This window comes from Pseudenterobacter timonensis, assembly GCF_900021175.1.
Classification (GTDB): Bacteria; Pseudomonadota; Gammaproteobacteria; order Enterobacterales; family Enterobacteriaceae; genus Enterobacter; species Enterobacter timonensis.
The window spans coordinates 856,730-914,400 of record NZ_FCOP01000013.1 but is presented as its reverse complement, the minus strand read 5'-3'; the positions used below and the strand labels follow the sequence as shown (position 1 = coordinate 914,400).

Below are 57,671 nucleotides of genomic sequence, written 5' to 3'. Positions count from 1 at the left end.
TTGCCGACCGGCTGTGCGAGGTGATTCGTGTAGTGGCCCGCGATGGCACGCGCTACAGCTATATCGTCTGGATGGATGCGGAGAGTAAGCTACCGATGCGCGTCGATCTGCTCGATCGCGACGGGGAGACCCTGGAACAGTTCCGGGTCATCTCCTTCACCGTGAACAATCAGGTGGGCGACAGCATGCAGAATCTGGCGAAGGCCAGCCTGCCGCCGCTGCTCTCCGTTCCGCCGGGTGACGCCGTCAATTTTAACTGGTCGCCATCCTGGATCCCGCAGGGGTTCAGCGAAATCTCCAGTAGCCGCCGTCAGCTGCCGACCATCGATACGCCGGTAGAGTCGCGTCTCTACTCGGACGGTTTGTTCAGCTTCTCCGTGAACATCAACCGCGCCACCGCCAACAGTACGGATCAGATACTGCGTACCGGCCGTCGCACGGTGAGCACCACTGTGCGCGATAATGCAGAGATCACGATAGTGGGTGAGCTGCCGCCACCGACGGCGAAGCGCATTGCCGACAGCATTAAATTCAGGGCCGCACAATGATTAAAGAATGGGCTACGGTTGTCTCGTGGCAAAACGGCGTAGCGCTGGTCAGCTGCGACGTAAAAGCCGCATGCGGCAGCTGCGCGTCCCGCGCGGGCTGCGGCAGCCGCGTTCTGAACAAGCTCGGGCCGCAAACCACGCACACCCTCCAGGTGCCCAGCGAGCAGCCGCTGGTGGCAGGGCAAAAAGTTGAACTGGGGATTGCTGAAGGCAGCCTGCTGGGTTCCGCCATGCTGGTTTATCTCACTCCTCTGGCGGGGCTATTCGTGCTCGGCGGTCTTTTCCAGATGCTATTTGGCACCGATCTGGCCGCAATGTGCGGCGCGGCGTTAGGCGGCGTTGGCGGTTTCCTGCTGGCGCGCGGCTACTCCCGGCGCCTTGCCGCTCGCGAAGCCTGGCAGCCGGTTATCCTGAACGTAGCGCTTGCCCCCGATCAGCTCCGCGTGGAATCACTCTCATCTGAAGCCCGGTAAAACGCCGGGTGAATCATTATCTGCCTCTTTGTATCGTAAAGGCGCTCCCTTCGCGCCGAAGCTGGCTTCAAGAGCATTTCCTGGTGACGAAGATGTAGTGTAGAATGCTGCGTTTTCGCACTGAAATACGTCAGGCTAAGTACAGCGGCCTCCAGGAATTCGTAAGGCATAATTATTTAACTATATGAAGAACATACGTAACTTTTCGATCATTGCTCACATCGACCACGGTAAGTCGACGCTGTCTGACCGTATTATCCAGATTTGCGGTGGCCTTTCTGATCGTGAAATGGCAGCCCAGGTACTGGACTCCATGGACCTGGAACGCGAACGCGGTATCACTATCAAAGCGCAGAGCGTTACGCTCGACTTCAAAGCATCCGATGGCGAAACCTATCAACTGAACTTTATCGACACGCCGGGCCACGTTGACTTCTCTTACGAAGTCTCTCGTTCCCTGGCGGCCTGTGAAGGGGCGCTGCTGGTGGTGGATGCAGGCCAGGGCGTGGAAGCGCAGACGCTGGCAAACTGCTATACCGCCATGGAGATGGATCTCGAAGTCGTGCCGGTACTGAATAAAATCGACCTGCCCGCAGCCGATCCTGACCGTGTAGCGGAAGAGATTGAAGATATCGTCGGCATCGACGCAACCGACGCGGTACGCTGCTCGGCGAAAACCGGCGTGGGCGTGACCGACGTGCTGGAACGTCTGGTACGCGATATTCCGCCGCCGGAAGGCGATCCGGACGCGCCGTTGCAGGCGCTGATCATCGACTCCTGGTTCGATAACTACCTGGGCGTGGTCTCTCTGGTGCGTATCAAAAACGGCACCCTGCGCAAAGGCGAAAAAATCAAGGTCATGAGCACCGGTCAGGTCTACAACGCCGACCGACTTGGCATTTTCACGCCAAAACAGCTGGATCGTACCGAGCTGAACTGCGGCGAGGTAGGCTGGCTGGTTTGCGCGATCAAAGATATCCTCGGCGCGCCGGTGGGCGATACCCTGACCTCGGCCCGTAATCCGGCGGACAAAGCGCTGCCGGGCTTTAAGAAGGTGAAGCCGCAGGTTTATGCGGGCCTGTTCCCGGTCAGCTCTGACGACTACGAGAACTTCCGCGATGCCCTTGGCAAGCTGAGCCTGAACGATGCCTCGCTCTTCTATGAGCCGGAAAGCTCTACCGCGCTTGGCTTTGGCTTCCGCTGCGGCTTCCTCGGCCTGCTGCACATGGAGATTATCCAGGAGCGTCTGGAGCGTGAATACGATCTCGATCTGATCACCACCGCGCCGACGGTTGTCTACGAAGTGCAGACCACTAACAAAGAAGTTATCTACGTCGACAGCCCTTCCAAGCTGCCGCCGCTGAATAACATCGACGAGCTGCGCGAGCCTATCGCGGAATGTCACATGCTGCTGCCGCAGGAGTATCTCGGCAACGTTATCACTCTCTGCGTCGAAAAACGTGGCGTCCAGACCAATATGGTTTACCACGGTAACCAGGTGGCGCTGACCTATGAAATTCCGATGGCGGAGGTCGTGCTCGACTTCTTCGATCGCCTGAAGTCCACCTCCCGCGGCTATGCTTCGCTGGATTACAACTTCAAACGCTTCCAGGCTTCTAACATGGTGCGAGTGGATGTGCTGATTAACGGCGAGCGCGTCGACGCGCTGGCGCTGATCACCCACAACGACAACGCGCCATACCGTGGCCGCGAGCTGGTTGAAAAGATGAAAGAACTGATCCCGCGTCAGCAGTTTGACATCGCGATTCAGGCGGCTATCGGCAACCACATCATTGCGCGTTCTACGGTGAAACAGCTGCGTAAAAACGTCCTGGCGAAATGCTATGGCGGCGACGTGAGCCGTAAGAAAAAGCTGCTGCAGAAGCAGAAAGAAGGTAAGAAGCGCATGAAGCAGGTCGGCAACGTTGAGCTGCCGCAGGAGGCTTTCCTTGCCATTCTGCACGTTGGCAAAGAGAGCAAATAACCCCTAAGGAGTTGGCATGGCGAACATGTTTGCCCTGATTCTGGTTATCGCCACCCTGGTGACTGGAATATTGTGGTGCCTGGATAAATTTATCTTTGCGCCAAAGCGTCGGGAACGTCAGGCTGCCGCACAGGCAGCCACCGAAGGTCAGCTGGATAAAAAGACGCTTAAGAAAGTCGGCCCTAAACCGGGCTGGCTGGAGACGGGCGCATCGGTTTTTCCGGTGCTGGCGATTGTGCTTATCGTCCGTTCGTTTATCTATGAGCCTTTCCAGATCCCGTCAGGCTCCATGATGCCGACCTTGCTGATTGGCGACTTTATTCTGGTGGAGAAATTTGCCTACGGCATCAAAGATCCTATCTACCAGAAGACCTTAATCGAAACGGGCCACCCTAAACGTGGCGATATCGTGGTCTTTAAATACCCAGAGGATCCGCGTCTTGACTATATCAAGCGCGCGGTGGGGCTGCCGGGGGATAAAGTCACTTACGATCCGGTGGCGAAGCAGGTAACGGTTCAGCCAGGCTGCAGTTCCGGTACGGCATGCGATAACGCTCTGCCGATTACCTACTCCAACGTGGAGCCGAGCGACTTTGTGCAGACGTTTGCCCGCAGTAATGGCGGGGAAGCGAGCAGCGGGTTCTTCCAGATGCCTGAAGGCGAAACCAAAGAAAACGGTATTCGTCTGGCGGAGCGTAAAGAGACGCTGGGCGATGTGACCCATCGCATCCTTACGGTGCCGATCGCGCAGGATCAGGTGGGGCTCTATTACCGTCAGCCGGGCCAGCGTCTGGCGACCTGGATCGTTCCGCCGGGCCAGTACTTTATGATGGGTGATAACCGTGACAACTCCGCGGACAGCCGTTACTGGGGTTTTGTGCCGGAAGCGAACCTTGTGGGTAAAGCAACCGCTATCTGGATGAGTTTCGAAAAACAGGAAGGGGAGTGGCCGACCGGGGTTCGTTTGAGCCGTATTGGCGCGATCCACTGAGCATAATCCTGCACGTAACCACCCTTAAAGGTGGTTACGTGAATTTTTCAGCGATAAATCTCACCTTGCTAACGACATCCCCTGTCGTTGTGTATAGAATATCCCCCCGAAGTTTAAGGCTGGCGCTGATTCAGTGCCACGGCACACGAAACCGCGTTGGCTCCTCAGGTCGGTTTCGTGTGCTGAATTGTTGACGCATTCATTTTATTGGTAACGCATGAACCCCATCGTAATTAATCGGCTTCAACGGAAGCTGGGCTACACTTTTCATCATCAGGAGTTGTTGCAACAGGCATTAACTCATCGCAGTGCCAGCAGCAAACACAATGAGCGTCTCGAGTTTTTAGGCGATTCCATTTTAAGCTTCGTGATCGCGAATGCGTTATACCATCGTTTCCCGCGGGTGGACGAAGGTGATATGAGCCGCATGCGCGCTACGCTGGTTCGGGGCAACACCCTTGCTGAAATCGCACGCGAATTTGAACTGGGCGAATGCCTGCGCCTGGGGCCGGGTGAGCTGAAAAGCGGTGGGTTCCGCCGTGAATCTATTCTCGCAGATACGGTCGAAGCGTTAATCGGCGGCGTATTTCTTGACAGCGATATCCAGACGGTAGAGCAGTTAATTCTGAACTGGTATCAAAAACGTCTGGATGAAATCAGTCCCGGCGATAAACAAAAAGATCCGAAAACCCGTTTGCAGGAATATTTGCAGGGTCGCCATCTTCCTCTGCCTTCCTATCTGGTTGTGCAGGTTCGTGGCGAAGCACACGATCAGGAATTTACCATCCATTGCCAGGTTAGCGGCCTGAGTGAACCGGTGGTTGGCACAGGTTCAAGCCGCCGCAAGGCGGAACAGGCTGCCGCCGAACAGGCGCTGAAAATACTGGAGCTGGAATGAGCGTTGATAAAACCTACTGCGGATTTGTTGCCATCGTCGGACGTCCGAACGTGGGCAAATCTACCCTGCTGAATAACCTGCTGGGACAAAAAATCTCTATCACGTCGCGTAAGGCGCAAACCACGCGTCACCGCATCGTCGGGATCCACACGGAAGGCGCTTATCAGGCGATCTATGTGGACACCCCAGGCCTGCACATGGAAGAGAAACGCGCCATTAACCGTCTGATGAACAAGGCGGCGAGCAGCTCTATCGGTGACGTGGAGCTGGTGATCTTCGTAGTGGAAGGCACCCGCTGGACGCCGGACGACGAGATGGTGCTTAACAAGCTGCGCGATGTAAAAGTGCCGGTGATCCTGGCCGTCAACAAAGTGGATAACGTGCAGGAGAAAGCCGACCTGCTCCCCCACCTGCAGTTCCTGGCAAGCCAGATGAATTTTCTGGATATCGTGCCGATCTCTGCCGAAACGGGGCTGAACGTCGATACTATCGCCGGTATCGTGCGTAAACATCTGCCGGAAGCGATCCATCACTTCCCGGAAGATTATATTACCGACCGCTCCCAGCGCTTTATGGCCTCGGAAATTATCCGTGAAAAGCTGATGCGCTTCCTGGGGGCGGAACTGCCCTATTCGGTCACCGTTGAAATCGAACGCTTCCAGAGCAACGAGCGCGGCGGCTACGACATCAACGGCCTGATTCTCGTTGAGCGTGAAGGGCAGAAGAAGATGGTTATTGGCAACAAAGGCGCCAAGATTAAAACCATCGGCATCGAAGCGCGTAAGGATATGCAGGAGATGTTTGAAGCCCCGGTTCATCTTGAACTCTGGGTGAAGGTGAAATCCGGCTGGGCCGATGACGAGCGCGCCCTGCGCAGTCTCGGTTATGTAGACGATCTCTGAGTTAACGTTACGTGGAAGGCTGGCAGCGCGCATTTGTCCTGCATAGTCGTCCCTGGAGCGAAACCAGCCTTATGCTGGACGTCTTCACGGAAGAGTCGGGGCGCGTGCGTCTGGTCGCAAAAGGCGCACGCTCCAGACGTTCTAATCTGAAAGGTGCCTTACAGCCCTTCACGCCGCTGCTGGTTCGCTTTGGCGGACGCGGAGAGGTGAAAACTCTGCGCAGCGCCGAAGCGGTCTCTCTGGCGCTCCCCCTTTCCGGTATTACCCTCTATAGCGGCTTATACGTCAACGAGCTGCTCTCCCGCGTGCTTGAACATGAGACGCGCTTCTCTGAACTCTTTTTCGATTATCTGCACTGTATCCAGGCACTGGCTGGGGCGACTGGTTCGCCGGAGCCGGTGCTGCGCCGTTTTGAGCTGGCTCTGCTGGGGCATCTGGGTTACGGCATCGACTACCTGCACTGCGCGGGCACCGGCGAACCGGTGGAGGATGGCATGACCTACCGCTACCGGGAAGAGAAAGGCTTTATCGCCAGCGTCGTCATCGATAACAACACCTTTACCGGCAGACAGCTGCGGGCGCTGGCGGAGCGGGAGTTTCCCGATGCCGATACCCTGCGCGCCGCAAAACGCTTTACCCGCATGGCTCTTAAGCCCTATCTTGGCGGCAAGCCGCTAAAGAGCCGGGAATTATTCAGGCAGTTTATGCCGAAGCGTTAACGAACAATGAAAACCAGAGGATTGTCATGGCTGAATTACTGTTAGGCGTCAACATTGACCATATTGCCACTCTCCGCAACGCACGCGGCACCGCCTATCCCGACCCGGTACAGGCGGCGTTTATCGCTGAACAGGCGGGGGCTGATGGCATCACCGTGCATCTGCGCGAGGATCGCCGCCACATCACCGATCGCGACGTGCGCATTCTTCGCCAGACGCTGGATACCCGGATGAACCTTGAGATGGCAGTCACCGAAGAGATGCTGGCGATCGCCTGCGAAACGAAACCGCATTTCTGCTGCCTGGTGCCTGAAAAGCGTCAGGAAGTGACCACCGAAGGTGGTCTGGACGTGGCGGGGCAGCGCGAGAAGATGCGCGACGCCTGCCAGCGCCTGGCTGATGCGGGGATTCTGGTTTCGCTCTTCATTGATGCCGATGAAGCGCAGATCAAGGCGGCGGCAGAGGCAGGCGCCCCCTTTATCGAAATCCACACCGGCTGCTACGCGGATGCCGAAGATGACGTGACCCGGGCCAGCGAGCTGGCGCGTATTGCCCGCGCGGCGACCTACGCGGCGAGCCTCGGCCTGAAGGTCAACGCGGGCCACGGGCTGACCTACCACAACGTCCAGGCGATTGCGGCGCTGCCGGAGATGCATGAGCTGAATATCGGCCACGCCATTATTGGCCGGGCGGTAATGAGCGGCCTGAAAGAGGCGGTCGCGGAGATGAAACGCCTGATGCTGGAAGCGCGTAAGTAAATGGCGATTCTGGGACTGGGCACCGACATTGTCGAAATCGAACGCATTGAGGCGGTGATCGCCCGCAGCGGCGATCGCCTGGCGCGACGCGTGCTGAGCGACAACGAGTGGTCCATCTGGGAAACGCACCAGCAGCCGGTGCGTTTCCTGGCGAAACGCTTCGCCGTCAAAGAGGCGGCGGCAAAAGCGTTCGGGACCGGCATCCGCAACGGCCTGGCGTTTAATCAGTTTGAAGTTTTTAACGATGCGCTGGGCAAGCCCCGGTTAAGACTGTGGGGAGAGGCGCAACGGCTGGCCGAAACGCTGGGGGTAACGCACATCCACGTTACGCTGGCGGACGAGCGTCACTACGCCTGCGCAACGGTCATCATCGAGAGTTAAAGCTTGTCGGCGTGGTGCATCAGCACGAACTTGTCCCAGAGCTGCTCTTCGCTTTCCGGATGCGCCGGATCTTTCAGAATGGTGTTCGGGATAGGGCACACCTTCTGACAGGTCGGCGTCTCATAATGGCCGATACATTCGGTGCAGCGGTCGCTGTTAATCTCATAGATATGCTCTCCCATGGAGATCGCCTCGTTAGGGCATTCAGGCTCGCACATATCGCAGTTGATACATTTTTTAGTGATTAACAGCGCCATCAGGAAATTCTCAGAAACAACACAAACAGGGCGGGCATTATACGCTCATTCTCTGTTCAGACCAGTTTTTTTACCAGCGCCTCACTGTGACGGATGCGCTCCGGGGCATGTTCCAGATCCTGCTGCACCAGCGCCATAAAGAGTAAGTCGGTCAACATCATCTGTGCGCTGGTGGAGGAGATCGCCGCGCTGCGCGTCGCCTGCTCCTCGGCGATGGTATAGAGGCAGCGGGTGGCGCGCTGCTGCAGGGCGTTGGGGGTAAAGCCGGTAATGGCGAGAATTTTCCCCCCCACGCGCAGCGCCTCGTCGGCGGCGAGATTGATCTCGCGGCGCTCGCCGGAATAGGAGATCGCCAGCAGCAGATCGTCCTTATCCATCGCCTGTACGGTAGAGAGCAGGGCGTGCATATCCTGCTCCACCAGCGCGTGATGGCCAATTTTGTTCAGCTTCCAGCCAAAGTTACGCGCCACCAGCCCGGAGGCGCCGATGCCGGTCAGGATGATACGCCGCGCCGCACGCAGCATCGCCACGCTCTCCAGCAGTTTCTCTTCGCTATTAACATCCAGCGTGGCGTGCATCGCCGTGACGTTCTCTTTGATTAGCTTTTCGCCCACCAGGCGCATCGGATCGTCGCCGCGGATCTGGTTATGCAGCTGCATCGACTGGGGATTCGGATTACTCGCCAGCGCTTCACTGATGGCCAGCTTCAGCGCCGGGAATCCCTTAAAGCCCACCTTCTGGGCGAACTTTACCACGCTCGACTGGCTAACCCCCGCCTCGCTCGCCAGCTGCTGAGAGCTTAAATGGCGCGCGCGGTCGGGCTGCGCTAACAAAAAATCGGCCAGCTTCTTATCGCTACGGGCAAGGCCTGCGTAACGCTGGCGGATGCGAATCAAACAGTTCATACGTTCTCCTGGCGAAAATGTGATTGCCGCTGCAAATCAGTATTAACTCGCCTTAATGAATTTTCTATTCCATTATGCTGCCGTTATTATGAATTAAAAATTCTTGAGGTACAAAAGATGAATCTTGGTTCGTTAGTTTCTGAAAGCCGCAATCCGCTGACCATGGATCTGGACGCGCTCTCCACCCTGGAGCTGGTCAGCCGGTTCAATCAACAGGATACGCTGGTCGCGCTGGCGGTGAAAGAGACGCTGCCCGACGTAGCGAAAGCCGTGGACGCGGCGGCGGCGGCGTTAAAAGCGGGCGGGCGCATCATCTACATGGGCGCGGGCACCAGCGGCAGGCTGGGGGTACTGGATGCCTCTGAATGTCCGCCCACCTTCGGCGTGCCGCATGGGCTGGTCGTGGGATTAATTGCCGGCGGGCCTGGGGCGTTGCTGAAGGCGGTTGAGGGGGCGGAGGATAACAAACAGCTGGGCGAGGATGATCTGAAGGCGCTGGATCTCACCGCGCAGGATCTGGTGGTTGGGCTGGCGGCATCGGGACGCACGCCCTACGTCATCGGCGGGCTGGAGTACGCCAACGCGAAGGGGTGCACCACGGTTGCGATCTCCTGTAACCCCGGTTCGCCCATCGCGCAGGTAGCGGCCATCGCCATCTCACCCGTCGTCGGACCGGAGGCGTTAACCGGCTCAACCCGCCTCAAATCCGGTACTGCACAAAAGCTGGTGCTCAATATGATCTCCACCGGCGCAATGGTGAAGTTTGGCAAGGTCTACCAGAACCTGATGGTGGATATGAAAGCGACCAACATCAAACTGGTGGACCGCGCCTGCCGTATGGTGGTGGAAGCGACGGGCGCCAGCCGCACCGAGGCGGAGAAGGTGCTTCAGCAGACTGATTACGACGTGAAACCGGCCATTCTGATGATTCTGAGCGGGCTGGATGCCGCGGCGGCGCGCGCCAGACTGGACGCGCATCAGGGTTTCTTACGAGCGGCCTTACAAAACTAAACAGAGGCGTGTATGGAAAAAACAGCAGCGCTCGCCAGCGAAATACTTCTGGGGATTGGCGGGAAAGAGAATATTCTGCGTCTGGAAAATTGCATGACGCGGGTGCGGGTCGAGGTGGTGGATGAGACGCGGCTCGAACTTGCCCGGCTGAAAAAGCTGCCTGGGGTCAGCGGCTATGTCAAACAGGGGCAGCAGCACCAGCTGATCGTCGGCCCCGGCAAAGCTGCGCAGGTGGTGGATGCCATGCGCGCGCAGATGGCGGGGGAGGGCGGCGCGCCCGACGACGCCGCGCGCGTCAGGGCGCAGGCGAAAGCCAAATATAAAGCCCCCATGAGCGACGCGCTGCGCCAGCTGGCTAACGTCTTTATCCCGTTGATCCCCGCCTTTATCGCCTCGGGGCTGATTACCGGGATTATCAATATTCTCAAGCGCCCGGATATCGTGGGTGATTTCGCTAACCATTATCCAAACCTGCTGGGGGTGCTGGGTATTTTTGGCAGCGCCGTGTTCGCCATCATGAATATTCTGGTCGGGGTGAATACCGCCAAAGTGTTCGGCGGATCGCTGGCGATGGGCGGCGTGATGGCGGGGATCCTCTCCAGCCCGCAGCTGGCGCAAATTACCCTCTTCGGCGAGGCGCTTCAGCCCGGTCGCGGCGGGGTTATCGCCGTTCTGCTGGTGGTTGTGCTGATGTGCTGGATCGAGAAGAAGCTGCGCAGCCTGTTGCCCGGCTCGATTGAGCTGATCCTCAACCCTCTGTTGACCACGCTGATCGCCGGCGGCATTGCGATTATCGCCCTGCAGCCGCTGGGCGGCTGGATCTCAGAATCCATTGCTCACGGCGCCTCATGGGCAATCGATCGCGGTGGCCTGCTGGTCGGGGCGGTGCTTGCGGGGGCGTTTTTACCGCTGGTGCTCACCGGTCTGCATCAGGGGCTGGTGCCGATCCATGTCGAGCTGGTGCAGGCGCACGGTATTAATCCGCTCTTTCCAATTCTGGCGATGGCGGGCGTCGGACAAATCGGCGCGGCGATCGCGGTACTGATGAAAACCCGCAACGCGCGGCTGAAAAAGGTGATTAAAGGGGCGCTACCGGTCGGCCTGCTGGGAATTGGCGAGCCGCTGATTTTTGGGGTTACTCTCCCGCTCGGCAAGCCGTTTATCGGCGCCTGTCTCGGCGGCGCGGTAGGCGGGGCGCTGATTAGCTACTGGAAAGTAGCGACGGTCATTACCTTTGGCATTTCCGGTTTACCGCTGGCATTAACCATCGTGACCGGAAAAGTTATGCTCTATCTGTTAGGCTATCTGGTAGCGGTGATCGCCGGGTTTATCTTTACCTGGCTATTAGGATTTAACGACCCAGAGGAGTAAGGTTTGGCTAACCCCGCGCGTCGCGTTGTCTTTTTTGATCTGGATGGAACCCTGCATCAACAGGATATGTTTGGCACGTTTATGCGTTATCTGCTGCGCCGGCAGCCGCTGAACCTGCTGGTTGTGGCGCCGCTGTTGCCGGTTGTGGGCCTCGGAATGGTAATCAAAGGCCGCGCGGCGCGCTGGCCGATGAGCCTTCTGCTGTGGGGCTGCACCTTCGGCCACAGCGAGGCGCGTCTGCGGCAGCTTGAACGTGATTTTGCCCGCTGGTTTCGCAGCCATGTAAACGCGTTTCCGGTGGTGCAGGATCGCCTCACAAGCTACCTGGACGCCAACGACGCGGATATCTGGCTGATTACCGGTTCGCCCCAGCCGCTGGTGGAGCAGGTCTATTTCGATACGCCGTGGCTGCCGCGCGTTAATCTTATCGCCACCCAGATCGGCCGCGCATACGGCGGGTGGATATTAACCATGCGCTGCCTGGGCCATGAAAAGGTGGTGCAACTGGAACAGCGGATCGGCGCGCCGCTGAGTCTTTACAGCGGCTACAGCGACAGCAAGCAGGATAACCCCCTGCTCTACTTCTGCCAGCACCGCTGGCGTGTCACACCTTCAGGTGAGCTACAGCAGCTGGAATGAGTGTGTGAATATCAGTCGGGATGTGTATAATGCCGCCCGCTTTTATGAGTGGAGTAGCCTCTCTTGTCCGACCTCGAACACAATCATGAATACTGGATGCGTCACGCCCTGACGCTGGCGAAGCGCGCCTGGGACGAAGGTGAAGTGCCGGTGGGCGCGGTGCTGGTGCACAATAACCGGGTGATCGGGGAGGGGTGGAACCGTCCGATTGGCCGCCACGATCCTACCGCGCATGCGGAGATCATGGCGCTGCGACAGGGCGGCATGGTACTGCAAAACTACCGTCTGCTGGAGACCACGCTCTACGTTACCCTTGAGCCTTGCGTGATGTGCTCCGGCGCAATGGTGCATAGCCGCATCACCACCCTGGTGTACGGGGCGCGCGATGAAAAGACCGGCGCGGCGGGATCGCTGATGGATGTGCTTGGTCACCCGGGCATGAACCACCAGGTGAACGTTATTGGGGGCGTGCTTGCAGAAGAATGTTCGGGTCTGCTGAGCGACTTCTTTCGTATGCGCCGTCAGCAAAAAAAGCAGCAAAAGGCAGAACGGAAGCAGGCGGAGGAGTAATCTCCGCCGGTGAGACAACCGGATAGCTCTGCGCCAGCTGCTCCGCTCTGGCCGCCTCTCTCTCTTTTTCCAGCAGATACCCCACCAGGCTTATATGATACTTACGGATATTCTCCACGTAGGCATAGGCTTCATGCCCGCGCGCGTAGCCGTAGGTAAGTTTGCTGTACCAGGGCTTTTGGCTGAGCAGCGGCAGGCGCTGCTTCACGTCGGTCCAGCTGTCCGGGTTACCCTTTGTTTTAGCCGTGAGCGTCCGGGCGTCGAGCATATGGGCATAGCCGAGATTGTAAGCGGCCAGCGCAAACCAGATACGCTCCTCTTCCGGCACCGTCTCCGGGACTTTCGCCATCATATCCTGCAGGTAGCGCGCGCCGCCGCTAATGCTCTGCTCCGCGTCGGTTCTGTCGGTTAGCCCCAGACTGAGGGCGGTATTTTTGGTCAGCATCATCAGCCCGCGAACCCCGGTGGGAGAGGTGGCCTGCGCGTCCCAGTGCGACTCCTGGTAAGAGATGGCCGCCAGCAGCCGCCAGTCGATCTTCTCGGCATATTTCTCAAACAGCGGCTGGAGCTCAGGCAGAACGCTATCCACCGCCCGCAGAAAGCTGCGGGTATCGACATAGTCAAAATCCTCGCCGTGGCCGAGATACTTCTCCTCCAGGCGCGCCAGAATGCCATCTTCATTAATCACGCTGTAGAAATCCAGCAGGGCCGCCTGTAGCGTCTGATCTTCTCCCTGCTGGCTGAACCAGGTGACCGGCTGCTCGTCGGTGACGTCGAGCGCGACGGCGATCTCAGGATGGACGCGCTGGAAGAGATTCACCGCCACCGAGTCGGCGATGGTATAGGCGATTTTTTTATCCCGCACCTGCTCAAGCAGACTGGCCGTGCCCAGCTTTTCATCCACCCGCCAGCCGAGGGAAGGGTATTTCTCCGCCTTGAGGCGCCGGAGATCGTCGATGACCACGTGGCCAGGCGCCACGGTCAGTTCATCTTCACTCACGTCGGCAAGCGAGCGCGGACGCGTACCGCCGACGCGCCAGACCAGCTGCTGCGAAACAGAATAGTAGGTCGGCCCCGCCTGATAATTGTTGCTGCGCGCATTGTTATAGACCAGTCCCGCCGCCAGCAGATCGGCGCGGCCATGATCGAGATCGTCGAAAAGCTGGCTGATATTCTGCCGCACGGTAATTTGAAGCTTTACCCCGAGGTAGTCAGCGAAATGCTGGGCCAGCTCGTAATCGAGCCCGAGCGTCTGGTCGTTGATGCGGGTGTAGGTCAGAGGAGAGTAGATGGTGCTGACGCGCAGCACCCCGCGCTCCTGGATAGCGGCGATGCGGTTCTCAGGTTTGCTGAACCACGGGACGGAAGGCCATAGAGCCGCTGCCAGCAGCAGGGTCACGATGCCAATAAGCAGATAATTAATTTTAAGTTTTTTCAATGAATTAATTCTCTGCGCCGTGCAATGCCCCGGTGTGCGTTAGCCTTTTTTAACCCAGGGTGGGTCCATGATTGACCGGCATTTTGCGTAAACTTGCGTCAGTTGGCAACTTATTAGAACAAACGGCAGTAACGATGGTGGAATGCAAAAGCCGATTTTATTTCCACGCAAACGGTTTCGTCGCCGCCCGGGATTCTTTATAATGACGCCCGTTTTCCCCCCTTGCGCACACAGTAAGCGCCTCAGGCGCTTCGAAGACGAGAGACTTATGATGGAAATTCTGCGTGGTTCGCCTGCATTGTCCGCCTTCCGTATCAACAAACTGCTGGCACGCTTTCAGGCAGCCGACCTTCCGGTAAGCAATATTTACGCTGAGTATATCCATTTTGCTGACCTGAACGCCCCCCTGAACGCGCAGCAGCGAGAACAGCTCGAACGCCTGCTCCGGTATGGTCCAAGCCTGAGCAGCCACCCGCCTACCGGCAAGCTGATCCTCGTGACGCCTCGCCCCGGCACCATCTCCCCCTGGTCTTCTAAAGCCACCGATATCGCCCATAACTGCGGCCTTAGCCAGATTAACCGCCTTGAGCGCGGCGTCGCTTACTATGTTGAAGCCTCAACCCTGACCGATGCGCAGTGGCAGACCGTTGCCGCAGAACTGCACGATCGGATGATGGAGAGCGTATTCGCCTCCCCTGAAGAGGCTCAGCAGCTTTTCTCTCATCATCAGCCCGCGCCGGTACAGAGCGTGGACGTGCTGGGGCAAGGACGGCAGGCGCTGGTTGACGCCAATCTGCGTTTAGGTCTGGCGCTGGCGGAAGATGAAATCGACTACCTGCTTGATGCCTTCGTGAAGCTTAACCGCAATCCGAACGATATCGAGCTTTACATGTTTGCGCAGGCCAACTCCGAGCACTGCCGCCACAAGATCTTTAACGCCGACTGGGTGATTGACGGTGAACAGCAGCCGAAGTCGCTGTTCAAAATGATCAAAAACACCATGGAGCAGACGCCGGACCATGTCCTCTCTGCCTATAAAGATAACGCGGCGGTAATGGAAGGCTCAGAAGTGGGGCGCTATTTTGCCGACCACGCGACGGGCCGCTACGACTTCCATCAGGAGCCGGCGCATATTCTGATGAAAGTTGAAACCCATAACCACCCGACCGCCATTTCGCCGTGGCCGGGCGCTGCCACCGGCTCCGGTGGCGAGATCCGCGACGAAGGCGCCACCGGGCGCGGCGCCAAACCGAAGGCGGGGCTGGTGGGCTTCTCCGTCTCGAACCTGCGTATCCCGGGCTTTGAGCAGCCGTGGGAAGAGGATTTCGGCAAGCCGGACCGCATCGTCAGCGCGCTTGACATTATGACCGACGGGCCGCTGGGCGGCGCGGCGTTTAACAACGAATTTGGTCGCCCGGCGCTGAACGGCTACTTCCGCACCTATGAAGAGAAAGTCGACAGCCACAACGGCGAAGAGCTGCGCGGCTACCACAAGCCCATCATGCTGGCTGGCGGGATCGGCAACATCCGCGCCGATCATGTGCAGAAAGGGGAGATCGTCGTTGGCGCGAAGCTGATCGTACTTGGCGGCCCGGCGATGAACATTGGCCTGGGCGGGGGCGCAGCCTCCTCTATGGCTTCCGGCCAGTCAGATGCCGACCTCGATTTTGCCTCGGTCCAGCGCGACAACCCGGAGATGGAGCGCCGCTGCCAGGAGGTAATCGACCGCTGCTGGCAGCTGGGGGACGCTAACCCGATTCTCTTTATTCACGACGTCGGCGCGGGCGGCCTTTCCAACGCCATGCCGGAGCTGGTGAGCGACGGCGGGCGCGGCGGTCGTTTCAATCTGCGTGACATCCTGAGCGACGAGCCGGGGATGAGCCCGCTGGAGATCTGGTGTAACGAATCCCAGGAGCGCTACGTGCTGGCGGTTGCGCCGGATCAGCTGCCGCTGTTTGACGAGCTGTGCCGCCGCGAGCGCGCCCCGTATGCGGTCATCGGGGAAGCCACCGAAGAGATGCACCTCACCCTGAACGACACCCATTTTGACAACCAGCCGATCGACCTGCCGCTGGACGTGCTGCTGGGTAAAACCCCGAAAATGACCCGCGACGTCGCGACCCGCAGGGCGGCGGGCAAAGCGCTGGCGCGGGAAAATATCTCCCTTGCCGACGCGGTAAACCGGGTGCTGCATCTGCCCGCCGTGGCGGAAAAAACCTTCCTCGTCACCATCGGTGACCGTACCGTTACCGGCATGGTGGCGCGGGACCAGATGGTCGGGCCGTGGCAGATCCCGGTGGCGAACTGCGCAGTGACCACCGCCAGCCTCGACAGCTACTACGGGGAAGCGATGGCGATGGGCGAACGCGCGCCGGTAGCGCTGCTGGACTTTGCCGCCTCCGCCCGTCTGGCAGTGGGGGAAGCGCTGACGAACATCGCCGCCACCCAGATCGGCGACATCAAACGCGTTAAGCTCTCCGCCAACTGGATGGCGGCGGCGGGCCACCCGGGGGAAGACGCGGGCCTCTACGCGGCGGTAAAAGCGGTGGGCGAGGAGCTCTGTCCGGCGCTGGGTCTGACCATCCCGGTGGGTAAAGATTCCATGTCAATGAAAACCCGCTGGCAGGAGGGGAGCGAGTCGCGCGAGATGACCTCGCCGCTTTCTCTGGTGATCTCCGCCTTTGCCCGCGTCGAGGATGTGCGCAGCACCGTTACGCCGCAACTCTCCACCGAGGATAACGCCCTGCTGCTGATCGACCTGGGTAAAGGGCATAACGAGCTGGGCGCCACCGCGCTGGCGCAGGTTTACCGTCAGCTTGGCGATAAACCGGCGGATGTCCGCGATGTGGCGCAGCTGAAAGGTTTTTACGACGCTATCCAGGCGCTGGTGGCGGCGCGTAAGCTGCTGGCCTACCACGACCGCGGAGACGGCGGCCTGCTGGTGACGCTGGCGGAAATGGCCTTTACCGGCCACTGCGGCGTGGAAGTGGATATTGCCCGCCTCGGCGACGATCGTCTGGCGGCGCTGTTTAACGAAGAGCTGGGCGCGGTAATTCAGGTGCGCGCGGCGGATCGTGAAATCGTCGAAGGGATCCTGGCGCAGCATGGTCTTAGCGACTGCGTCCACTATCTGGGTAAAGCCGTCGCGGGCGATCGCTTTGTCATTGAAGCGAATGGCCACGCGGTATATAGCGAAAGCCGCACCACGCTGCGCATGTGGTGGGCAGAGACCACCTGGCAGATGCAGCGCCTGCGCGACAACCCGGCATGTGCGGACCAGGAGCACGAGGCCAAAGCCAACGACAGCGATCCGGGCCTGAACGTGACGCTCAGCTTCGATATCAATGAAGACGTGGCGGCGCCTTATATCGCGACCGGCGCGCGTCCGAAAGTTGCGGTGCTGCGTGAACAGGGGGTCAACTCCCACGTGGAGATGGCGGCGGCGTTCCACCGGGCGGGCTTTGACGCTATCGATGTACACATGAGCGACCTGCTGGCTGGCCGCACTGGCCTGGGCGATTTCCATGCGCTGGTGGCCTGCGGTGGTTTCTCCTACGGCGACGTGCTGGGGGCAGGCGAAGGCTGGGCGAAGTCCATCCTGTTTAACAACCGGGTGCGCGACGAGTTCGAAACCTTCTTCCATCGTCCGCAGACGCTGGCGCTGGGGGTCTGTAACGGTTGCCAGATGATGTCCAACCTGCGCGAGCTGATCCCGGGCAGTACGCTGTGGCCGCGTTTTGTGCGTAACCAGTCGGATCGTTTTGAAGCACGTTTTAGCCTGGTGGAAGTCGCGCAAAGCCCGTCGCTGCTGCTGCAGGGAATGGTGGGCTCCCGGATGCCCGTCGCTGTCTCCCACGGCGAAGGCCAGGTTGAGATGCGCAACGCCGCGCATCTGGCGGAGCTGGAGAGCAAGGGGCTGGTAGCGCTGCGTTTTGTCGACAACTTTGGCAAGGTGACGCAAAGCTATCCGGCTAACCCGAACGGCTCGGCGAATGGTATTACGGCAGTCACCAGCGAAAGCGGGCGCGTAACCATTATGATGCCGCACCCGGAACGCGTATTCCGTACCGTAAGCAACTCCTGGCACCCGGAAAACTGGGGCGAGGACAGCCCGTGGATGCGTCTCTTCCGCAACGCGCGCAAGCAGCTCGGTTAATCCCACCTGCGAATGAAATCAAAAGCCCCTGCGGGGGCTTTTTTCGTTTGTGATATTCCGCACGCCAATGTGTCGGGGTTTTGCGACATCGCCGGGTTATGGGTGTCTCCATTTGGAGACATTTAAGTGATTGATTTTTATATCATGAAATGAATTGTATTTAAGGTGTTGTCATTTGACGACACTTTGGCTGTAAATTATTCTCACGTTAATGAATGTTGTTTTAAGGTTAAATTTTTATATTTCATAGAGTTAAGTGTAAGTTTTGTAAGCTGGCACGTGTGTTGCATTAGATAAAGCAGTGGCTCATTCACCCTCTTATGTCAGCCCCTTCGGGACGTGCTACATAAACTTCGAATGACGCACAAACAGGTGCCTGCCGTCCAACTGCTGATTATTGCGCTGCTTTATCAGAACCCGGGCGACACGTCGAGTAAGGCACCGCCTCATTTCATCACAAAGCCGGGTTTTTACCCGGCTTTGTTGTATCTGAAGGTCAGACCGGATACGCTCAACCGATCCCTTAACAGAGAGAGTAACGCGTTGAAACGCTGGCCTGTTTTTCCTCGTTCCCTGCGACAGCTGGTCATGATGGCCTTTCTGCTCATCCTGTTGCCCCTGCTGGTTCTGGCATGGCAGGCGTGGCAGAGTCTGAACGCCCTCAGCGCCCAGGCGGCGCAAACTAACCGCACGACGCTTATCGATGCCCGGCGCAGCGAGGCGATGACCAACGCCGCGCTGGAGATGGAGCGTAGCTACCGGCAATATTGCGTGCTGGACGACCGCACGCTTGAGCGCGTCTACCAGAACCAGCGTAAACGCTACAGCGACATGCTGGACGCGCACGCCGGGGTTCTTCCCGATGAAAAACTCTACCAGGCCCTGCGTCAGGGACTGGAGGATCTGGCGCGCCTGCAGTGTAAAAACAGCGGGCCGGATGAGGCTGCCACCCGGCGTCTGGAGGCCTTTGCCAACGCCAATGCCGAGATGGTGCAGTCCACCCGCGCCGTGGTTTACTCCCGCGGCCAGCAGTTACAGCAGGAGATCGCCGAGCGGGGACAGTTCTTTGGCTGGCAGGCGCTGGTACTTTTTCTGGTCAGCCTCGCGCTGGTGCTGCTTTTTACCCGTATGATCATCGGCCCTGTGAAGGGAATAGAGCGCATGATTAACCGGCTGGGGGAGGGAAGATCGCTGGGTAACACAGTGGTCTTTAAGGGGCCGCGCGAGCTTCGCTCCGTTGGTCAGCGCATTATCTGGCTTTCTGAACGTCTCGCCTGGCTGGAGTCCCAGCGCCATCAGTTTCTGCGCCATATTTCCCATGAGCTTAAAACCCCCCTCGCCAGCATGCGTGAGGGGACCGAACTGCTGGCGGATGAAGTGGCGGGGCCGCTCACCACGGAGCAGCAGGAGATTGTCGAAATCCTCGATGCCAGCAGCCGCAATCTGCAAAAGCTGATTGAGCAGCTGCTTGACTATAACCGCAAGCTGGCGGACGGCGCGGTGGCGCTGGAAAATGTGGTGATTGAGCCGCTGGTGGAGATGGTGCTCTCCGCCCACAGTCTGCCTGCGAGAGCTAAACTGATGCATACTGACGTGGAGCTCAGCGTTCCCGTCTGTTTTGCCGAGCCAATGCTGCTGATGAGCGTGCTGGATAATCTTTATTCCAATGCGGTGCACTACGGTAGTGAATCCGGTAACATTTACATTCGCAGCTTTAACCAGGGTTCACGGGTCTGCATTGATGTCGCGAATACCGGCAGCCCGATACCGGAAGATGAACACGCGATGATCTTCGAACCTTTTTATCAGGGAAGCCATCAGCGAAAAGGTGCGGTTAAAGGAAGCGGCTTAGGCCTGAGCATCGCCCGCGATTGTATACGACGCATGCACGGTGAACTCTATCTCGTTCCCGATCCGCGTGCTGACGTCTGCTTTCGCATCGAGCTGCCCCTTGAGCCGGAAAAATCACAAAAATGAATCTAAGCCTGGTGAGTATGTCACACGTTTTTTCCCGCGCGTTGTGCGCGATCTTTTCAAGCTCGCTTATTCGAGCTTTGCCCTGCGTGATCCTTGCGGGGTGCGTTTCCCATGCGCCGAAGAGCGCTATTAGCGATAAGCAGCATGAGAAGCTGCCCGAACATCAGCTGGCCGATTTTCTCTCGACCGACTGCAACAATATCTGGACGCTGTCGGGACACGAGGTGGAAGCCAACCCGTTGTTCTGGCTGCGCGGCATGGACTGCGCCGAGCGTCTCTCACCCGCGGCGGCGCGGGCGCAGGCTCATCAGTGGGCTGACGACACCTGGCAGGACGCGTTCAAGCGCGGCATTCTGCTGGCTAATGCCCGCATTAATCCGGTTGAGCGCCGCACAAATACCACCCGTCTGGATGCCTTGAGTCCCCAGATCCCGGCACAGGTCCGCCCGCTCTGGCAGCTCTGGCGTGACGGGCAGGCGCTGCAGCTGCAGCTGGCCGAAGAGCGTTACCGCTACAGTAAGCTGCAACAATCTTCGGATGGCGAACTGGACACCCTTCGCCAGCAGCAGCAGGATTTACGCGATCGGCTGGAGACCACCACCCGCAAGCTGGAGAATCTGACCGATATCGAAAGACAGCTTTCCACCCGCAAGCCGGCCAGCAGTTATCTGCCGGACGGGGCAAAAGGGGGGGCGCAGCCTGCGGCAAGTGACGAGCCGCAGAGCGATAGCCCGCAAGAGGAGGACGTTACACCATGACAAGCCGCAAACCTGCCCATCTCCTTCTGGTGGACGACGATCCTGGCCTGCTGAAGCTGCTGGGCATGCGTCTGGTTAGCGAAGGTTACAGCGTGGTCACCGCCGAAAGCGGTCAGGAGGGGCTTAAGGCGCTGGGGCGTGAAAAAATTGACCTGGTGATAAGCGATCTGCGCATGGACGAAATGGACGGCATGCAGCTTTTCACGGAGATCCAGAAGCTTCAGCCGGGGATGCCGGTGATCATCCTCACGGCGCACGGCTCGATTCCCGACGCCGTGGCGGCAACCCAGCAGGGGGTCTTTAGCTTCCTCACCAAGCCGGTGGATAAAGATGCGCTCTATAAGGCCATCGACGAGGCGCTGAAGCACGCCGCCCCCTCGGTGGATGAACAGTGGCGCGAAGCGATTGTGACCCGCAGCCCGGTGATGCTGCGTCTGCTCGAACAGGCGCGAATGGTGGCGCAGTCGGATGTCAGCGTGCTCATCAACGGCCAGAGCGGCACCGGCAAAGAGATTCTGGCGCAGGCGATACACAACGCCAGCCCGCGCAGCAAAAACGCCTTTATCGCTATCAACTGCGGGGCGCTGCCGGAGCAGCTGCTGGAGTCAGAGCTGTTTGGCCATGCGCGCGGCGCCTTTACCGGCGCGGTCAGCAGCCGGGAAGGGCTCTTCCAGGCGGCGGAAGGGGGCACCCTATTCCTCGACGAGATAGGCGATATGCCCGCGCCGCTGCAGGTTAAACTGCTGCGCGTACTTCAGGAGCGCAAGGTCCGGCCGCTTGGCAGCAACCGCGACATTGATATTAACGTGCGTATTATCTCCGCTACCCACCGCGATCTGCCAAAAGCGATGGAGCGCAAAGAGTTTCGTGAAGATCTCTACTACCGCCTGAACGTGGTTAACCTCAAGCTGCCCGCGCTGGCGGAGCGAGCGGAAGATATCCCCCTGCTGGCAAACCATCTGCTGCGCCAGTCGGCGGACCGGCATAAACCCTTTGTGCGCGCCTTTTCAACGGATGCCATGAAGCGTCTGATGACCGCGGGCTGGCCAGGTAACGTGCGTCAGCTGGTCAACGTGATTGAGCAGTGCGTGGCGCTGACCTCCTCGCCTGTGATCAGCGATGCGCTGGTGGAGCAGGCGCTGGAGGGGGAAAACACGGCGCTGCCGACCTTCGCCGAGGCGCGCAACCAGTTTGAGCTGAACTATCTGCGCAAGCTGTTGCAGATCACTAAAGGTAACGTTACCCACGCCGCGCGCATGGCCGGACGTAACCGCACCGAGTTCTACAAGCTGCTGTCTCGCCACGAGCTGGAAGCGAACGATTTTAAAGAGTAGTGCCGCAAAATGTGTCTGAATATGATACTGTGAGCAACCGTTTACGAGGCTGCCGACAGACAGAGTTTAAGGACCCACCATGAAAAAAATTGATGCGATTATTAAACCTTTCAAACTGGATGATGTACGTGAAGCGCTGGCCGAAGTCGGCATTACCGGGATGACCGTCACCGAAGTGAAAGGCTTTGGTCGCCAGAAGGGTCATACCGAGCTTTACCGCGGCGCGGAGTATATGGTGGATTTTCTGCCGAAGGTGAAAATTGAGATTGTCGTCTCTGACGATATCGTTGATACCTGTGTGGATACCATTATCCGCACGGCGCAGACCGGCAAAATTGGCGACGGTAAAATTTTCGTCTTTGACGTGGCGCGCGTGGTGCGTATCCGCACCGGCGAAGAGGACGACGCGGCGATTTAACATTTTTGCCGGGTGGCGCTGCGCTTACCCGGCCTACAAAACCCTTCGTAGGCCTGTGCAAGCGAAGCGCCGCCGGGCGATTACAGCACCTTATGCGGGCCGAAGCATTCGTAATGAATGTTCTCTTTATCGACACCCAGTTCAATCAGCTGTTTTGCGGCAAACTGCATAAAGACCACCGGTCCGCAGAGGTAAAACTGCATGCCCGGGGCGTTCACGTGCGCCTTGTGCTCGGCTAAATGCATCAGTCCTTCACGATCGAAGCGCGCCGCCGTGCGGTCGGCGTCGGTCGGCAGACGATACCAGGTATACGCGTTAAAATGCGGCAGCCCGGCGGCCAGCGTTTTAACTTCATCGGCAAAAGCGTGAACGTCGCCGTTTTCCGCCGCATGGAACCAGTTAACCTGCGCGGTGTGGTGGTTCTTCGCCAGCGTGTCCAGCATCGCCAGCATCGGGGTTTGCCCTACGCCTGCGGAGATAAGGGTGACCGGCGTATCCACATCGGCAACCATAAAGAAATCACCTGCCGGCGCCGCCAGATGCACCACGTCGCCAACGTTCGCCTGATTATGCAGCCAGTTGGAGACCTGACCGCCTTCCTCGCGCTTCACCGCGATACGGTAGCTTTTGCCGTTTGGCTTACGGGTCAGGGAGTACTGGCGGATCTCCTGGTGCGGGAACCCTTCCGGCTTCAGCCAGACGCCCACGTACTGGCCCGGGCGATAGTCGGCCACCGGCCCGCCGTCGACAGGCTCCAGCTCAAAGCTGGTGATAAGCGCGCTGCGCGGCGTTTTTTCCACGATGCGGAAAGCGCGGGTTCCTTTCCAGCCGCCGGTTTTGCTGGCGTTATCGCTATAAATTTGCGCTTCGCGGTTAATAAAGACCCCGGCCAGTACGCCATAGGCTTTACCCCAGGCATCCAGTACCTCCTGACCCGGGCTGAACATTTCATCCAGCGTTGCCAGCAGATGGGTACCGACGATGTTGTACTGCTCCGGTTTAATCTGGAAACTGGTGTGCTTCTGAGCGATTTTCTCCACGGCAGGCAGCAGGGCGGGGAGATTTTCGATGTTGCTGGCGTAAGCGGCTATCGCGTTAAACAGCGCTTCGCGCTGATCGCCGTTACGCTGGTTGCTCATGTTAAAGATCTCTTTGAGCTCCGGGTTATGCGTGAACATGCGATCGTAAAAGTGGGCGGTGAGCTTTGGCCCGGTTTCGACCAGCAGGGGAATGGTGGCTTTTACCGTAGCGATGGTTTGGGCGTCGAGCATAGCAGCTTCCTTTAGAGTTACTATAATGATGTATTTTATATGCATCTTATAAAAAATAACCCTGCTTTGTAAATGGTTCTTTTCATCGTGAAATATATGCATCACAAACCTGAAAAGAAATCCGCTCAAAAGCGCAGGCGCTTTATTGCTCAAACCCTTGCGTGGCGCGCAGGTAATCGTTTGCGTAAAATCGTTTGTCAAGACCTGTTATCACACTCTGATTCAGTTATACTGTTGCCCGTCGTCCACCAGGACTGCCTTTTCAGGCCAAAATTTACTTGTTAGCTGAGTCAGGAGATGCGGATGTTAAAGCGTGAAATGAACATTGCCGATTATGATGCCGAATTGTGGCAGGCTATGGAGCAGGAAAAAGTACGTCAGGAAGAGCACATCGAACTGATCGCCTCCGAAAACTACACCAGTCCGCGCGTAATGCAGGCGCAGGGTTCTCAGCTGACCAACAAATATGCTGAAGGGTATCCGGGCAAGCGCTACTACGGCGGTTGCGAGTATGTTGATATCGTTGAGCAGCTGGCTATCGATCGCGCCAAAGCGCTGTTCGGCGCTGACTACGCTAACGTTCAGCCGCACTCCGGCTCTCAGGCTAACTTCGCTGTCTACACCGCGCTGCTGCAGCCGGGCGATACCGTTCTCGGTATGAACCTGGCGCAGGGCGGCCACCTGACTCACGGCTCCCCGGTTAACTTCTCCGGCAAACTCTACAACATCATCCCTTACGGTATTGATGAGTCCGGTAAAATTGATTACGAAGAGATGGCTAAGCTGGCGAAAGAGCACAAGCCGAAGATGATTATCGGTGGCTTCTCCGCCTACTCCGGTATTGTTGACTGGGCCAAAATGCGTGAAATCGCAGACAGCATCGGCGCGTATCTCTTCGTTGATATGGCACACGTTGCGGGCCTGATTGCCGCTGGTGTCTACCCGAACCCGGTTCCGCACGCGCACGTGGTGACCACCACCACTCACAAAACCCTGGCGGGTCCGCGCGGTGGCCTGATTCTGGCGAAGGGCGGTGACGAAGATCTCTATAAGAAACTGAACTCTGCCGTCTTCCCGAGCGCGCAGGGCGGCCCGCTGATGCACGTTATCGCCGCGAAAGCGGTGGCGCTGAAAGAAGCGATGGAGCCAGCGTTCAAAACCTACCAGCAGCAGGTAGCGAAAAACGCCAAAGCGATGGTAGAAGTGTTCCTGAACCGTGGCTACAAAGTAGTCTCCGGCGGGACTGAAAACCACCTCTTCCTGCTGGATCTGGTGGATAAGAACCTCACCGGTAAAGAAGCGGACGCAGCCCTTGGCCGCGCCAACATCACGGTTAACAAAAACAGCGTACCGAACGATCCGAAGAGCCCGTTTGTCACCTCCGGTATCCGTATCGGCTCTCCGGCTGTGACTCGCCGCGGCTTTAAAGAAGCGGAAGTGAAAGAGCTGGCGGGCTGGATGTGCGACGTGTTGGATAATATCAACGACGAAGCGACCATCGAGCGCGTGAAGGCGAAAGTGCTGGAAATCTGCGCGCGCTTCCCGGTTTACGCGTAACGCCGCATCACACTTTGAAGGCCGCGTAAGCGGCCTTTTTTATGGGCGCAATGTTAAAATAGCGTTATTTATTAGCCAGCTATTTACTTGCTTATTTCCGCACTTCTCGCCAGACTATCGCCTCCAAAACGGGAGGGATTCATGGTTTTGCATTCCACACGCTGGCTGGCGCTCAGCTACTTCACCTACTTTTTTAGCTACGGTATCTTTCTGCCTTTCTGGAGCGTCTGGCTCAAGGGAATTGGCCTGACGCCCGAAACTATCGGCGTGCTGCTCGGCGCGGGGCTGGTGGCGCGTTTTCTCGGCAGCCTGCTGATTGCACCGCGCGTCAGCGATCCCTCGATGCTCATTAAGGCGGTGCGCGTGCTCGCGCTGCTGACGCTGGTCTTCGTCGCCGCGTTCTGGTTCGGCCATCAGTTCGCCTGGCTGATGGTAGTGATGGTGGGCTTTAACCTCTTTTTCTCGCCGCTGGTGCCGCTCACCGACGCGCTGGCGAACACCTGGCAAAAGCAGATCACCATGGACTACGGCCGCGTACGTTTGTGGGGCTCCATCGCCTTCGTCATCGGCTCCGCGCTGGTGGGGAAACTGGTCAGTCTGTACGACTATCGGGCGATTCTGGCGCTGTTGAGCCTGGGCATCGCCTCTATGCTGCTCGGCATGTTGTTGCGCCCCTCGGTAATGCCGCAGGGGGAAAGTCGCCAGCAGGAGAGCGCCGGATGGCCCGCCTGGCGAGCGCTGGTAGCCCAGAGCTGGCGCTTTCTGGCCTGCGTCTGTCTGCTGCAGGGGGCGCACGCCGCCTACTACGGCTTTAGCGCCATTTACTGGCAGGGGGCAGGGTACTCCGCCTCGGCGGTGGGCTATTTGTGGTCCCTCGGCGTTGTGGCGGAAGTGGTCATCTTCGCGCTCAGTAAAAAACTCTTTCGCCGCTTCAGCGCTCGGGATCTGCTGCTGCTTTCCGCCGTCTGCGGCGTGGTGCGCTGGGGGATCATGGGCTGGACCACCGAACTGCCGTGGCTTATCGTTGCGCAGATCCTCCACTGCGGCACCTTCACCGTCTGCCACCTGGCGGCCATGCGCTATATCGCCGCGCGTGAGGGAAGCGATGTGATTCGCCTGCAGGCGGTCTATTCTGCGGTGGCGATGGGGGGCAGTATCGCGATCATGACGGTGTTCGCCGGATTCCTCTATCAGCATCTGGGACACGGCGTTTTCTGGGTAATGGCGCTGGTGGCGCTACCCGCAATGGTGCTGCGGCCTAAGGTTACCGCTTCAGCCTGATTCCAGCATCTTACGGATCTGCTGCTGCTGATGCGGCGTCAGCGCTTCTGCGGCGTGTATCAGCGGCGGTGAGAATAGAGGTAGCGGCGTGGTGTAAGGCGTAACGACCAGCGCCACGCCACGCGTGGCCCCTTCCTGTTGAAAGGTCTCCATCGGCACAGGTTTAATATTCAGCGGCAGCAGCGTCAGTTCGCGCAGCTGCTGTTCTATCTCCTGTTCCAGCTCGTGGTTACTCCCCACCAGTAAGAGTATCTGCTTTTCGTGTAAGTCATTTTCCTGCATCAGCCACGCGCCAAAAATCACCGCCACCAGCCCGGCCTCTTCTTCGGAGAACGTCACCCCGTACTCCTCCTCAAAATCGTGCAGGGCATCGCGCGTCGTACGCATCAGGCGAGGGTAAAGACGAGCGAACTCGTCCGGCAAAGTGTTATCAATGCCAATAGCAAAGAGACAACGGTTCAGCGCCTGAGCAAGGTGAATATACAGTTGCGCGTTCAGTCCCTGTTCGTCGTTGAATTGCACCCCGCCCATTTCGCGAAAACGCAGTACCAGGCGAGCAATCGCCAGCCGCAGCTGCTGATTTTGCTGGTGGTTGTCGCGGACCGGGTCGGGCAGATGCACCATCGAAAAGAGCAGAGCCATAAACAGCGACTCGGTGAGCGGCGCATCCTGGCGCACGCGTCGCTGCCAGTGTCGGCCAATCTCCTGTGCCAGCTGATACTCGGCGCAGGTTTGCACCCAGCGCTGCTGGATCGGATTAAATTCCGGGGCGATGCCCGCATGATGTTGCAAAAGGCAATACTGCAAATAGAGATGCAGGAACTGTACGTCGCGACTCTCAAACCGTTTTTGCAGACGGCGGGCGCAGAGGTTGATCAGCGCGTGAAGATTGGTGTCGTCGTACAACGTACGCAGGATCCCTTGCTGTTTCAGCTCACGTTTGAGGGCGGGCAGGAAGTGCCGGGAAATATAATCAGGGCACAGGCGTAAGCCGCGTCTCAGCCAGTGCAGCAGGCAGAGGCGTTGATTGAGCGTTGTACCTTCGATCCGGTAGCAGCCGTCAGGGCCAGAAATGATGCTCAGTCGATGATAGCGTTGGATTTCACGTTCCGTCTCGGTGATATCTTCCCGGGCAAGCTCATCATCGACGCCATTAAGCGCGCTAAATGTTTCCGCAGTGGCAATCTGCCCCGGCTGGAAAAGCGTCAGCAAAACCTGGCAACGGCGCTGGGGAGCAGAAAGTACAGATGGCGGAGCAAGCGTTGGCATCATCTGTCGAACCTCCCGAATGAGTGTTTGATAAGGATAGCTAAAGTTTTTCCATAATAATTACGAATGAAATGCTTTAGGTCAGGATTGCGGGTGGCGGTCACAGAATTTTTAACGTACAGGGGGGCAGGAAAGAGAGAAACGCAGCGCCTGAAGCCGATTTCATGCTCTTTTATCGTTCGGTTATCCGGACGAAGCCCCGCGAAAGCCGACGGGGCGGAGGAATTAAGGCGTCTGGCGTAACGTTAACCCAACGTCGCCGCCGGGATGTACCGACAGCAGCGTCTCCTTCGAGTAACCGCTTTCGCTCATCAGGCAGGCGCAGGCGGCGTCGAAAATCGCAATCACCAGCATAATGGAGGTGGTCGCCAGCATGTTGAGCGGGTCAGCCTCGCGCTTTACGCCCGTTGAAATGACCAGCCGGGCGGCCCGGGCGATGGCGGAGTCGCCGTTTTCAGTGACGCTGATGAGCGGCACGTTTTTCGCCGCGACGCCTGGCAGCAGGCGCGTCAGCTCATCTGAGTTCCCGCCGCGGGAGATCATAATGACCAGATCGTCCGCGCCCAAAAAACCCAGGTCGCCGTGCGCGGCGTCGGTGGCGTTAAGGTAGATCGCCGGACGCTCAACGCAGGCCAGCATATGGGCGATTTTACGCGCCGCGATGCCGGAGGTGCCGACGCCGGTTACCGCGATTTTACCGCGACAGCCGCGCAGCTCCGCCATTAACGCCTGCCACTGCGCCTCGTTCAGATGATCGGCCAGTCCGGCCAGCGCCTCGCTGTAAAGCGTCCAGGTGGCGGTGGCCTGTTGCCATGCGCTGCTCATGACGCCTCCTGCATCAGCTGGCGGTACTTCATATGATCCTGGTACATCTCATGGAACACCTGATATTTACGGTCGTAATAGTGCTTGATGCGGTTGGTCTGTGGGGTCACCGTTTTCCCGATCCGGCTCATGGCCGACATCGCTTCAGGGAAGGTCTCAAAAACGCCTGCCGCGATAGTGCCCATCATCGCGCCACCCAGCAGCATCGCCTCGCTCTCTTCCGGCAGCAGCATCGCGCAGCCGGTGGCGTTAGCGTGCTCCTGTACAAAGACGGGGTTTTTGGTGCCGCCGCCGCTGGCCATAATGGTGTCGATACTGTAACCGCTCTGGTTCATGGTCTCGATGATATGGCGCGTTCCCAGTGCGATAGCCTGTATGGTTGCCAGATACTGTAACGCCATATCTTCCGGTGTACGCGAAAGCTTCAGCCCGCTTATCACTCCGGTGAGGGTGGGGTTGGCGCGCGGTGAACGGTTACCGTGGAAGTAGGGCAGGATGTGCATATCGCGGGTTAAAAAGGCGATATTCTCCGGCTCGCCCGCCATTTTGCGTAGCAGCGCGTTAAGCACTTCGTAAATGGTTTGATCCTGGGATTTCGCCTGCGCCAACAGCGTCTCGTAGCAGGGGTGCGACTGAATGATATGGTCGATTAACGCGCCGGTGGCGGATTGTCCGCCTTCGTTCAGCCAGTATTCCGGCAGCACCGCCGAGTAGTACGGCCCCCAGACGCCGCTGATAAAGCGCGGTTCTTTGGAGATCGCCATATGGCCGGTCGAGGTGCCGCCAATCAGGGCTATCCGGCGGTCGAAATCGGCCACATCCCCCGAGACGCCGCTGGCGCCCAGCGTACCCAGCGTACCGGCATGGGCGTCGATTATCGACACGCTTACCGCCGTCCCCGGAATCAGTCCCATCTCGCTGGCGGCGCGCTGGCTCAGGCCGTGGCCGAGCGGTTCGCCCATTGTTTTAACATAGCGGCCAATTTTGGCGGCATCGTGTTCCAGCAGATCGTCCAGCCCGATCTCGCGAAAATAGCTGGCATCCCATTTGTCCTCGTGGCCCATGTAGGTCCATTTGCAGACCGTGGAACAGAGCGAACGGGTATCGTCGCCGGTGGCGCGCCAGGTGAGAAAATCGGGCAGATCAAAATAATAGCCTGCGTTTGCCCAGGTGTTCGGCATGTGCTGTTTCAGCCACAGCAGCTTTGGCGTCTGCATTTCCGGGGAGATAATCCCGCCGACGTAGTCCAGCACCCGATGGTGCATAGCGTTGATGCGTTCCGCCTGGGTGATGGCGCGGTGATCCATCCAGACAATGATATTCTGCTCGCTGCGCCCGGACGGACTGATGGTCAGCGGTTTACCCTCTTTGTCGAGCACTACCAGCGAGCAGGTCGCGTCAAAGCCCAGCCCTTTTACCTGGATAGGGTTGATATCCGACTGGTTAATCGCATCGCGAACGGCGTTGCAGACCGCCAGCCAGATATTGTCTGACGACTGTTCGACGAAATCGGCCTGCGGACGATAAATCTCAATCGCGCGGCTGGCCTGTCCAACCATTCTGCCGTTGAGATCAAAAACCCCTGCGCGGGCGCTACCGGTTCCTACATCCACACCAATAAAATAACTCGCCATCTTTTTTCTCCTGAAATCAGGCTTTACGATTCTGTAATGCGATAAAGAGGATGAGCACCGCGCCCCAGAGCGCCATCGTCAGATAGCTGCTGATCCCCAGCAAATTAAAGCCGCTCTCCAGCATTTGCAGCACCACCAGCGCCAGCACCAGGCCGATAATGCGCCCAAAGCCGCCGTCCGGGTTAATGCCGCCCAGCACCGAGGCGAGAATGGTTACCAGCAGGTACGACTCGCCGTATCCGGCTTTCGCCGAGTTGAACTTGGCCATCATTAAAATTGCCGCCACCCAGCCGAGCAGGGCGGAAATGACATAGACGGAGATCTGCACCCGCACAGTGTTTACGCCGCTGTAGCGGGTTGCCTGTTCGTTAGAGCCCATCAGATACAGGCTGCGCCCCAGCGTGGTGTGCTCCAGCAATACCCATAGCAGCAGGGCAACCAGCAGGAACAGCACCAGGGCAACGGGGACACCTGCGAAGGTGGCGTTACCGAGATACTGTATCGCCGCCGGGAAACCGGAAATCACCGTGCCGTTGGAAAGTAAAATGTTCAGCCCGGAGAGCAGCGTCATGGTGCCCAGCGTCGCCAGAATGGGCGAGACGCCAACCCAGGCGATGAGCGCCCCGTTTACCGTGCCAATCGCCACGGCCACCGCGGCGCCAGCCAGCAGCGCCAGCGCCAGAAACAGCGGGTTGTCCGGATGGCTGACGATGATGGACGCCATCACCAGCGAACAGGCGTTAGCCCCGGCGATAATTGACAAATTAATGCCGCCGGTGAGCATGGTCATTCCCATGCCGAGCGCCAGCATCCCCAGGATTGGCAGCTGCGAACCGATAGACTGGAAGTTGGCGACGCTGAAAAAGCGGTTTCCCAGCAGCGCGGCAAAGATCAGGGCCACGACAATAATAATGACGCACTGCAGGCGAATGATGGCATCCCCGGGTAAAACGCGTGCTATCGTTTTCATCTTAAAGCTCCCTTGCCAGTTTGCGTTTTTCATTCCAGGCCGTGGCGCTGATGCTGACCAGGATAATGGCGCCGCTGAAAACGGTGTGCCAGTAAGATGAGACGCCGAGCAGCGTCAGGCCATTTTGCAAAAAGGCCAGCAGGATCACCCCCAGCAGCGTGCCGGTCAGCGTGCCGCGTCCTCCGCTCATGCTGGTACCGCCCAGCACAACTGCCGCCAGCACCGTCAGCTCAAAGCCGAGCAGCGAGTTTGGTGCCACCGACTGGGTGATCTGCGCCTGCACGACCGCCGCGACCCCGGCCAGAATCCCCATGTAGCCGTAAACGTAAAAATGCAGCTTCAGCAGGTTCATGCCGAGACGCGAGGCCGCGTCACGGTTGCCGCCCATCGCGTAAATCTGTCGGCCCAGACGGGTAAAATTCATCAGCACGGCGGTAAAGAGAATCACTGCCGCCAGAGACAACAATGGCAGGGTCAGCCCGTAGTCATAACCGTCGGCGGCGGTAAACGAAAACCAGTTAATGCCGTTCATAAACCAGTCCGGGAAGCCGTACAGCCAGGTGCCTTTGGTGGCGTAAACCAGCAGACCGTAATAGAGGTTGAGGGTGGCGATGGTAATGATGATTGCCGGTACGCGCAGCCAGTAGACGAGGAAACCGTTGATAAGTCCAAGCAGCAGCCCGACGGCGCAGGATATCGCCAGGGCCAGCATAAAGTTGCCACCGTGGGCGATGACCCAGCTTGCCATCGCGTACTGCGCAATAGCGGTCATTGCCGGAAACGAAATATCGATACCGCCGGAGATCAGCACCACAAACAGCCCGCAGGCAAGGATGCCGAGGATCGCGTAGCTGGTGGCGACATCCGTCAGGTTGCCTAACGTCAGAAACTCATCGGTTTTGATGCTCAGCCCGACCGCCAGCGCAACGACCAGCAGGCCGAGCCAGAATTCATGGTGTCCCGCTAAGCGGGAGAGACGATTGTTATTCATGGATGACCTCGACCACCTCAGCAATATCCTGTTCAGAACAGCGATGCGGGTTAAACTCCGCCACCAGCCTTCCGCGGCGCATCACCAGCACACGGTGGCTGTTGTAATAGGCTTCCGGGATCTCATCGCAAATCATTAGCACCGCCATTCCCTGCTCCGCCAGGTCGCGGGCGATCTGGTAGATCCCTTCTTTATTGGCGATATCCACCCCCACGGTGGGCGAATCGAGGATCAGAATGCGCGGGTTGGTCGCCACCCACTTGGCAATGGCGATACGCTGGGCGTTACCGCCGGAGAGCGTTTTTACCGGCAGCTGCGGATCGGAGACCTTAATGTTCAGTTCGCGGATGAGAGCGGCGACCAGCTTTTGCGCTTTGCCGTGATCCAGCAGGCCGCTGCGCGTATGCAGTTTGTCGTAGACCGTGACGATAGTATTGTCATAGATCGACTGCTCCATGATTAGCCCCTGGGTCAGGCGATCTTCAGAGACATAGCCGATCCCGTGGCGGATGGCGTCATGGTTATTGCGCAGCCGGACCGGCTGGCCGTTGATCCAGATTTCACCGCTTTCCGGCTGGGTCATGCCAAACAGGCTCAGGCATAGCTCGGTGCGCCCGGCGCCGAGCAGGCCGACAATCGACACGATTTCGCCGCTGCGCAGCGACAGGTTAATGTCCTGATATTTTCCACGACGGCTCAGGTTGCGCAGCTCCAGCATCGGCTCCTGCTCAAGCGGGGGTTTTTCCGGGAGCGGACTGTAATGAAAGCGCTGGCCGGTCATCAGAAACGCCAGTTCGTGGCTGTCGAGTTCGCTTGCCGGATACGTGCCTACCAGCCTGCCGTCACGCATCACGCTGATGCGATCCGCTACCTCCATCACCTCATCGAGGCGGTGGCTGACAAACACCACGCAGATGCCGTCTGCTTTCAGTTCATTGACTACCCGCAGCAGGCCATTAACTTCCTGACGGGTCAGCGAGGCGGTAGGTTCATCCATAATCACCAGCCGCGCATCGGCGGCGATGGCGCGGCAAATCGCCACCAGCTGGCGATCGGCAATAGAGAGCTTTTCGACTTTTTTATCCGGGTCGATGGTTACGCCAATGCGCTGCATTGCCGCCAGCGCCTGCTGTTTCATCGAGCCGCGGCGCACCCAGATATCGCCGCCGGGGAGATAGCGGTTGACGGCGATGTTCTCCGCCACGCTGAAGTTAGGGAACAGGGATAAATCCTGATAGATCACCTGAATGCCGTAATGCGAAGAGAGCTGCGGTGAAAGATGGTGAAACAGCTTGCCATCCAGCAGGATCTGCGCCCCTTTTTCCGGCTGATAAACGCCGGAAATCACTTTAATGATGGTGCTCTTTCCGCAGCCGTTCTGTCCTGCCAGACAGTGAACTTCGCCTTTTTTCAGCGTCAGATTGACGTTATCCAGCGCCAGCACGCCCGGGAATTGCTTACTAATATTCTCAAGAGTGATAAATGCGGTGGTGTCTGTCATGGACAATACCCCTGCGAGCGCCCCGCAGGGCGCTGAGTGTTGATTTTTATTGATAGCGCCGCTCAGATGAACGGCGTTGGTTTTTCCTGGCGTGAGCAGCGAGCCTTAGAAACCGAGCGATTGTGCGTTGTCTTTAGTGACTTCGAGGATCTTGTTAAAGCGGATCACTTTCTTATCCATGTCGACATCGGCTTTCCCTAAGCCCTCAATGGTCAGGTCCGGCGTCACCTCTTTACCCTGCAGCAGCTGGTCGGCCACCGTGACCAGCGCGTAACCGGCATCTTTCGGGTCCCACAGCATCACTTTCTTAACGTCACCGCGCATCAGATAGGGGGCGGCCTGTGCCGGCATGGCGATACCCACCACGGCGATTTTATTTTTCGCCCGTTTTTTCTGTACCGCCTGACCTGCACCTATCGGACCCAGCGAGCCAAAGCCGATAATACCTTTCATCTGCGGGTAGGTTTTCATCAGATCCAGCGTCGTGGCGTAGGATTTATCAATGCTCTCCGCCACCGGCAGGCGCGAAGTGACTTCAAACATGTCAGGGTATTTTTCTTTCTGATACTTAATGGCGTAGTCGGCCCAGGCGTTGTGCAGCGGTACGGTCAGCGAACCCACATAAATGGCGTAGCCGCCTTTACCGCCCATCTCTTTCGCCAGTTCATCGACGTTGGCCTGCGCGTACTTCTCGCTGTCAATGGTTTCGATATCCCACTGGCCGATCTGCTGGTCCGGAGATTCGTGGGTCAGAACGACAATGCCCTTATCGCGCGCTTTTTTCAGAACTGGCTCAAGGACCTTCGCATCATTTGGCACCACGATGATCGCGTTTACATTCTTGGCAATCAGATCTTCAATCACCTTCACCTGCTGAGCGGGATCGGGCGTTGACGGACCGGTCTGGTAAGCGTTGACGTCGAGCTTTTTAGCCGCTTCATTGACGCCGGTTTCCATGCGGTTGAACCATGGAATCCCCGTCACTTTTGCAACTACTGCGATTTCATATTTTTCTGCCGCAAAGGACGTGCCGGACAACATGCATGCAGAAACCAGAGTGGCGCTGAGTAAGGCGAGTTTGAATTTCATCGTTGTTCCTTTTGTAGGGACCAGGGCATGTCACGACAGGAGATTAGCAACGAAGGGAAGAGGCGATGAATCGTAAGTTTTATAAATGTGATAAAAGCCCGTCAATGTTAATTTTTAGAAAAATATAAGTTAAATTTATGTTTAATTTTATGTAATTCAACATTTCTGGTAACCATAAATGTTAATTTTAACTTGATTAAGAAACTATTTATTAACATATTTGCATCATTTTGTGGTTGCCGCAGGATGAATTGGCTTCAATGAGCGGCGCAGCCTTCCCGGGAAATGCGAGAAATGAGAACTGAATCGAGAAAGGAAAACGGCGCTCAACTTTACCAATTTCTTTGCTATTCTCTCGGCAAGTTTTGCCACGCCCTTAATCCGTGGCTTGTATCTCTATCCTGAGGATGAGCAACTGATGTCTCTGGTTAAACGCAGCGCGCTGGCCTGCCTGATGCTTTTTATGACCTTCTGCGCGGGTGCGCATCCTCATAGCTTTATTCGCCTGCAAACGGAGGTAGTGAGCGAAAACGATCGCCTGGTGGCGTTAAACATGCGCTGGACGATGGATGAGCTCACCTCGGCCGACCTGCTTTACGATGCAGGAGAGGCGAAACCCGGCTCAGAGGTCTGGAAGAAGCTGGCGGCGGAGGTCATGGCGAACGTGCTGGGACAGCATTACTTCACCGAAATGTGGCATAACGGGCAGCGGGTCAGGTTTCAAAATCGGCCCGGGAAATACGCTATGGCGCGTGAAGGGCATCAGGCGGTGCTCACCTTTACCCTGCCGCTCGCTGAGCCACAGCCGCTGAGCGGGCAAACCTACACCTTTTCCACCTTCGATCCTACCTACTACGTGGATATGAGCTACGAAGAAGAGCGCGACGTCTCTTTGTCGCCGGCGATGAAAAAGCAGTGCCGTATGACGCTGCATACTCCAACGCCCAGCGAAGAATCCCTGAGCTTTGCTCAGTCGCTGGATAAAGAGGACGCGCCGCCAGAAGATATGGAGCTGGGTAAACAATTTGCGCAAAAGGTCACCCTGACATGTCAGTAATTTCACACTATCGGCTCCCCGCGCGCCGCTGGCTGCATCTCTGGCCGCTGGCGCTGTTTCTGGCGCTGGGGGCTGGCGCAGCGCTCTGGCTCTGGCAGGCGTGGCCGCAGGTTATGATGAAAAGCATTCTCTGGCAGCGGGAGGTCAACCAGCAGATGAGCGGCCTGCTGAAGGCGGTGGCGGAGGATCCTGCCCGGGCGGGCGGATCGCTGCTGATCTTTAGTTTCCTTTATGGTCTGCTGCACGCCCTCGGGCCGGGGCACGGTAAGATTGTTATTACAACCTGGCTTGCCACCCATCCGGCGAAACTGAAATCAAGCATTGGCCTGACCCTGGCCTCCTCGTTATTGCAGGGGCTGGTGGCGATCGCGCTGGTTGTAGTGGTGCTTACGCTGCTGCAACTGCCCGCCCGCCAGCTTCATCTTAGCGGTTTCTGGCTGGAGAAGGGGAGCTATGCGCTGGTGGGCGTGCTGGGGCTGCTGCTCTGCTGGCGGGCGCTGAAAAAGCTGTGCTCGCTGTTGCGCAGGCCCACGTTTACATCCTTTACGCCGCACCATGTGCATGACGCCCGCTGCGGATGCGGTCATCAGCATCTGCCTTCACCGGAGCGGCTTAAGGAGGGTGATGACTGGCGTGCGCGCCTGATGATTATTCTCTCGATGGGGATGCGCCCCTGTTCCGGCGCGCTGATGGTGCTGCTCTTCAGCAAGGTGATTGGCGTATTTTACTGGGGGATGGCTTCCGCGCTGGCGATGGCGGCAGGCACATCGCTCACCATTACCGCGCTGGCTCTGCTCGTCCACAGCTTTCGTTCGCTGGCCATCAGGCTCAGCGGCAAAAAAGCGCCGGTATTATGGCGGCAGGTGGGATGGTCAACGCTGGCGTTAGCGGGAGGCGTAATTTTAGTGGGTGCGGCGGTGGTGATGTGGCTCGGTGCGGTGCCGCCAGGAAGGGGGCTGAGGCCGTTTTGAAAAAATGCCGGAGGGGGGCCTCCGGCATATATACGATTAACGCTTCAGCGCTTCGCTCAGTTCGTCACGCATATTGGCCAGCATCGCTTTCACCACGCGCGGGTTACCCGCCACGATGTTGCCGGTCATCATGTAGTTATGACCGCCGGTGAAGTCGCAGACCAGAGAGCCTGCTTCACGGGCAATCAGCTCGCCTGCGGCAAAGTCCCACGGCTTCAGGCCAATCTCAAAGTAACCGTCAACGCGGCCAGCGGCCACGTAAGCCAGATCCAGCGCGGCGGAACCGGTACGGCGGAAGTCCGCGCATTCGGTAAAGAGTTTACCCAGAATGTTCATATAGGCAGTGGCATGCTGCTTCGCCTTAAACGGGAAGCCGGTCGCCAGAATGGTGCCGTCGAGATCGCGGGCGTTGCTGCCGCGCAGACGGTAGCCGTTAAGCTGCGCGCCCTGACCGCGGGTAGCGGTGAAGAGTTCGTTACGCATTGGATCGTAAACAACGGCAACCTCAGTACGGCCTTTAATGCGTACTGCGATAGATACCGCGAAGTGCGGCAGACGTTTAACGAAGTTGGTGGTGCCATCCAGGGGATCGATAACCCATTGAACATCCTGATCGCTACCTTCATGTTCACCGCTCTCTTCGGTGATGATGGTGTGCTGCGGGTAAGATTTGCGGATTGTTTCGATAATAATCGCTTCGGCGGCCTTATCGACGTTGGTCACGAAATCATTGCTGCCTTTCTGGCTGGTTTCTACGGTGTCAGGCGTTTCGTAGTGTTTGGCAATTACATTACCCGCCTTGCGCGCTGCGCGCACGGCGATGTTCAGCATCGGATGCATCGGTCTCTCTCACTGGATGTTAAAGAACGGGAAAACGGCGCAGAGTATAGCAGCGAGATCGGAATATGTCTCACGTTTATGGTAATATCCCCCAATATTCTTCAGACACCGCATTCAGAAACAATAAAACTATGCTGCAAAACATTCGAATCGTGCTGGTCGAAACATCGCATACCGGCAATATGGGCTCCGTGGCCCGTGCTATGAAAACCATGGGTTTAACGAATCTGTGGCTGGTCAACCCGCTGGTCAAACCGGACTCCCAGGCGATTGCCCTGGCGGCGGGGGCCAGCGACGTCATTGGCAACGCGCATATCGTCGATACGCTTGATGAAGCGCTGGCGGGCTGTAGCCTGGTGGTGGGCACCAGCGCCCGTTCACGCACGCTACCCTGGCCGATGCTCGATCCGCGCGAATGCGGAATCAAAAGCATCGCCGAGGCGGAACACGCGCCGGTGGCGCTGGTATTTGGCCGCGAGCGCGTAGGGCTCACCAATGACGAGCTGCAAAAATGTCACTACCACGTGGCGATTGCCGCGAACCCGGAATACAGCTCGCTGAACCTGGCGATGGCGGTGCAGGTGATCGCCTACGAAGTGCGCATGGCGTGGCTGGCGTCTCAGGAGAGCGGTGAAAAAAGCGCTCAGGAAGAGGAGACGCCATATCCGCTGGTGGACGATCTGGAGCGTTTTTACGAGCATCTGGAACAGACGCTGCTCTCAACCGGTTTTATCCGTCCTAACCACCCCGGTCAGGTAATGAATAAGCTGCGCCGTCTCTTCACCCGCGCGCGCCCGGAAAGCCAGGAGCTGAACATCCTGCGCGGTATGCTGGCCTCGATAGAGCAGAAGAATAAAGAGTAGCGGTATCTGCCCGCCGGGTGCTGCTGCGCTTACCTGGCCTACAAAACCCGTAGGCCCGTGCAAGCGCAGCGCCGCCGGGCAAAAGGATACGGCACAGAAGGTTAAATACCTGACTAAAACAGTCAAGTAAATAGTTGACCATTTTAGTCAGGAATGTCAGACTTGGCCCTGCTATGCGATACCCCATTTTACAATAATAAACCCCGGGCAGGGGCGAGTTTGAGGTTAAGTAAGACATGAGACTGACATCTAAAGGGCGTTATGCCGTAACCGCGATGCTGGACGTTGCGCTCAACTCCGAAGCGGGCCCGGTTCCGTTGGCTGATATTTCTGAACGTCAGGGAATTTCCCTCTCTTATCTGGAACAGCTGTTTTCCCGCCTGCGTAAAAATGGGCTGGTTTCCAGCGTACGTGGTCCGGGCGGTGGTTATCTGCTGGGTAAAGATGCCGGCAGCATCGCCGTTGGCGAAGTGATCAGCGCGGTTGATGAATCCGTTGACGCGACCCGTTGCCAGGGTAAAGGCGGCTGTCAGGGGGGCGATAAGTGCCTGACCCACGCGCTGTGGCGCGATCTGAGCGACCGTCTGACCGGTTTCCTGAACAACATCACGTTAGGTGAACTGGTAAATAACCAGGAAGTTCTGGATGTCTCTGGCCGTCAACACAGCCATGATTCCCAACGTAATACCCGCGCGCAAGACGCTATCGACGTTAAATTACGCGCGTAATAAAACGATAAGTATTTCAGAATCAGGCCGGGACGCGCCGCGTCCCGTGTACTCGGTCGTACATCCAGCCGGTTGCCTGATTCCTTGCATTGAAGCGATGTACGGAGTTTAAAGAGCAATGAAATTACCGATTTATCTCGATTACTCCGCAACCACGCCGGTGGACCCGCGTGTTGCCGAGAAAATGATGCAGTTTCTGACCCTGGACGGAACCTTTGGTAACCCGGCCTCCCGTTCTCACCGTTTTGGCTGGCAGGCTGAAGAGGCGGTCGATATCGCCCGTAATCAGATTGCCGAGCTGGTTGGCGCCGACCCGCGTGAAATTGTTTTCACCTCGGGCGCGACCGAATCCGACAACCTGGCGATCAAAGGTGCGGCCAACTTTTATCAGAAAAAAGGCAAGCACATCATCACCAGTAAAACCGAGCACAAAGCGGTGCTGGACACCTGCCGCCAGCTGGAGCGCGAAGGGTTTGAAGTGACCTATCTCGCCCCGCAGAGCAACGGCATCATCGACCTGAAAGAGCTTGAAGCGGCGATGCGTGACGACACCATTCTGGTCTCCATCATGCACGTGAACAACGAAATCGGCGTGGTGCAGGATATCGCCACTATCGGCGAAATGTGCCGTGCGCGCGGTATTATCTACCACGTTGACGCCACCCAGAGCGTGGGCAAACTGCCTATCGACCTGAGCCAGCTGAAAGTGGATCTGATGTCCTTCTCCGGCCACAAAATCTATGGCCCGAAAGGGATCGGCGCGCTCTACGTGCGTCGTAAGCCGCGTATTCGTATCGAAGCGCAGATGCACGGCGGCGGTCACGAGCGCGGTATGCGTTCCGGTACGCTGCCTGTTCACCAGATCGTCGGCATGGGTGAAGCTTACCGCATCGCGAAAGAAGAGATGGAAACCGAGATGGCGCGCCTGCGTACGCTGCGCGATCGTCTGTGGAACGGCGTGAAGGATATGGAAGAGGTCTACCTGAACGGTGATCTGGAGCAGGGCGCGCCAAATATCCTTAACGTGAGCTTCAACTATGTTGAAGGCGAGTCGCTGATCATGGCGCTTAAAGATCTGGCCGTCTCTTCCGGTTCCGCCTGTACTTCTGCAAGCCTGGAGCCTTCCTACGTGCTGCGCGCGCTGGGGATGAACGACGAGCTGGCGCATAGCTCTATCCGTTTCTCTTTAGGTCGTTTTACTACCGAAGAAGAGATCGACTACACCATCAATCTGGTTCGTAACTCCATTGGCCGTCTGCGCGAACTTTCTCCGCTGTGGGAGATGTTTAAGCAGGGTGTGGATCTGAACACTATTGAATGGTCACATCACTAATCGGTACCCATAAGGAGAATTGAATCATGGCATATAGCGAAAAAGTTATCGATCACTACGAGAACCCGCGCAACGTCGGCTCTTTTGATAATAGCGATGAGTCTGTCGGCAGCGGCATGGTCGGCGCGCCGGCGTGTGGCGACGTTATGAAGTTGCAGATTAAAGTCAACAATGAAGGTATCATTGAGGACGCGCGCTTCAAGACCTACGGCTGTGGTTCAGCTATCGCCTCCAGCTCCCTGGTCACCGAGTGGGTGAAGGGTAAATCGCTGGACGAAGCTCAGGCAATTAAAAACACGGATATTGCTGAAGAACTCGAACTGCCGCCGGTGAAAATTCACTGCTCAATTCTGGCAGAAGACGCGATCAAAGCCGCTATTGCGGATTACAAAAGCAAACGTGAAGCGAAATAATTGAGGTTTGAGTATGTCGATTACCCTTAGCGACAGCGCTGCCGCGCGAGTGAGCGCCTTTCTGGCGAACCGTGGTAAAGGCTTCGGCCTGCGACTGGGCGTGCGTACCTCCGGCTGTTCCGGTATGGCTTACGTACTGGAGTTTGTTGATGAGCCGGCGTCTGACGATACCGTCTTTGAAGACAAGGGCGTGAAGGTGGTGGTCGATGGCAAAAGCCTGCAATTCCTGGACGGCACTCAGCTGGACTTCGTAAAAGAAGGCCTGAACGAAGGGTTCAAATTCACCAACCCGAACGTTAAAGATGAGTGTGGTTGCGGCGAAAGCTTCCACGTTTAACCGCGTTCCGCTGTTATACCGATTAATTCGTATTGCAGAAAGGCGGCAAGCGAGTGAATCCCCGGGAGCTTACTTAAGTAAGTGACTGGGGTGAACGAGCGCAGACAACGCATCTGCAGCGCGAAGTAAGAAGGTATAACCCCACCGTGGCTCTGCTGCGCGTGGGGTTTGTTCTAACAGGCTACCCCTGAGATTGTTATGGATTACTTCACTCTCTTCGGACTACCCGCGCAATACCCAATTGATCTCCAGGCCCTGACGGTCCGTTTTCAGGATCTGCAGCGTCAGTACCATCCGGATAAATTCGCCAGCGGGACGCAGGCAGAGCAGCTAGCTGCGGTTTCCCAGTCTGCGACCATCAACCAGGCCTGGCAAACGCTGCGCCATCCGCTGGCGCGCGCAGAATATCTGCTCTCGCTCCACGGTTTTGATCTGGCGAGCGAACAGCACACCGTGCGCGATACGGCGTTTCTGATGGAACAGCTTGAGCTACGTGAAGAGCTGGATGAGATTGAGCAGGCCAAAGACGAAGCGCGTCTGGAACGCTTCATCACGCGCGTGAAGGGCATGTTCGATACCCGCCACCAGCAGATGGTGGAGCAACTGAACAACGAGACCTGGGACGTGGCGGCAGACACTGTGCGCAAACTCCGTTTTCTCGATAAACTGCGAAGCAGTGCTGAACAACTCGAAGAAAAGCTGCTCGATTTTTAATTTCGGAAGCAATTATGGCCTTATTACAAATTAGTGAGCCTGGCTTAAGTGCCGCACCGCACCAGCGTCGTCTGGCGGTGGGTATCGACCTGGGCACCACCAACTCTCTGGTTGCGACCGTGCGCAGCGGCCAGGCGGAAACGCTGGCTGACGAGCAGGGCCGTCATCTGCTGCCTTCTGTGGTCCACTACCAGCAGCAGGGCCACGCGGTTGGCTATGAGGCCCGCGCCAACGCCGCCCTCGATCCCGCCAATACCATCAGCTCTGTAAAGCGCATGATGGGCCGCTCGCTGGCCGACATTCAGACCCGTTATCCGCATCTGCCGTATCAGCTTCAGGCAAGCGAAAACGGCCTGCCGATGATTGCCACCACCGCCGGTCTGCTTAACCCAATTCGCGTTTCTGCGGACATTCTCAAAGCGCTGGCGGAGCGCGCCACGGCGACGCTCGGCGGTGATTTAGATGGCGTGGTCATTACCGTTCCGGCCTACTTTGACGATGCGCAGCGCCAGGGCACCAAAGATGCCGCGCGTCTTGCCGGCCTGCACGTGCTGCGCCTGCTGAACGAACCCACTGCTGCTGCCATTGCCTACGGCCTGGACTCCGGTCAGGAAGGGGTGATTGCGGTTTACGACCTCGGCGGCGGCACCTTTGATATCTCCATTCTGCGCCTGAGCCGCGGTGTTTTTGAAGTGCTGGCGACCGGCGGGGATTCCGCGCTGGGCGGCGACGATTTTGACCATCTGCTGGCGGATTATATTCGCGAGCAGGCGGGAATTGCCGATCGCAGCGATGTCCGCGTGCAGCGCGAACTGCTGGATGCGGCTATCGATGCCAAAATCGCCCTCAGCGATGCGCAGTTCGTCAGCGTGAACGTGGCGGGCTGGCAGGGCGAGATTACGCGCGACCAGTTCAACGATCTCATTGCCCCGCTGGTGAAACGCACCCTGCTGGCCTGCCGTCGCGCGCTGAAAGATGCGGGCGTCGAAGCCAACGAGGTGCTGGAAGTGGTGATGGTGGGCGGCTCGACCCGCGTGCCGCTGGTGCGTGAGCGTGTAGGTGAATTTTTTGGCCGCACGCCGCTGACCTCTATCGACCCGGACAAAGTGGTTGCCGTGGGTGCCGCTATCCAGGCCGATATCCTGGTCGGCAACAAGCCGGACAGCGAAATGCTGCTGCTGGACGTCATCCCGCTGTCGCTGGGTTTAGAAACCATGGGCGGCCTGGTGGAGAAAGTGATCCCGCGTAACACCACCATTCCGGTGGCGCTCGCGCAGGAGTTCACTACCTTTAAGGACGGCCAGACCGCCATGTCCATCCACGTGATGCAGGGCGAACGCGAACTGGTGCAGGACTGCCGTTCGCTGGCGCGTTTTGCGCTGCGCGGCATTCCGGCGCTGCCGGCGGGCGGGGCCCATATTCGCGTCACCTTCCAGGTGGATGCGGACGGGCTGCTGAGCGTCACGGCGATGGAAAAATCCACCGGCGTGGAATCATCCATCCAGGTGAAGCCGTCCTACGGTCTGACCGATGGCGAAATCGCCGCCATGATTCAGGACTCCATGAGTTTTGCTGAGCAGGATGTGAAGGCGCGTATGCTGGCTGAACAAAAAGTGGAAGCCGCACGCGTGCTGGAGAGCCTGAACGGGGCGCTTGCCGCCGATGCCGCACTGTTAAGCGCCGCTGAGCGCCAGGTGATTGACGAGGCCGCCGCGCGCTTAAGCGCAGTCGCCCTTGGCAATGACGCTGACGAAATAGAAGAAGCCATTAAAAACGTTGATAAACAAACCCAGGACTTCGCTGCTCGCCGCATGGACAAATCTGTCCGCGTCGCGCTGAAAGGCCAGTCCGTGGACGAGGTTTAATATGCCAAAGATTGTTATTTTGCCTCATGCGGACCTCTGTCCGGATGGCGCTGTTCTGGAAGCAAAGACCGGTGAAACCATTCTTGACGTTGCCCTGCGTAACGGTATCGAAGTGGAACACGCCTGTGAAAAATCGTGCGCCTGCACCACCTGCCACTGCATCGTGCGTGAAGGTTTTGACTCGCTTGCCGAGAGCACCGAAGATGAAGACGACATGCTGGATAAAGCATGGGGTCTGGAGCCAGACAGCCGCTTAAGCTGCCAGGCCGCGGTGACCGATGAAGATCTGGTCGTGGAGTTCCCACGTTACACCATCAACCACGCACGCGAGCACTGATATGGGACTGAAGTGGACAGACAGCCGTGAAATCGGCGAGGCGCTTTACGACGCCAATCCGGATCTCGATCCGAAAACCGTCAGATTTACCGATATGCATCAGTGGATCTGCGAGTTAGAAGATTTTGATGACGATCCCAACGCATCCAGTGAAAAAATTCTGGAGGCGATTCTGTTAGTCTGGTTAGATGAAGCAGAGTAGATAATTTAACGGGCTGCCTTCAGGCGGCCCGTTTGCTAATAAGGATAAATAAAATGACCGAAGCGATGAAGATTACGCTCTCCACTCAGCCCGCCGACGCGCGCTGGGGTGAAAAAGCCACGTACAGTATCAATAACGACGGTATTACCCTGCACCTTACCGGCAAAGATGATTCAGGACTTATCCAGCGCGCGGCGCGCAAGATCGACGGCCTGGGCATCAAACATGTGATGCTCGAGGGGGAAGGCTGGGATACCGAACGCAGCTGGGCGTTCTGGGCTGGTTACAAAGGCCCGAAAGGCACCCGCAAAATCGAGTGGGCGAGCCTTGATGAGGCGGCGCAAAAAGAGCTGGAAAACCGTCTCAATATTATCGACTGGGTGCGCGACACTATCAACGCGCCGGCGGAAGAGCTTGGCCCGGAACAGCTGGCGCAGCGCGCGGTCGATCTGATTGGCGGCGTGGCGGGCGACAGCATGTCGTATCGCATTACCAAAGGCGAAGATCTGCGCGAGCAGAATTATATGGGCATTCACACCGTGGGGCGGGGCTCCGAGCGCGCTCCTGTACTGCTGGCGCTGGACTACAACCCGACCGGCGACAAAGACGCTCCGGTCTATGCCTGCCTGGTGGGGAAAGGCATTACCTTTGATTCCGGCGGCTACAGCCTGAAACAGAGCGCGTTTATGGACTCCATGAAGTCTGATATGGGCGGTGCGGCAACCATCACCGGCGCGCTGGCGTTCGCTATCACCCGTGGTCTGAACAAGCGCGTGAAGCTTTACCTCTGCTGCGCAGATAACATGGTGAGCGGCAACGCCTTCAAGCTGGGCGACATTATTCGCTACCGCAACGGTAAAAACGTCGAAGTGATGAATACCGACGCGGAAGGACGCCTGGTGCTGGCCGATGGCCTGATCGATGCTTCTGCCCAGAAACCGGAGCTGATCATCGATATGGCAACCCTGACCGGCGCGGCGAAAACGGCGCTGGGTAATGATTACCATGCGCTGTTCAGCTTTGATGACAAGCTGGCTGCTCGCCTGCTGGCGAGCGCTGCTGCGGAAAACGAACCTTTCTGGCGCCTGCCGCTGGCCGAGTTCCACCGCAGCCAGCTGCCCTCTAATTTCGCGGAACTGAACAACACCGCCAGCGCGGCGTACCCGGCGGGTGCAAGCACGGCGGCAGGCTTCCTCTCCCACTTTGTGGAGAACTACCGCGAAGGCTGGCTGCACATCGACTGTTCCGCTACCTACCGCAAGGCAGCGGTTGAACAGTGGGCCGCAGGCGCGACAGGCCTTGGCGTGCGCACCATTGCGAACCTGCTGACGGCTGAGTAATCTTTTTTGCCGGGTGGCGCTGCGCTTGCGCGCGCCTTCGGAGTCATCATATTGCCCGGCGGCGCTGCGCTTGCACGGGCCTACGGTTTTGTAGGCCGGGTAAGTGAAGCGCCACCCGGCGTTTTTGAAGTAGCCAAACTATGTCCGAAACCAAAAATGAATTAGAAACCCTGCTGGAGCAGGCGGCGACCGAGCCCGCCCACCGTCCGGCCTTTTTCCGCACGCTGCTGGAATCCACCGTCTGGGTGCCGGGAATGGCGGCAGAAGGGGAGCAGGTTGTCGAAGAGAGCGCGCTGGATCTGCTGCACTGGGAGAAAGATGACGGCACCTCGGTGATCCCGTTCTTTACCTCACTGGAAGCCTTGCAGGAAGCGGTAGAAGACGAACAGGCGTTCGTGGTGATGCCGGTGCGCACGTTGTTCGAAATGACGCTGGGACAGACGCTGTTCCTCAACGCCAAACTGCCGACAGGGAAAGAGTTCACCCCGCGCGAAATCAGCCACCTGATTGGTAAAGAGGGCAATCCGCTCAGCACCCAGGAGGTGCTGGAAGGGGGCGAAACGCTGCTGCTGTCTGAAGTGGCCGAGCCGCCCGCGCAGATGATTGACTCCCTGACCACGCTGTTCAAAACCATCAAGCCGGTGAAACGCGCGTTCCTCTGCTCCATCAAAGAGAGCGCTGACGAACAGCCGGTATTGCTGATTGGTATTGAAGCGGACGGCGATATGGAGGAGATCATTCAGGCGGCGGGAAGCGTAGCCACCGACACGCTTCCGGGCGATGAGCCGATTGATATCTGCCAGGTGAAGAAAGGTGAGAAGGGCATCAGCCATTTTATTACCGAGCACATCACCCCGTTCTACGAGCGTCGCTGGGGCGGCTTCCTGCGCGATCTCAAGACCAACCGCATTATCTGATTACGGCGGGGTGAGCTTCACCCCGTTGCTTCCAGCAGCAGTAAATCCATCAGCAATACCAGATTCGACTCAAACGACGTCACCCTCGCGGCTTCGGCAGCGAAGTGCACCGCTTCGTCATAGAGCGCGAAATGCAGATCCGCCATTCCCGCCAGCGTATTAGCAGAGGCACGGGTAAAGGCGACAACCGTCATCCCGACGTTTTTGGCAATCCGCGCTTTATCCAGCACCTGCTCCGTTTCGCCGCTGCGGGAGACGGCAATAAACACCTGATAGCGTGCGGCGTTGCTGAGAAAAATATTCCGGCTGTCGCCCGGACCGGAGATAAACGCTGTTTTACCCAGCACCTGCAATTTCTTGGTCAGGTACTCGGCAAAGAGATAGGAAAACCCGGCCCCATAAAGAAAGAAGCTCTCTTTCTGGCGCAGCAGGCTGGCAAACTGCTGGCGTTTGTCCTGTGTGACCCACTGAAAGGTGTGCTGATAGTTAGCGATAAACTGATTAAACAGCGCGGGCAATTCTGCATGCTGCTCAGGCTGCGCGGCGATATGCGGCGTATCAGAAAGCAGCTTTTTGCAGTGCCAGATAAACTCGCTAAAACCGCTGAACCCCAGCTTCTGGCACAGCCGCATAATCGTCGCGGTGGAGACAAACGTCGCCTGCGCCAGCTCGCGCACCGTGATGTTGCCCACCAGCAGCGGATGCTCCGTGAGGTGGGCGAGGACGCGATACTCCGCGCGGGTCAGCGACGCCCCGCGCATCAACAGCGTGGCCAGGCGGTTATCCATTATGTCGCCGGTTCAACCGGCAGATCGTCCCGTGCACCCCATTCGCTCCAGGAGCCGTCATACAGGGTTACATCATTCGCGCCAAGGGTTGCCAGCGCCAGAATCACCACGCAGGCCGTTACGCCGGAGCCACAGCTGGCAATAATCGGACGATGCAAATCCACACCCTGACGTTCAAAAATGGCATGCAATTCATCGGTGGTTTTCAGCTCGCCCTCGAACACCAGGTCGCCCCACGGCACGTTCAGCGCACCCGGAATATGTCCGCGTTTCAGCCCCGGACGCGGTTCATCCGCTTCTGCGTTGAAACGGGGTGCAGGACGCGCATCAACAATTTGCGCCCCCTTTTCGTGGCTTACTACCAGGACGTCGGTCAGACGCTTCACCACTTTTGCGTCAAACGTGGCGTCGAAATCCCCTTCCGGCAGCGTGACGTCACCCTGCTGGAGCGGCAGTTCATCACGTTTCCAGCCCGCAAGCCCACCTGCCAGAATCGACACTTTTTCCACACCGAAGTTTTTCAGCATCCACCACGCGCGCGGCGCGGAGAAGAGATTACCTTCATCGTAAACGACAAGGTGTTTATCTTTGCTGACGCCCAGCTCGCGCATCGCCACGGAAAAGGCTTCCGGGCGCGGCAGCATGTGCGGCAGGGGAGAGGTGTGATCGGAGAGCGCTTCGATATCAAAAAATACCGCGCCAGGCAGATGCCCCGCGCGATATTCACCGGGAACGTCACGATGCTCCTGGCCCGGAGGGGCCATGCGCGCATCAATAATCTGAACTTCCGGGTCGTCACCGTGCTCAATCAGCCAGTCGGCGGCGACAAAATATGAGGTAGACATGGTTGCCTCCATTCTTTTCCGTAAAAAAGGATTGTCGGTGTTTTTTCTGACACCGACAAGCTAACCACGTTCAACTCGCGAGCAAGCCCCTATTTTTTCACTGTTTCGCCGTCCTGCCAGGCCTTTTGCAGGGCAGGCCAGTAGTCGCGGTTGGCTTCGATCATCTCATCCAGGATCGCTTTCGCGTGTTCCATGGTTGGCACGGTGCGGTTCAGGGTGAACGCCTGCAGAGCTTTCTCATAGCTCCCTTCAATGGTTGCTTCAACCAGCAATTGTTCAGAGGCCAACTGTTGTTGCAGCAGCGTCTGGTGGAACAGCGGCACCCGGCCTACGCGAACGGGCTCTGGCCCTTCGGAGGTGATATAGGCAGGCACTTCCACCACCGCATCGTACGGCAGGTTGGTAATCGCCCCGCGGTTTTCCACCATCACCAGATGACGGCTCCGCAGGTTGAACGCCAGCGAGCAGGCGACATCGACGATAAACTCGCCGTGGACGCCAACATGGAAGGCATCCGGTAAAATCCCGCTGCGCTGGTATTCTTCGGCGGCGGCAAAGAGTTTTTTCTCACGCCCGTTCATCACTTCGTTGGCGCGGGTATACTCCGGGTTTTGATGCTCCACAATCTGGTTTGGCATCAGATAGTACTGCAGATACGGGTTCGGCAGATATTCCGGGAAGTTATCCATAATCGGCTTGATGTTGCGCCAGGTTTTCACCCACGACGGATCCGAGTGCTGCGGGTCGGTTTTGGCCGCATCTTCCGTCAGCAGGCCAAACTTCGCGATATGTTTACGCAGCTCCGGCAGCTTGTCCTCGCCGTCCACCAGCACGCGGGTAAACCAGCCGAAGTGGTTGAGGCCAAAATAGTCCACCTCCAGTTTATGGCGATCTACGCCCAGAATGGCGCCCATATTGCGCATCGCGGCAACCGGCATATCGCAGATATTCAGCACACGTGCGTTGGGCCGCAGGCGACGCACGCCTTCCGCAACGATCGCCGCCGGGTTGGAGTAGTTCACGATCCACGCTTTCTCATGCGCGTAGCGTTCCACCCGATCAATCAGCTCTACCATCGGCAGGATCGTGCGCAGGCCATACGCCAGCCCGCCGGGTCCGCAGGTCTCCTGGCCGACCACGCCGTGGCGCAGCGGAATTTTCTCATCCTGCTCGCGCATTTTGTACTGTCCGACGCGCATCTGGGCAAAAACAAAATGCGCGCCGCTGAAAGCTACTTCCGGGTCGCTGGTGACGGTAAATTTGATGCTCTGGCTGTGGTCGCGAATGACCTTCTCCACCACGGGCGCAATGGTGTTCTGACGCGCCTCGTCGATGTCATACAGACGGATCTCAGCCAGCGGGAAATCGTGCAGGCGTACCATCAGACTTTTCACAATACCCGGCGTGTAGGTACTACCGCCGCCAGCAATCGACAGAATGAACGGGGGTGTAAACATCTTTAGCTCCTTTCAGAGAAACGTCTCAACGGCTTCTCGCATTTTTTTGACATGCAGCCCGTAGACCACCTGAACGTTGTTACCTTGTTTGATAATCCCTTTCGCGCCGGTCGCCTTCAGGCGTGGCTCGTCGATAATGGCGACGTCCTTCACCGTGACGCGTAAGCGGGTATAGCAGTTATCCACCACTTCAATGTTTTCCCTGCCGCCGAGACCTGCCACGATTGACTCGCCCAGCCCGTCGTTATTGCCCTTCGCATGGTATTCCTGCTTGCTGTAAAGACGCGTCTCCTGATCGTCATCTTCACGGCCCGGCGTTTTCATGTTGAAACGCAGGATCAGGAGGCGGAACACCACGAAGTAGAGGGCGAACATGATCAGTCCGACCAGGATGTACATTGGCCAGTTGGACTTCTCCGTGCCGAGTGGCAGGTTGTAGAGGATGAAATCGATAATCCCGTTGGCGCCGATGGCGTGAACGCCCAGCATCGAGAACAGCATCATGCCGATGCCGGTCAGCACCGCATGCACCACGAACAGCAGCGGGGCGACGAACAGGAAGGAGAACTCAATCGGCTCGGTCACGCCGACCAGCAGCGAGGTCAACGCCGCCGGGATCAGAATGGCTTTCGCAATCGCTTTACGCTCTGGCTTCGCGGTCATGTACATTGCCAGCGCGGCGGCGGGCAGACCGAACATCTTGCTGATGCCGCGCGCATCCCACACCACGGTGCTGCTGAGCTGCTTCACCTCCGGACAGGCCATCTCAGCGAAGTAAATATTGCGCGCACCCTGATAGGTTGTGCCGCACACCTCCTGCGTACCGCCCAGTTCGGTATAGAGGAACGGCGTATAAACCAGATGATGCAGGCCTGTCGGCACCAGAATGCGCTCAAGGAAACCGTAGATCGCCACGCCGAACGGGCCGGAACCTTTGATGGCCAGCGCCATGGCGCTTATCCCGTGCTGCGCGTACGGCCAGAGTTCGCTCATTACCACGCCAAGCAGCATAGAGACAGGGAGCATAACTATCGCGACAAAGCAGTGGCCGGAGTAAATCGCCATTGCGCCGTTAAACTGTACGCCGGAATATTTATTGTACAGATATCCCGACAGCGTCCCGGTCAGGATCCCGGCGAATACGCCCATCTCCAGCACCTGGACGCCCAGCACCATGCTTTGTCCGGCGGCTTTCAGCTGATCTGCAGGCGCCAGCTCACCTTGCAGCTGCAACGTCACGTTCATGGCGTTGATAAACACCACGAAAGTCACCAGGCCGATGAGCGCCGCGTAGCCTTTGTCCCGCGTGGCCAGGCCAATGGGGATCCCCACGGCAAATACCAGCGCCAGATTAACCAGCACCGATACGGCAGACTTAGCGATCAGCTGGCCGATATTTTGAATCAGAGGATGACCAAGAAACGGCAGATACTCGGCCAGATTGCCGTTACCCAGCACATTCCCAAAGGCGATAAACAAACCGACGATAGGTAAGATAAGTACAGGTCCGTAAAGTGATTTTCCGAAATTCTGTAGGGCGTTCACGGCTCGTTTCATGGCTTTCTCTCTTATTGAACCGCGCACTCGGCGTGCGTCAAGTACATAAAGCTAGCAGGCTGTGCGTGGGCTTATCCAGCTATCTACTTGTTTTAAAAACAAATGACGTGAAAGGTTACATGTTACGTAACGCTGTGTGATCGCGGTTCCACCCCTGCATGGCAGCGCGATGCCATTCTGCGAGGCGCTTTCCAGATTATGAAATTGGACTTTTTGTATTAACGAAACTTGAGGATAATACTTATCCGGACGACCAGCAGGCCCCCTCAGGCCAGGGACATAGGATGAAACCGTTTCGCTTAGCCGCGCTCTCACTCGCGCTTCTCACCACGTTTACGCTTGTCGGCTGTGATAACAGCGACGACAAACCCCAGGCTGCTGCGTCTACTGCATCAGAACAGAAAACGCCGGAAAAGCCCGATCCTGGAAAGCTGGCTAAGCTTGCCGCCCAGAGCCAGGGTAAGGCATTGACGCTGCTGGATGCCTCGGAAGTGCAGCTCGACGGCGCCGCGACGCTGGTTCTGACCTTCTCTGTACCGCTGGATCCCAGCCAGGATTTTGCTAAAACGGTGCATGTGGTGGATAAGAAAAGCGGCAAAGTCGACGGCGCCTGGGAGCTGGCCCCCAATCTGAAAGAGCTGCGGCTGCGCCATCTTGAACCGAACCGCAATCTGGTCGTCACCGTTGAACGTGATTTGCAAGCGCTGAACAAAGCGACGTTCGGCATTGATTATGAAAAAGCGATCGCCACCAGGGAGATTGAACCCAGCGTTGGTTTTGCCAGCCGCGGGTCGTTACTGCCCGGAAAAGTGGTGGAAGGGTTGCCAGTGATGGCGCTAAACGTCAACAACGTTGACGTCAACTTCTATCGCGTGAAGCCGGAGTCCCTCGCCGCGTTTGTCAGCCAGTGGGAGTACCGTAACTCGCTGACTAACTGGGAATCGGATACGCTTCTGAAGATGGCCGATCTGGTCTATACCGGCCGTTTCGACCTTAACCCGGCGCGCAATACGCGGGAAAAACTGCTGCTGCCGCTGCGCGATATCAAGCCGCTCCAGCAGTCTGGCGTCTATATCGCCGTGATGAACCAGGCCGGTCACTATAACTACAGCAACGCCGCCACGCTCTTTACCTTAAGTGATATTGGGCTGTCCGCTCACCGTTACCATAACCGGCTGGATATCTTCACCCAGAGTCTTGAAAACGGTGCGGCGCAGTCAGGCGTGACCATTACCCTTCTCAACGATAAAGGGCAGACTCTCGCCGAGGCGAACAGCGACGCCGATGGTCATGCGAAACTGGCAACCGATAAAGAAGCCGCGCTGATCCTGGCCAGTAAAGACGGCCAGACCACGCTTCTTGATCTTAAACTTCCGGCGCTGGATCTGGCGGAGTTTGATATTGCCGGTAAGCCGGGTTACAGCACGCAGTTCTTTATGTTTGGCCCGCGCGATCTCTATCGTCCGGGTGAAACGGTGATCCTTAACGGCCTGCTGCGCGATAGCGACGGAAAACCGCTTCCCGATCGGCCAGTAAAACTTGATGTGCTGCGTCCGGACGGACAGGTAGCACGTACTGTCGTTGTGCAACCCGATAACGGCCTCTATCGCTTCAACTACTCGCTTGATAGCGGCGCCCAGACCGGCATGTGGCATATTCGCGCGAATACGGGCGATAACCAGCAGCGCATGTGGGATTTCCACGTCGAAGATTTTATGCCTGAGCGTATGGCGCTGAATCTGACGGGGCAAAAAACGCCGGTTTCCCCGCAGGATGATGTGGACTTTAACGTAGCGGGCTATTACCTGTATGGCGCACCGGCTAACGGCAATTCTTTGCAAGGCCAGCTTTTCCTGCGTCCGCTACGTGACGCGGTGCCTGCACTGCCTGGCTTCCAGTTCGGTGATATAGCTGAAGAAAATCTCAGCCGCAGCCTCGATGAAGTGCAGCTTACGCTGGACGAACAGGGTCGCGGGCAGGTGACCACCGAAAGTCAGTGGAAAGAGGCGCATTCGCCGCTGCAGCTGATTTTGCAGGCCAGCCTGCTGGAATCAGGCGGGCGTCCGGTGACCCGCCGCGCTGAGCAGGCTATCTGGCCCGCGGCTGAACTTCCGGGGATCCGCCCGCAGTTCGCCAGCAAGGCCGTTTATGACTACCGTACCGATACCACCGTCAATCAGCCGATTGTCGATGAAAATGGCAACGCCAGCTTTGACATTGTCTATGCCGACGCCAGCGGGGCGAAAAAAGCAGTATCCGGTTTGCAGGTGCGTCTGATCCGTGAGCGTCGCGACTACTTCTGGAACTGGTCCGAAAGTGAGGGCTGGCAGTCTCAGTTTGATCAAAAAGATCTGGTGGAGGGCGAGCAGGAGCTTAACCTCAAGGCCGATGAAACCGGTAAAGTGACCTTCCCGGTGGAGTGGGGCTCATACCGTCTGGAAGTGAAAGCCCCTGATGACATGGTCAGCAGCGTGCGCTTCTGGGCGGGGTACAGCTGGCAGGATAACAGCGACGGTACGGGTGCCGCGCGCCCAGACCGCGTGACGCTTAAGCTGGATAAGCCTTCTTACCAGCCGGGTGACACCATCAAGCTACACATTGCCGCACCTGCCGCCGGGAAAGGCTATGCGATGATCGAATCCAGCGAAGGGCCGCTATGGTGGAAAGAGATTGACGTGCCGGCAAACGGGCTGGATCTCTCCATTCCGGTGGATAAGGCCTGGAAACGTCACGATCTCTACCTCAGCACGCTGGTGGTTCGCCCGGGGGATAAATCCAAATCCGCCACGCCAAAACGCGCGGTTGGCCTGCTTCATCTGCCAATGGGCGATGAGAATCGCCGCCTGAATATCGCGCTGGATAACCCGCAAAAAATGCGCCCGAACCAGACGCTTTCTGTGAAAGTGAAAGCCAGCGTGAAAGAGGGAACTGTGCCACAGAAGGTGAACGTGCTGGTCTCTGCAGTTGATAGCGGCGTGCTGAACATTACCGACTATGTCACGCCGGATCCGTGGGAAGCCTTCTTCGGCCAGAAGCGGTATGGCGCGGATATCTATGATGTATATGGCCAGGTAATTGAAGGGCAGGGACGTATGGCCGCACTGCGCTTTGGGGGGGATGGCGATGAACTGAAACGCGGCGGTAAGCCACCCGTGAACCATGTCACTATTATTGCCCAGCAGGCGCAGCCGGTTACGCTTGATGCCAACGGTGAAGGCACAATCACGCTGCCGATCGGTGATTTCAACGGCGAGCTGCGTCTGATGGCCCAGGCCTGGACGGAAGAGGATTTCGGCAGCAGTGAAAGCAAAATCATTGTGGCGGCTCTGATCATCACCGAGCTTAATACGCCGCGTTTTCTGGCAAGTGGTGACACTTCCCGCCTGACGCTGGATCTGACTAACCTCACTGACCAGCCCCAAACGCTGAACATTGCGTTAACCGCAACCGGCAAGCTGTCGCTGGAAGGCGCACAGCCACAACCCGTTCAGTTGCCACCTGGCGCACGTAGCACTCTGTTTATTCCGGTGCGAGCGCTGGAGGGCTATGGGGATGGTGAAGTGACTGCTCAGGTGACGGGGCTTCAGCTTCCGGGCGAGACATTTGCGCCGCAGCAGAAGAGCTGGAAAATTGGCGTGCGTCCCGCATTCCCGGCACAAACGGTGAATACGGGCGCGATGCTGAATCCTGGTGAATCCTGGCGCGCGCCAGCACAGCATATCGACGCTTTCTCGCCAGCCACGCTACAGGGGCAGCTCTTACTCAGCGGAAAACCGCCGCTGAATCTGGCGCGCTACATCCGTGAACTGCAGGCTTATCCGTACGGGTGTCTGGAGCAAACCACCAGTGGTCTCTTCCCGTCACTCTACACCAACGCGGCACAGCTCACGGCACTGGGCATTAAAGGCGATACCGACGATAAACGCCGTGCTGCCATTGATACAGGGATCTCCCGACTGCTGCAAATGCAGCGTGACGATGGCGGTTTTGCCTTATGGGATAAAAACGGCCCGGAAGAGTACTGGCTTACCGCGTATGTCACTGACTTCCTGGTGCGGGCAGGGGAGCAGGGTTACAGCGTACCTGCTGATGCAGTGAATAACGCCAACAATCGTCTGCTGCGCTATCTACAGGATCCGGGCATGATGTCCATCCGCTACAGCGACGACACCCAGGCCAGCAAATTTGCTGTCCAGGCTTACGCTTCGCTGGTGCTGGCACGTCAGCAAAAAGCGCCGCTCGGTGCGCTGCGTGAAATCTGGGATCGTCACACTCAGGCTGCTTCCGGTCTGCCATTGATGCAGCTGGGCATGGCGCTCAAACTGATGGGAGATGCTCCGCGCAGCCAGCAGGCGCTGGATCTGGCTCTCAAAACCCCCCGTAACGACAGCCGAAACTGGATGGCGGATTACGGCAGCCAGCTGCGTGACAATGCGCTGATGCTCTCCCTTCTGGAAGAGTACAAGCTGCTGCCGGATGCGCAAAACAGGCTGCTGAACACCTTATCTGAAGAGGCATTCAGCCAGCGCTGGCTCTCAACCCAGGAGAGCAACGCGCTCTTCCTGGCCGGACGTTCGCTGCAAACGCTGTCAGGCGCATGGCAGGCAACAACGAGCCTCTCTGAACAGGCCCAGAGCAGTGACAAAGCGTTGGTAGAAAACCTGAACGGTAACCAGCTCAATGCGTTGCAGGTGACCAATACCGGCACTACGCCGCTGTGGATACGACTGGACACTACGGGCTATCCGGAGTATGCGCCTCAGCCATCGTCTAACGTACTGCAGATTGAACGTCATATTCTGGCGACAGACGGCAGCAGCAAGTCGCTCTCTTCGCTGAAGAGCGGCGAGCTGGTGCTGGTGTGGCTGGAAGTGAAGGCCAGTCAGAACGTGCCGGATGCGCTGGTAGTGGATCTGCTCCCGGCGGGTCTGGAGCTGGAAAACCAGAACCTGGCCAGCAGCAGCGCCAGCCTTCAGCAGAGCGGCAGTGAGGTGCAGAATCTGCTGAATCAGATGCAGCAGGCGGATATCCAGCACATGGAGTTCCGCGACGATCGTTTTGTGGCCGCTGTGCCGGTAAATGAAGGTCAGCCGGTCACGCTGGTTTACCTGGCCCGTGCCGTTACGCCGGGAACCTATCAGGTGCCTGTTCCGATGGTGGAATCCATGTACGTTCCTCAGTGGCGAGCAACGGGGGCGGCCAGTGGCCCGCTGATCGTTGTTCCGTAAGATGCAGATAGCACGCCTGATTCGCTCCCGCTGGCTGTGGCTGGCGGGAGCGCTTCTCGTTTTAGGGGGGCTGACTGTTGTCGCTGACCGCCTGTGGCCGTTGCCCCTGAAAGAGGTCAATCCTGCGCGAGTGGTTGTGGATGAGCAGGGCGTCCCGCTCTGGCGTTTTGCCGATAGCGAAGGGATCTGGCGCTATCCGGTCACCATTGAAGAGGTCTCTCCCCGCTATCTGGAGGCTCTGATCCAGTATGAGGATCGCTGGTTCTGGGAGCATCCTGGCGTGAATCCGCTCTCGGTGATCCGTGCCGCCTGGCAGGATCTGCGGGCAGGCCGGGTGGTTTCCGGGGGGAGCACCCTGACCATGCAGGTGGCGCGGTTGCTCGAACCGCACTCTCGCACCTTTGGCGGCAAAATTCGTCAGCTCTGGCGGGCGCTGCAGCTGGAGTGGCACCTTTCCAAACGCCAGATCCTGACGCTCTACCTCAACCGGGCCCCGTTTGGCGGTACGCTGCAGGGAGTGGGTGCCGCCAGCTGGGCCTACCTCGGCAAGCCACCCTCGCAGCTGAGCTATTCCGAAGCCGCCCTGCTGGCGGTACTTCCCCAGGCACCGAGCCGCCTGCGTCCGGATCGCTGGCCAGCCCGCGCCGAAGCGGCGCGTAACAAGGTGCTGGACCGCATGGCGACGCAGGGGGGCTGGTCCGCCCGTCAGGTGAAGGAGTCACGCGAGGAGCCGGTCTGGCTGGCTCCCCGGCAGATGCCGCAGCTGGCGCCGCTCTTCTCCCGCATGATGCTTACCAGGAGCCGGGAGACGAAGATTGTTACCACCCTTGATGCCGCGCTCCAGCGCCAGCTGGAAGAGCTGGCGATGAACTGGAAGCCGCGTCTGCCGCCGCGCAGTTCGCTGGCGATGCTGGTGGTCGATCACACCACCATGAAGGTTCGCGGCTGGGTAGGATCGGTTGATATCAATGACGACAGCCGTTTCGGGCACGTGGATATGATC

The 57,671-nt window shown here is 57.9% G+C and carries 51 protein-coding genes (2 of these 51 running past the window's edge); 35 read left to right on the top strand and 16 right to left on the bottom strand.

What is annotated here, in order from left to right; all coding sequences use genetic code 11:
- The 9 genes from rseB to acpS form a co-directional block, all read left to right on the top strand.
- Positions 1–548, top strand: partial view of a sigma-E factor regulatory protein RseB gene (gene rseB / locus BN3796_RS19600; protein ID WP_061710016.1) — the 3' portion only. The gene continues 406 nt to the left of window position 1, outside the view; only the last 548 of its 954 coding nucleotides appear in the window; the start codon falls outside the window, past its left edge; it ends in the stop codon at positions 546–548.
- Entirely contained in the window at positions 545–1,021 is a 477-nt protein-coding gene (rseC, locus tag BN3796_RS19595) for a SoxR-reducing system protein RseC (protein WP_061710015.1), read from the top strand. The genes rseB and rseC overlap by 4 nt, the downstream gene beginning before the upstream one ends.
- Before the next feature lie 184 nt (positions 1,022–1,205).
- Entirely contained in the window at positions 1,206–3,005 is a 1,800-nt protein-coding gene (lepA, locus tag BN3796_RS19590) for a translation elongation factor 4 (RefSeq protein WP_061710014.1), read from the top strand.
- A 16-nt stretch (positions 3,006–3,021) separates the two neighbouring features.
- Positions 3,022–3,996 carry a signal peptidase I gene (gene lepB / locus BN3796_RS19585; RefSeq protein WP_061710013.1) on the top strand — a complete coding sequence of 325 codons (975 nt, stop codon included), beginning with the start codon at positions 3,022–3,024 and terminating at the stop codon, positions 3,994–3,996.
- Between the two features lie 217 nt (positions 3,997–4,213).
- Entirely contained in the window at positions 4,214–4,894 is a 681-nt protein-coding gene (gene rnc, locus BN3796_RS19580; protein ID WP_061710012.1) for a ribonuclease III, read from the top strand.
- The gene (gene era / locus BN3796_RS19575; protein WP_061710011.1) at positions 4,891–5,796 is read left to right on the top strand and encodes a GTPase Era; all 906 of its coding nucleotides are present in this window, start codon (positions 4,891–4,893) and stop codon (positions 5,794–5,796) included. The genes rnc and era overlap by 4 nt, the downstream gene beginning before the upstream one ends.
- 11 nt (positions 5,797–5,807) lie before the next feature.
- A complete protein-coding gene (gene recO, locus BN3796_RS19570; protein ID WP_061710010.1) occupies positions 5,808–6,515 on the top strand; it encodes a DNA repair protein RecO in 708 nt (235 codons plus the stop codon).
- Positions 6,516–6,541: 26 nt separating this feature from the next.
- Positions 6,542–7,273, top strand: a complete 732-nt coding sequence (gene pdxJ, locus BN3796_RS19565) for a pyridoxine 5'-phosphate synthase (protein WP_061710009.1) — start codon at positions 6,542–6,544, stop codon at positions 7,271–7,273.
- Complete coding sequence (gene acpS / locus BN3796_RS19560) at positions 7,274–7,654, top strand: holo-ACP synthase (protein ID WP_061710008.1); 381 nt, start codon at positions 7,274–7,276, stop codon at positions 7,652–7,654. It begins immediately after the preceding gene.
- On the opposite strand, the gene BN3796_RS19555 is transcribed toward acpS, so the two are convergent.
- Both BN3796_RS19555 and BN3796_RS19550 read right to left on the bottom strand, forming a co-directional pair.
- Entirely contained in the window at positions 7,651–7,911 is a 261-nt protein-coding gene (locus tag BN3796_RS19555; protein ID WP_061710007.1) for a YfhL family 4Fe-4S dicluster ferredoxin, read from the bottom strand. The genes acpS and BN3796_RS19555 overlap by 4 nt on opposite strands.
- Positions 7,912–7,967: 56 nt before the next feature.
- On the bottom strand, positions 7,968–8,816 hold the full coding sequence (locus BN3796_RS19550; protein ID WP_061710006.1) for a MurR/RpiR family transcriptional regulator: 849 nt from the start codon (positions 8,814–8,816) through the stop codon (positions 7,968–7,970).
- Between the two features lie 117 nt (positions 8,817–8,933).
- On the opposite strand from BN3796_RS19550, the gene murQ reads away from it, so the two are divergent.
- The 4 genes from murQ to tadA all read left to right on the top strand — a co-directional run bounded on the left by murQ (position 8,934) and on the right by tadA (position 12,407).
- A complete protein-coding gene (murQ, locus tag BN3796_RS19545; RefSeq protein ID WP_061710005.1) occupies positions 8,934–9,827 on the top strand; it encodes an N-acetylmuramic acid 6-phosphate etherase in 894 nt (297 codons plus the stop codon).
- Between the two features lie 12 nt (positions 9,828–9,839).
- Positions 9,840–11,198, top strand: a complete 1,359-nt coding sequence (locus BN3796_RS19540; RefSeq protein ID WP_061710004.1) for a PTS transporter subunit EIIC — start codon at positions 9,840–9,842, stop codon at positions 11,196–11,198.
- Between the two features lie 3 nt (positions 11,199–11,201).
- Complete coding sequence (yfhb, locus tag BN3796_RS19535; protein ID WP_061710003.1) at positions 11,202–11,837, top strand: phosphatidylglycerophosphatase C; 636 nt, start codon at positions 11,202–11,204, stop codon at positions 11,835–11,837.
- A gap of 63 nt (positions 11,838–11,900) precedes the next feature.
- Complete coding sequence (tadA, locus tag BN3796_RS19530; protein ID WP_061710002.1) at positions 11,901–12,407, top strand: tRNA adenosine(34) deaminase TadA; 507 nt, start codon at positions 11,901–11,903, stop codon at positions 12,405–12,407.
- Here tadA and mltF read toward each other — a convergent pair.
- Positions 12,295–13,845 carry a membrane-bound lytic murein transglycosylase MltF gene (gene mltF, locus BN3796_RS19525; protein ID WP_061710001.1) on the bottom strand — a complete coding sequence of 517 codons (1,551 nt, stop codon included), beginning with the start codon at positions 13,843–13,845 and terminating at the stop codon, positions 12,295–12,297. The two genes, tadA and mltF, sit on opposite strands and share 113 nt — an antisense overlap.
- Before the next feature lie 268 nt (positions 13,846–14,113).
- On the opposite strand from mltF, the gene purL reads away from it, so the two are divergent.
- The 5 genes from purL to glnB all read left to right on the top strand — a co-directional run bounded on the left by purL (position 14,114) and on the right by glnB (position 22,488).
- On the top strand, positions 14,114–18,001 hold the full coding sequence (purL, locus tag BN3796_RS19520) for a phosphoribosylformylglycinamidine synthase (protein WP_061710000.1): 3,888 nt from the start codon (positions 14,114–14,116) through the stop codon (positions 17,999–18,001).
- A gap of 543 nt (positions 18,002–18,544) precedes the next feature.
- Positions 18,545–19,978 (top strand): two component system sensor histidine kinase QseE/GlrK, encoded by a 1,434-nt coding sequence (gene qseE, locus BN3796_RS19515; RefSeq protein ID WP_162267593.1) that lies wholly within the window; start codon positions 18,545–18,547, stop codon positions 19,976–19,978.
- Positions 19,975–20,736: a two-component system QseEF-associated lipoprotein QseG gene (qseG, locus tag BN3796_RS19510; RefSeq protein ID WP_061709998.1), complete on the top strand. Its 762-nt coding sequence runs from the start codon at positions 19,975–19,977 to the stop codon at positions 20,734–20,736. Before qseE ends, qseG begins: the two co-directional genes overlap by 4 nt.
- Positions 20,733–22,070, top strand: a complete 1,338-nt coding sequence (glrR, locus tag BN3796_RS19505) for a two-component system response regulator GlrR (RefSeq protein ID WP_061709997.1) — start codon at positions 20,733–20,735, stop codon at positions 22,068–22,070. The genes qseG and glrR overlap by 4 nt, the downstream gene beginning before the upstream one ends.
- 79 nt (positions 22,071–22,149) lie before the next feature.
- Positions 22,150–22,488 (top strand): nitrogen regulatory protein P-II, encoded by a 339-nt coding sequence (glnB, locus tag BN3796_RS19500; protein WP_058913214.1) that lies wholly within the window; start codon positions 22,150–22,152, stop codon positions 22,486–22,488.
- An 80-nt stretch (positions 22,489–22,568) separates the two neighbouring features.
- Here the strand turns inward: glnB and hmpA are convergent, their stop codons facing one another.
- The gene (gene hmpA / locus BN3796_RS19495) at positions 22,569–23,759 is read right to left on the bottom strand and encodes an NO-inducible flavohemoprotein (protein WP_061709996.1); all 1,191 of its coding nucleotides are present in this window, start codon (positions 23,757–23,759) and stop codon (positions 22,569–22,571) included.
- Positions 23,760–24,062: 303 nt separating this feature from the next.
- On the opposite strand from hmpA, the gene glyA reads away from it, so the two are divergent.
- Together glyA and BN3796_RS19485 are read left to right on the top strand one after the other, a co-directional pair.
- On the top strand, positions 24,063–25,316 hold the full coding sequence (glyA, locus tag BN3796_RS19490) for a serine hydroxymethyltransferase (protein ID WP_061709995.1): 1,254 nt from the start codon (positions 24,063–24,065) through the stop codon (positions 25,314–25,316).
- Positions 25,317–25,457: 141 nt separating this feature from the next.
- A complete protein-coding gene (locus BN3796_RS19485; RefSeq protein WP_061709994.1) occupies positions 25,458–26,597 on the top strand; it encodes a 3-phenylpropionate MFS transporter in 1,140 nt (379 codons plus the stop codon).
- On the opposite strand, the gene csiE is transcribed toward BN3796_RS19485, so the two are convergent.
- From csiE to BN3796_RS19450, 7 genes are all read right to left on the bottom strand, one after another.
- Complete coding sequence (gene csiE, locus BN3796_RS19480) at positions 26,589–27,869, bottom strand: stationary phase inducible protein CsiE (RefSeq protein ID WP_061709993.1); 1,281 nt, start codon at positions 27,867–27,869, stop codon at positions 26,589–26,591. The genes BN3796_RS19485 and csiE overlap by 9 nt on opposite strands.
- Positions 27,870–28,091: 222 nt before the next feature.
- On the bottom strand, positions 28,092–28,691 hold the full coding sequence (locus BN3796_RS19475; protein ID WP_061709992.1) for a KpsF/GutQ family sugar-phosphate isomerase: 600 nt from the start codon (positions 28,689–28,691) through the stop codon (positions 28,092–28,094).
- Positions 28,688–30,325 (bottom strand): FGGY-family carbohydrate kinase, encoded by a 1,638-nt coding sequence (locus tag BN3796_RS19470; protein ID WP_061709991.1) that lies wholly within the window; start codon positions 30,323–30,325, stop codon positions 28,688–28,690. Before BN3796_RS19470 ends, BN3796_RS19475 begins: the two co-directional genes overlap by 4 nt.
- Positions 30,326–30,341: 16 nt before the next feature.
- A complete protein-coding gene (locus BN3796_RS19465; RefSeq protein WP_061709990.1) occupies positions 30,342–31,295 on the bottom strand; it encodes an ABC transporter permease in 954 nt (317 codons plus the stop codon).
- A 1-nt stretch (position 31,296) separates the two neighbouring features.
- Complete coding sequence (locus BN3796_RS19460; RefSeq protein WP_061709989.1) at positions 31,297–32,286, bottom strand: ABC transporter permease; 990 nt, start codon at positions 32,284–32,286, stop codon at positions 31,297–31,299.
- Positions 32,279–33,787: a sugar ABC transporter ATP-binding protein gene (locus BN3796_RS19455; RefSeq protein ID WP_061709988.1), complete on the bottom strand. Its 1,509-nt coding sequence runs from the start codon at positions 33,785–33,787 to the stop codon at positions 32,279–32,281. The genes BN3796_RS19460 and BN3796_RS19455 overlap by 8 nt, the downstream gene beginning before the upstream one ends.
- Before the next feature lie 105 nt (positions 33,788–33,892).
- The gene (locus BN3796_RS19450; RefSeq protein WP_061709987.1) at positions 33,893–34,876 is read right to left on the bottom strand and encodes an autoinducer 2 ABC transporter substrate-binding protein; all 984 of its coding nucleotides are present in this window, start codon (positions 34,874–34,876) and stop codon (positions 33,893–33,895) included.
- 418 nt (positions 34,877–35,294) lie between these two features.
- On the opposite strand from BN3796_RS19450, the gene BN3796_RS19445 reads away from it, so the two are divergent.
- Both BN3796_RS19445 and BN3796_RS19440 read left to right on the top strand, forming a co-directional pair.
- Entirely contained in the window at positions 35,295–35,933 is a 639-nt protein-coding gene (locus BN3796_RS19445; RefSeq protein ID WP_061709986.1) for a DUF1007 family protein, read from the top strand.
- A complete protein-coding gene (locus tag BN3796_RS19440) occupies positions 35,924–36,904 on the top strand; it encodes a nickel/cobalt transporter (RefSeq protein WP_061709985.1) in 981 nt (326 codons plus the stop codon). The genes BN3796_RS19445 and BN3796_RS19440 overlap by 10 nt, the downstream gene beginning before the upstream one ends.
- A gap of 36 nt (positions 36,905–36,940) precedes the next feature.
- On the opposite strand, the gene suhB is transcribed toward BN3796_RS19440, so the two are convergent.
- Positions 36,941–37,744 (bottom strand): inositol-1-monophosphatase, encoded by an 804-nt coding sequence (suhB, locus tag BN3796_RS19435; RefSeq protein ID WP_061709984.1) that lies wholly within the window; start codon positions 37,742–37,744, stop codon positions 36,941–36,943.
- A gap of 131 nt (positions 37,745–37,875) precedes the next feature.
- Here suhB and trmJ point away from each other — a divergent pair, with 131 nt between their 5' ends.
- The 11 genes from trmJ to sseB all read left to right on the top strand — a co-directional run bounded on the left by trmJ (position 37,876) and on the right by sseB (position 46,793).
- Positions 37,876–38,607, top strand: coding sequence for a tRNA (cytosine(32)/uridine(32)-2'-O)-methyltransferase TrmJ (gene trmJ, locus BN3796_RS19430; protein ID WP_061709983.1), 732 nt, complete (start codon positions 37,876–37,878; stop codon positions 38,605–38,607).
- Between the two features lie 236 nt (positions 38,608–38,843).
- Positions 38,844–39,335 (top strand): Fe-S cluster assembly transcriptional regulator IscR, encoded by a 492-nt coding sequence (iscR, locus tag BN3796_RS19425; protein WP_061709982.1) that lies wholly within the window; start codon positions 38,844–38,846, stop codon positions 39,333–39,335.
- A gap of 118 nt (positions 39,336–39,453) precedes the next feature.
- On the top strand, positions 39,454–40,668 hold the full coding sequence (gene iscS / locus BN3796_RS19420; protein ID WP_061709981.1) for a cysteine desulfurase: 1,215 nt from the start codon (positions 39,454–39,456) through the stop codon (positions 40,666–40,668).
- A gap of 26 nt (positions 40,669–40,694) precedes the next feature.
- Positions 40,695–41,081, top strand: a complete 387-nt coding sequence (iscU, locus tag BN3796_RS19415; RefSeq protein WP_003860661.1) for a Fe-S cluster assembly scaffold IscU — start codon at positions 40,695–40,697, stop codon at positions 41,079–41,081.
- A gap of 13 nt (positions 41,082–41,094) precedes the next feature.
- The gene (gene iscA / locus BN3796_RS19410; protein ID WP_061709980.1) at positions 41,095–41,418 is read left to right on the top strand and encodes an iron-sulfur cluster assembly protein IscA; all 324 of its coding nucleotides are present in this window, start codon (positions 41,095–41,097) and stop codon (positions 41,416–41,418) included.
- A gap of 198 nt (positions 41,419–41,616) precedes the next feature.
- Complete coding sequence (gene hscB, locus BN3796_RS19405; protein ID WP_061709979.1) at positions 41,617–42,132, top strand: co-chaperone HscB; 516 nt, start codon at positions 41,617–41,619, stop codon at positions 42,130–42,132.
- 14 nt (positions 42,133–42,146) lie between these two features.
- Positions 42,147–43,997 (top strand): Fe-S protein assembly chaperone HscA, encoded by a 1,851-nt coding sequence (gene hscA, locus BN3796_RS19400; RefSeq protein WP_061709978.1) that lies wholly within the window; start codon positions 42,147–42,149, stop codon positions 43,995–43,997.
- A 1-nt stretch (position 43,998) separates the two neighbouring features.
- A complete protein-coding gene (fdx, locus tag BN3796_RS19395) occupies positions 43,999–44,334 on the top strand; it encodes an ISC system 2Fe-2S type ferredoxin (RefSeq protein ID WP_061709977.1) in 336 nt (111 codons plus the stop codon).
- Between the two features lies 1 nt (position 44,335).
- Positions 44,336–44,536 carry a Fe-S cluster assembly protein IscX gene (gene iscX, locus BN3796_RS19390; protein WP_061709976.1) on the top strand — a complete coding sequence of 67 codons (201 nt, stop codon included), beginning with the start codon at positions 44,336–44,338 and terminating at the stop codon, positions 44,534–44,536.
- Between the two features lie 53 nt (positions 44,537–44,589).
- Positions 44,590–45,876, top strand: coding sequence for an aminopeptidase PepB (pepB, locus tag BN3796_RS19385; protein ID WP_061709975.1), 1,287 nt, complete (start codon positions 44,590–44,592; stop codon positions 45,874–45,876).
- 140 nt (positions 45,877–46,016) lie between these two features.
- Positions 46,017–46,793 carry an enhanced serine sensitivity protein SseB gene (sseB, locus tag BN3796_RS19380; protein WP_061709974.1) on the top strand — a complete coding sequence of 259 codons (777 nt, stop codon included), beginning with the start codon at positions 46,017–46,019 and terminating at the stop codon, positions 46,791–46,793.
- Between the two features lie 17 nt (positions 46,794–46,810).
- Here sseB and BN3796_RS19375 read toward each other — a convergent pair whose 3' ends face one another.
- The 4 genes from BN3796_RS19375 to BN3796_RS19360 form a co-directional block, all read right to left on the bottom strand.
- On the bottom strand, positions 46,811–47,581 hold the full coding sequence (locus BN3796_RS19375; protein ID WP_061709973.1) for a MurR/RpiR family transcriptional regulator: 771 nt from the start codon (positions 47,579–47,581) through the stop codon (positions 46,811–46,813).
- Positions 47,581–48,426 (bottom strand): 3-mercaptopyruvate sulfurtransferase, encoded by an 846-nt coding sequence (gene sseA, locus BN3796_RS19370; RefSeq protein WP_061709972.1) that lies wholly within the window; start codon positions 48,424–48,426, stop codon positions 47,581–47,583. The genes BN3796_RS19375 and sseA overlap by 1 nt, the downstream gene beginning before the upstream one ends.
- 89 nt (positions 48,427–48,515) lie before the next feature.
- Positions 48,516–49,883, bottom strand: a complete 1,368-nt coding sequence (locus tag BN3796_RS19365) for a 6-phospho-alpha-glucosidase (protein ID WP_061709971.1) — start codon at positions 49,881–49,883, stop codon at positions 48,516–48,518.
- Between the two features lie 12 nt (positions 49,884–49,895).
- Complete coding sequence (locus BN3796_RS19360) at positions 49,896–51,440, bottom strand: PTS transporter subunit EIIC (protein WP_061709970.1); 1,545 nt, start codon at positions 51,438–51,440, stop codon at positions 49,896–49,898.
- A 284-nt stretch (positions 51,441–51,724) separates the two neighbouring features.
- Between BN3796_RS19360 and BN3796_RS19355 the strand changes: the two genes are divergently transcribed.
- Positions 51,725–56,668 (top strand): alpha-2-macroglobulin family protein, encoded by a 4,944-nt coding sequence (locus tag BN3796_RS19355; protein WP_061709969.1) that lies wholly within the window; start codon positions 51,725–51,727, stop codon positions 56,666–56,668.
- 1 nt (position 56,669) lies between these two features.
- Positions 56,670–57,671: the 5' portion of a peptidoglycan glycosyltransferase PbpC gene (gene pbpC / locus BN3796_RS19350; RefSeq protein WP_061709968.1), read on the top strand. The gene runs 1,320 nt beyond the window's last position; the window shows 1,002 of its 2,322 coding nt (coding positions 1–1,002); the start codon lies at positions 56,670–56,672; its stop codon lies off the right edge, out of view.

What these genes read in the sequence shown, in the direction of transcription:
- rseC (WP_061710015.1), top strand. Translation starts at nt 545, where the DNA reads ATGATTAAAGAATGGGCTACGGTTGTCTCGTGGCAAAACGGCGTAGCG.
- lepA (WP_061710014.1), top strand. Translation starts at nt 1,206, where the DNA reads ATGAAGAACATACGTAACTTTTCGATCATTGCTCACATCGACCACGGT.
- lepB (WP_061710013.1), top strand. Translation starts at nt 3,022, where the DNA reads ATGGCGAACATGTTTGCCCTGATTCTGGTTATCGCCACCCTGGTGACT.
- rnc (WP_061710012.1), top strand. Translation starts at nt 4,214, where the DNA reads ATGAACCCCATCGTAATTAATCGGCTTCAACGGAAGCTGGGCTACACT.
- era (WP_061710011.1), top strand. Translation starts at nt 4,891, where the DNA reads ATGAGCGTTGATAAAACCTACTGCGGATTTGTTGCCATCGTCGGACGT.
- pdxJ (WP_061710009.1), top strand. Translation starts at nt 6,542, where the DNA reads ATGGCTGAATTACTGTTAGGCGTCAACATTGACCATATTGCCACTCTC.
- acpS (WP_061710008.1), top strand. Translation starts at nt 7,274, where the DNA reads ATGGCGATTCTGGGACTGGGCACCGACATTGTCGAAATCGAACGCATT.
- BN3796_RS19555 (WP_061710007.1), bottom strand. Translation starts at nt 7,911, where the DNA reads ATGGCGCTGTTAATCACTAAAAAATGTATCAACTGCGATATGTGCGAG.
- BN3796_RS19550 (WP_061710006.1), bottom strand. Translation starts at nt 8,816, where the DNA reads ATGAACTGTTTGATTCGCATCCGCCAGCGTTACGCAGGCCTTGCCCGT.
- murQ (WP_061710005.1), top strand. Translation starts at nt 8,934, where the DNA reads ATGAATCTTGGTTCGTTAGTTTCTGAAAGCCGCAATCCGCTGACCATG.
- BN3796_RS19540 (WP_061710004.1), top strand. Translation starts at nt 9,840, where the DNA reads ATGGAAAAAACAGCAGCGCTCGCCAGCGAAATACTTCTGGGGATTGGC.
- purL (WP_061710000.1), top strand. Translation starts at nt 14,114, where the DNA reads ATGATGGAAATTCTGCGTGGTTCGCCTGCATTGTCCGCCTTCCGTATC.
- qseG (WP_061709998.1), top strand. Translation starts at nt 19,975, where the DNA reads ATGAATCTAAGCCTGGTGAGTATGTCACACGTTTTTTCCCGCGCGTTG.
- glrR (WP_061709997.1), top strand. Translation starts at nt 20,733, where the DNA reads ATGACAAGCCGCAAACCTGCCCATCTCCTTCTGGTGGACGACGATCCT.
- glnB (WP_058913214.1), top strand. Translation starts at nt 22,150, where the DNA reads ATGAAAAAAATTGATGCGATTATTAAACCTTTCAAACTGGATGATGTA.
- hmpA (WP_061709996.1), bottom strand. Translation starts at nt 23,759, where the DNA reads ATGCTCGACGCCCAAACCATCGCTACGGTAAAAGCCACCATTCCCCTG.
- glyA (WP_061709995.1), top strand. Translation starts at nt 24,063, where the DNA reads ATGTTAAAGCGTGAAATGAACATTGCCGATTATGATGCCGAATTGTGG.
- BN3796_RS19485 (WP_061709994.1), top strand. Translation starts at nt 25,458, where the DNA reads ATGGTTTTGCATTCCACACGCTGGCTGGCGCTCAGCTACTTCACCTAC.
- csiE (WP_061709993.1), bottom strand. Translation starts at nt 27,869, where the DNA reads ATGATGCCAACGCTTGCTCCGCCATCTGTACTTTCTGCTCCCCAGCGC.
- BN3796_RS19475 (WP_061709992.1), bottom strand. Translation starts at nt 28,691, where the DNA reads ATGAGCAGCGCATGGCAACAGGCCACCGCCACCTGGACGCTTTACAGC.
- BN3796_RS19470 (WP_061709991.1), bottom strand. Translation starts at nt 30,325, where the DNA reads ATGGCGAGTTATTTTATTGGTGTGGATGTAGGAACCGGTAGCGCCCGC.
- BN3796_RS19465 (WP_061709990.1), bottom strand. Translation starts at nt 31,295, where the DNA reads ATGAAAACGATAGCACGCGTTTTACCCGGGGATGCCATCATTCGCCTG.
- BN3796_RS19460 (WP_061709989.1), bottom strand. Translation starts at nt 32,286, where the DNA reads ATGAATAACAATCGTCTCTCCCGCTTAGCGGGACACCATGAATTCTGG.
- BN3796_RS19455 (WP_061709988.1), bottom strand. Translation starts at nt 33,787, where the DNA reads ATGACAGACACCACCGCATTTATCACTCTTGAGAATATTAGTAAGCAA.
- BN3796_RS19450 (WP_061709987.1), bottom strand. Translation starts at nt 34,876, where the DNA reads ATGAAATTCAAACTCGCCTTACTCAGCGCCACTCTGGTTTCTGCATGC.
- BN3796_RS19445 (WP_061709986.1), top strand. Translation starts at nt 35,295, where the DNA reads ATGTCTCTGGTTAAACGCAGCGCGCTGGCCTGCCTGATGCTTTTTATG.
- BN3796_RS19440 (WP_061709985.1), top strand. Translation starts at nt 35,924, where the DNA reads ATGTCAGTAATTTCACACTATCGGCTCCCCGCGCGCCGCTGGCTGCAT.
- suhB (WP_061709984.1), bottom strand. Translation starts at nt 37,744, where the DNA reads ATGCATCCGATGCTGAACATCGCCGTGCGCGCAGCGCGCAAGGCGGGT.
- trmJ (WP_061709983.1), top strand. Translation starts at nt 37,876, where the DNA reads ATGCTGCAAAACATTCGAATCGTGCTGGTCGAAACATCGCATACCGGC.
- iscR (WP_061709982.1), top strand. Translation starts at nt 38,844, where the DNA reads ATGAGACTGACATCTAAAGGGCGTTATGCCGTAACCGCGATGCTGGAC.
- iscS (WP_061709981.1), top strand. Translation starts at nt 39,454, where the DNA reads ATGAAATTACCGATTTATCTCGATTACTCCGCAACCACGCCGGTGGAC.
- iscU (WP_003860661.1), top strand. Translation starts at nt 40,695, where the DNA reads ATGGCATATAGCGAAAAAGTTATCGATCACTACGAGAACCCGCGCAAC.
- iscA (WP_061709980.1), top strand. Translation starts at nt 41,095, where the DNA reads ATGTCGATTACCCTTAGCGACAGCGCTGCCGCGCGAGTGAGCGCCTTT.
- hscB (WP_061709979.1), top strand. Translation starts at nt 41,617, where the DNA reads ATGGATTACTTCACTCTCTTCGGACTACCCGCGCAATACCCAATTGAT.
- hscA (WP_061709978.1), top strand. Translation starts at nt 42,147, where the DNA reads ATGGCCTTATTACAAATTAGTGAGCCTGGCTTAAGTGCCGCACCGCAC.
- fdx (WP_061709977.1), top strand. Translation starts at nt 43,999, where the DNA reads ATGCCAAAGATTGTTATTTTGCCTCATGCGGACCTCTGTCCGGATGGC.
- iscX (WP_061709976.1), top strand. Translation starts at nt 44,336, where the DNA reads ATGGGACTGAAGTGGACAGACAGCCGTGAAATCGGCGAGGCGCTTTAC.
- pepB (WP_061709975.1), top strand. Translation starts at nt 44,590, where the DNA reads ATGACCGAAGCGATGAAGATTACGCTCTCCACTCAGCCCGCCGACGCG.
- sseB (WP_061709974.1), top strand. Translation starts at nt 46,017, where the DNA reads ATGTCCGAAACCAAAAATGAATTAGAAACCCTGCTGGAGCAGGCGGCG.
- BN3796_RS19375 (WP_061709973.1), bottom strand. Translation starts at nt 47,581, where the DNA reads ATGGATAACCGCCTGGCCACGCTGTTGATGCGCGGGGCGTCGCTGACC.
- sseA (WP_061709972.1), bottom strand. Translation starts at nt 48,426, where the DNA reads ATGTCTACCTCATATTTTGTCGCCGCCGACTGGCTGATTGAGCACGGT.
- BN3796_RS19365 (WP_061709971.1), bottom strand. Translation starts at nt 49,883, where the DNA reads ATGTTTACACCCCCGTTCATTCTGTCGATTGCTGGCGGCGGTAGTACC.
- BN3796_RS19360 (WP_061709970.1), bottom strand. Translation starts at nt 51,440, where the DNA reads ATGAAACGAGCCGTGAACGCCCTACAGAATTTCGGAAAATCACTTTAC.
- BN3796_RS19355 (WP_061709969.1), top strand. Translation starts at nt 51,725, where the DNA reads ATGAAACCGTTTCGCTTAGCCGCGCTCTCACTCGCGCTTCTCACCACG.